The organism is Rhodoluna sp. (assembly GCF_024639375.1).
Taxonomy (GTDB): domain Bacteria; phylum Actinomycetota; class Actinomycetes; order Actinomycetales; family Microbacteriaceae; genus Rhodoluna.
The window spans coordinates 1-41,404 of record NZ_JAHEIM010000014.1; the positions used below are offsets into that span (position 1 = coordinate 1).

The following is a 41,404-nucleotide window of genomic DNA, read 5'->3' on the forward strand; positions in this document are numbered from 1 at the left end:
AGCCAAAAGACCAGTTCGACTTCTTCCCACTAACCATCGACGTTGAAGAGCGCATGTATGCGGCAGGCCGCATCCCAGGCAGCTTCTTCCGTCGTGAAGGTCGCCCATCAACCGAGGCAATTCTTGCTTGTCGTTTGATCGACCGCCCATTGCGCCCGTCATTCGTTGATGGTCTTCGCAACGAAATTCAGGTTGTAGTTACCGTTTGGGCAATTGAGCCTGACGAAATGTATGACGTAGTTGCAATTAACGCAGCTTCAATGTCAACCCAGCTTGCAGGCTTGCCATTCTCTGGCCCAATCGGTGGTGTGCGTGTTGCACTTATCGACGGTCAGTGGGTTGGTTTCCCTAAGCACTCACAGCTAGAGCGCGCAGTGTTCAACATGGTTGTTGCTGGTCGCGTAATCGTTGAGAACGGCGTCGAAGACGTTGCCATCATGATGGTTGAAGCAGAAGCTTCAGAAAACTCAATGGACCTAATCGCAGCTGGTGCCAAGGCTCCATCTGAAGAAGTTGTTTCAGAAGGTCTTGAGGCTGCAAAGCCGTTCATCAAGGCATTGGTTAAGGCTCAGGCCGACCTTGCTGCAGTTGCTGCAAAGCCAACTGCTGACTACCCAACCTTCTTGCCTTACACCGATGAAGTTTTCGCTGCAGTTGAATCAGCTGCTGGTGCAGAACTTGCCAAGGTTTACCAGATTGCCGACAAGGTCGCTCGCCAGGATGCTGACGACGCACTCAAGGCAACTACCAAAGAGAAGATGGAAGCAACGCTTTCAGAAGAGCAGATGGCTCAGTTCTCAGCTGCTTATAAGTCAGTGACTAAGAAAATCATGCGTACCCGCGTTCTTAAAGAAGGCATCCGCATTGATGGTCGCGGTCTTCGCGACATTCGCACACTTGATGCAGAGGTTGCAGTTATTCCTCGCGTTCACGGTTCAGCAATCTTCCAGCGCGGTGAGACTCAGATCTTGGGTATCACCACCTTGAACATGTTGAAGATGGAACAGCAGATTGACTCACTGAGCCCAGTGACTTCAAAGCGCTACATGCACAACTACAACTTCCCGCCTTACTCAACTGGTGAAGTTGGTCGCGTTGGCACTCCAAAGCGTCGCGAAATTGGTCACGGTGCTCTTGCAGAGCGTGCGTTGGTTCCAGTTCTTCCAAAGCGTGAAGACTTCCCATACGCAATTCGTCAGGTATCTGAGGCTCTTGGTTCAAACGGTTCAACCTCAATGGGTTCTGTTTGTGCTTCGACTCTTGCATTGCTAAACGCTGGTGTGCCACTGCGCGCACCGGTTGCCGGCATCGCGATGGGACTAATCTCAGATACCGTTGATGGCAAGATTCAGTACGCAGCAATCACCGACATCTTGGGTGCAGAAGACGCACTTGGCGATATGGACTTCAAGGTTGCCGGTACTCGCGACTTCATCACTGCGATTCAGCTAGACACCAAGCTTGACGGTATTCCTGCATCAGTTCTTGCTGGCGCACTTACCCAGGCTAAGGAAGCACGTCTAACCATTCTTGACGTGATGGCTCAGTCAATCTCAGAGCCAGATGAAATGGCTCCGACTGCGCCACGCGTTATCGCTGTGAAGATTCCAGTTGACAAGATCGGTGAGGTGATTGGCCCTAAGGGCAAGATGATCAACCAGATTCAAGAAGAGACTGGCGCTGACATTTCGATTGAAGACGATGGCACCGTTTACATTGGTGCAACCGATGGCCCTTCAGCTGAGGCTGCAAAGGCTGCGGTTAACGCAATTGCCAACCCACACGTTCCTGAAATTGGCGAGCGTTTCTTGGGCACAGTTGTGAAGCTAGCCACCTTTGGTGCGTTTGTTTCGCTAACCCCTGGCAAAGACGGTCTGCTTCACATCTCTGAGCTAAAGAAGATGGCTGGCAAGCGCGTTGAAAACGTTGAAGACGTTCTTGAGGTTGGCCAGCGTCTTCAGGTTGAAATCACCAAGATTGACGACCGAGGCAAGCTTTCACTTGCACCGGTTGTTGAAGGTGAAGAGGGCGCAGTCTCTGACAACTCAGACGAAGATTAATGTCAGAAATTCTGTTTCCACTCGACCAGAGTGACCTGTCGTTCACTGCTTCGGGAGGTAGTTCGGTTCGCCGAACTATCCTTCCGAGCGGTGTTCGCGTTTTAACCGAGCACATGCCGGGCGCGCAAAGCGTTTCAATTTCGTTCTCGGTTGCAGTTGGTTCGCGCGATGAAACCAACGGCCACTTTGGCTCAACCCACTTTCTTGAGCACCTGCTGTTCAAGGGCACCAAAACTCGCAGCGCACTAGACATCGCAGTTGCGTTTGACTCGGTTGGTGGCTCATCTAACGCCTCAACCGGCAAAGAGCACACCAGCTATTACGCACGCGTTCAAGACAAGTCCTTGCCGCTTGCTGTTGATGTAATCGGTGACATGCTCACCTCGTCACTCATTGACGCAAAAGAATTTGAAAACGAGCGCACCGTAATTCTTGAAGAACTCGCCATGAATGACGATGACCCTCAGGATGTTGCGCACGAAGCGTTTGCTCAGGCAGTGCTAGGCGATCACCCGTTGGGTCGACCAATTGGCGGCACCAACGAAACCATCAGCGCTGTCACTCGTGATGCCGTTTGGGAGCACTACCAAAATAACTACCGCCCACAGGATTTGGTGATCGTTGCAGCCGGTGGAGTTGAGCACAACCAACTAATTTCCTTGGTTGAAAAGGCTCTGTTAAAAGCCGGTTGGAATCTTGACGCAACCGCCATGCCGGTAGAGCGTCGCATTTTGCAGCAGGCTGCAATCAGTCGCGGCAGCGCACTAAATGTAATTCACCGTCCAATTCAGCAAGCCAACGTTTTGGTTGGCATGCAGGGTTTGGTTGCCGATGATGAACGTCGTTATGTAATGGGCATTCTCAACACCGTTCTAGGTGGCGGAATGAGCTCGCGAATGTTTCAAGAAATTCGTGAAAAGCGCGGACTCGCTTACTCGGTTTACTCTTTCAACCAGGGTTATTCAGATGGTGCTTACTTTGGTCTGTATGCAGGTTGCTCACCGGCAAAGACTAAAGAAGTCACACGTTTGATGATTGAAGAGCTACAGAAGATTGCCAATGATGGCATTCGCGAAGACGAATTAGTTTTGGCTAAGGGCAACATCTCGGGCAGCTTGGCGTTGAAGTACGAGAGCACAATGGCTCGCATGAACCGCCTAATTAGTGCTGAAATTGTCAACGGCGAATTCTTTGACCTCGATGAGTCGCTAATGCACATCGACCGCGTTTCTTTGGATGACATTCAGAAGCTGGCTGCGGATATTGCCGGTCGCGAGCGTTCGATTGTTGCCGTCGGTGACGTCACCGAAGCAGTTTTCGAAGACTTTCTCTAAGATTTCAACATGACCATCAAAGTAGCCGTAGTCGGCGCCACCGGAAGAATGGGCAAGTTAGCGCTTGACCTAATCGATGCTTCGCAGCACACCACCCTGCACGCCGCGCTTGATTCAAAGAGTGAGCTATCGCAGGTTTTGGGCGCCGACGTGGTTTTTGATGTCACCAAGTTTGAAGTTAGCCAACGCGTGGTTGAGTTTGCGATCGAAAACGACTTGCGCATTGTGGTTGGCACCAGCGGATGGTCGGCGCAACAACTTGATGCGCTAAAGCCAAAGCTAGATGCGCATCCAAAGGCTGCCGTAGTAGTTATTCCAAACTTTTCTATCGGTTCCATGTTGGCCAGTTCTTTTGCAGCACAGGCAGCGAAATTCTTCGACTCAATCGAAATCGTTGAAGCACACCATGCCGGCAAAATCGATTCACCTTCAGGCACTGCAGTGCGCACCGCCGAGATGATTGCCGCAGCTCGCGAAGGCTTGACGCAGCCAATCATCCCGGGTGTTGGGCAAGAAGCTCGTGGCCAGGTTGTGGCTGGCGTGCCAGTGCACAGTCTTCGTTTGTCAGGTGTCTCAGCAAAGCAAGACATTTACTTTGGTGGCAACAGTGAAGTGCTCACTGTGAGTCATTCGGTGGATTCAATCAATGCTTATACGCACGGCATCATGCTCACCTTGCGCGTTGCCGCAGAAAGCACCGGCTTGCTGGTGGGTCTTCAGTCGGTAGTCGACGCTTCGGTCACCAAGGCTTAAATGACACCAGCAAAAATCGGCGCCATCGTGATGTCGGCGCTTTTGATCATGTATGTTGCTTTACTCGGCAACACCGCAATTATTTTGCTCACCGATGATGCACCAGTTGCAAAAGCCATGGGTGCACTGCTTACCGCGTTTCCGGTTTTGGCGGCTTGGCTCATCTTTGCCGAGTTGCGATTCGGTTTGCAGTTAGAAAAATTGCAGCGACGCGTTGAGGCAGAAAACGCATGGCCACATTTTGATTTTGAATTGCGTCCGAGTGGTCGCCCGGTGCGAGCTTCGGCAGACGCAGTGTTTGCTCAATATAGCCAGATCGCTGAGAGCCAACCCGATGATTGGCATAACTGGTTCAACCTCGGATTGGCCTATGACGCCTGTGGTGATCGTCGCCGTGCTCGTGCAGCCATGAGAAAAGCAATCGCGCTAGCTTCGAAAAACTAGCGCGACAGCAAAAACAAAAGGGCTTACTTGCGAATGATTCCAATTCGCTGGAAGCCTAGGTACATCTGGCATCCCAAGCAGAAATTAAACGCGGCGTTCAAGAATGCTGCGATGAAGGCGGCAGCGGCGGCGATTGTCACTGCAAATGGCACAGCAAAGATCGCCAGCACCAGACCCACAGTCACAACAAAGAGACCAACTGCCTGAGCAAACTGTGGTGGGCGAGGGTCTTCGAGCTCTTTCGGTGCTGCCAAACGCGGGCGCACAAACTTCTTAAAGATCAAACCGTATGGGTGCTTTGAGTTTCCAAAGATGGCACCAATCGCAAACAGCAACCAGATGGCAACAAATAATCCGGTGGCAGCCGAAAGGGTAGCGGCATCAAGCGCCAAGAAAATTGTGATTAGCAACAGGGTCGAGGTGATCACAGCGCCGAAGCGCGGGCCACGAGGGTCAATCTGAGCAGGGGTTTTGGTTGCGGTTGTCATTAGATAGAGAAACTTCCTAGTTCGTCGGCAATGGTTTGAGGGCGGGCAACGCCACCAATTCTTGAAGTCACGCGACCGCGCTTATCAAGAACCAAGGTGGTTGGGGTTTGCATGATGTGAAACTTTTTGGCTAGCTCCATGCGGTGTGTGATGTCTACCTCAATGTGCAGCACATCCGGGGTGGTTTGCTCAAGCTCGTGAAATAGTCGAGCGGTTTGGCGACATTGGCTGCAGATCTCGGTTGAGAACTGTAAGAAAGTCACCTTGCTGCCGAATGAGGTCACCGGCTGGCCATCTTTGGTGGCGCCAATTTCGGCCAGGTCAATCACTTCGCCTGAGCTCACCAATTTGGCCCGACCGGTGCGAGCGCGCCAGATTAGACCCGCGGCGGTTGCTAGGGCAATCACACCGAAAATCAGGGCTAGGCGCAGTTCAAGAGACATGACAAATAGGTTAACTCCCGCGAACCGCGCAGGCATCCGCATTTCCAAGTGTTACATGCCCAGCCGACTAGGCTGTAGGGGTGTCAGACATCATTTTTCGCAGCGACGTTACCGTCGAACTAGTTCGTTCAAGCGCTTCAGACTCAGACGTTCTGTTTGCCGCCCGTGTTTCAACTCAGGGTGAGCAAACCCTTGAGGCAGCAGCGGCTCACGTTGACGCGTCAGAAGATGAAAAGAAGTCAAAGGGTCTAATCAACTACTTGATGCGCGACCGTCACGGTTCTCCGTTTGAGCACAACTCAATGACTTTCTATGTTCAGGCGCCCATTTTCGTTTTCCGCGAGTTCATGCGTCACCGCATTGCCAGCTACAACGAAGAATCAGGTCGCTACAAGCAACTTGACCCGGTTTTCTATGTTCCTGGTTCAGACCGCAACCTAATTCAGGTTGGCAAGGCTGGTCACTACGAATTTTTGCCTGGCACTGCCGAGCAGACTGCTTTGGTTGAGCAAGAGACTCGCACCACTTCGCAGCAAGCCTATGAGTCATACCAGCGCATGCTTGAGGCCGGCGTTGCTCGTGAAGTTGCCCGCATTGTGTTGCCTCTAAATATCTACTCGAGCATGTATGTCACCATGAACTCTCGCGCTCTTATGAATTTCTTGAGCCTGCGCACCAAGCGCGAAGGCACTCACTTCCCGTCATTCCCTCAGCGCGAAATTGAAATGTGCGCCGAGAAGATGGAAGAGTTCTGGGCTGAACTTATGCCTTATACCTATGATGCATTCAACCAGAACGGCCGAGTTGCCCCATAAGGCAACCCACTAGTCTTAATCCCATGTCTAAGAACCTATTTGGCCAAGTACTCGTTGCCCTTGTAACCCCAATGACCGCCGACGGCGAAGTCGATTGGGCTGCAACCGAGAAGCACATCGACTACGTCATTTCAAATGGCGCAGATGGCGTTGTGGTTACTGGCACAACAGGCGAGACCAGCACCCTTACCGACGCTGAGAAAATCAAATTGGTTGAAGTGGGCAAGTCAGTTTCTGGCGGCCGCGCCAAAATCATCACCGGTGGTGGCTCAAACGAAACCGCTCACGCTATGCAGCTTTACAAGGCTTCTGAAAAAGCAGGTGCCGACGGCGTAATGATCGTCACCCCTTATTACAACAAGCCAACTCAGGCTGGTGTGCTAACCCACTTCCGCATGATCGCCGACGCAACCGACTTGCCAGTGATTCTTTATGACATCCCAGGCCGTGCCGGCATCGCAATTGCACACGACACCTTTGTTCGCGCGGCTAAGCACCCGAACATCCTGGCGGTTAAAGATGCCAAGGGTGATTTGGCTCAGGCTTCTCGAATCATGAACGAAACCGGATTGCTCTATTTCTCTGGCGACGACTCAAACGTTCTGCCGCACCTATCAATTGGTGCAACCGGTTTGATTGGCGTGACTGCAAACGTTGCACCTGCCGCCTACCGCGCAATGGTTGATGCAACCAACCGCAATGACTTTCACGAGGCACTTCGCGTTCACAACTCACTCGAAGCTTTGCAGCGTGCACTAATGACCATCGTTCCAGGCACCGTAGCAAGCAAGTATGTGCTGCATGCATTAGGACTAATCTCCAGCCCTCGCGTTCGCCTTCCATTGGTTGGCCCAGAAGACGCAGAAGCTGCCCGCATTGAGCAAGGAATCGACGCCGTTGGCGACATTGTTGGCTTGAGCTTTGAGAACTTCCGCCCAGACCGAAACGCAGCCGCCGGTGGCGCACTGCCAAAGGTGGCTGGCACTACTCGCTAGGAGAACCGTATGGTTCAAACGCTTCCACAACCGGCACTACTTCGCGCCGGAGTTCTAAGAATTATTCCGCTTGGTGGCATTGGCGAAATCGGTCGAAACATGACCGTGTTTGAAATCGACAAGAAAATTTTGATTGTCGACTGTGGCGTGCTGTTTCCTGAAGAACACCAGCCGGGTGTCGACGTCATTCTTCCTGACTTCGGATACCTGCGTGATCGACTAGACGACATCATCGGCATCGTGCTTACCCACGGTCACGAAGACCACATCGGCGGCGTGCCTTATTTGCTGCGCATGAAGAATGACATTCCTTTGATTGGTTCTGCGTTAACCCTCGCGTTTGTTGAAGCCAAGCTCAAAGAGCACCGCATCACTCCGTTCAGCATGGTGGTTGCCGAAGGCCGCAAAGAAAAACTTGCTGGTTTCAATCTTGAATTCATCGCAGTAAACCACTCGATTCCAGATGCTCTTGCGGTTGTTATTCGAACCACTGCTGGCACCGTGTTGCACACCGGTGACTTCAAAATGGACCAACTGCCTTTGGATGGTCGCCTAACCGACCTTCGCGCGTTTGCTCGCGTTGGCGAAGAGGGCCTTGACCTTTTCATGAGCGACTCAACCAACGCCGACGTGCCTGGTTTCACTCCGCTTGAAAAAGACATCGGCCCAGTAATCGAAAACGTAATCTCGCGTTCGAAGCGCAAAGTGGTGGTCGCGTCGTTCTCTAGCCACGTGCACCGCGTTCAGCAGGTGGTTGACGCAGCAGTTGCAAACGATCGCAAGGTTGCCTTGGTTGGTCGCTCAATGGTGCGCAACATGGAGATCGCCAGCGAGATGGGTTACCTAAAAGCAACCCCGGATATGTTCGTTGACCTCAAGCAGGCCGCTAACATGCCTGAAGACAAAGTGGTTTACATGTCTACCGGTTCACAGGGTGAGCCAATGGCTGTCCTTGCCCGCATGGCAAATCTTGAACACGACATCGAAATTGGCGACGGCGACACTGTCATCTTGGCCAGCTCACTTATCCCGGGTAATGAAAACGCGGTTTATCGAGTGATTGACGGTCTTACCAAGCTTGGTGCCAACGTGGTTCACAAGGGCAACGCCAAGGTGCACGTTTCGGGCCACGCAGCTGCCGGTGAATTGCTCTACTGCTACAACATCTTGAAGCCAAAGAACGTGATGCCGGTGCACGGTGAATACCGTCACCTAATTGCCAACGGAAAGCTTGCTGAACAAACCGGAGTGCCGCACGAACGCGTTTTGATTACCGAAGACGGTTGGGTCGTTGACCTTGAAAACGGCATCGCCGAAGTTGTTGGCGCGGTTGAATGTGGCTTGCTTTATGTCGATGGCAAAACCGTAGGCAAAATTACTGAGGATGACCTGAAGGATCGCCGCGTATTGGCATCCGAGGGGTTTATTTCGATTTTCTGCGTGGTCGACGAAAACGGCAGGGTAGTGGTTGGGCCAGAAATTCGTGCCCGAGCTTTTGCCGAAGAGGATCACGTGTTTGACGATGTGAAGCCTCAGATTGAACGCGCCTTGGCCCAAGCCGTGAGCGAAGGTGTCAAAGACACCTACGGGCTGCAGCAGGTTATTCGTCGCACTATTGGAACCTGGGTAAACCGAGCTCACCGCCGCCGCCCGATGATCATTCCGGTGGTTATTCGCGAGCACTAGCTCGGCCGAGCCTAACCAGTTCTGGCTTAGGTGGCTGTTAGTTTTGTCGCATGGCTGCGCGCAAACCAACCTCTCGCAAGCCCGCGCCGCGGGCTACAAGTTCGCGCCCTTCTGCAAAAAAGCCTTCAGCACCTCGCGCACGCGCAAACACGGCCAAGGCACCGGCTGCCAAAAATAATGTTTTCGGCTCTTTGCTCGTTGCCATCTACATGGCTTTCGCGCACATTGTTGGCGCTGGCGCTCGTGCCCTAAGCCCAGAAAAGATGAGCCCAGAAGATCGTCGCGATGGACTGCCGTTCTTTATCTTCTTGCTCTCCATCTCCGGTGCAATCGTCAACTGGTTCTTCTTCAAAAACCCGATGGCTCAAACTTTCAATCAGTGGACGTTTGGCTTGCTTTTCGGCTTGGTTTCATACGCGTTGCCAGTGGTGATGTTGATTTTTGCCATCTACCTAATGCGTCACCCGTCAACCATTCGCGACAACGGCCGAATTGGCATCGGGCTTTTTCTCTTCATCATTTCAATCAGTGGATTTTTCCAGGCCCTAAGCCCAACGCCGCAGCCTGAACCGGCGAGCGATGCAGCCGGGCTTTACAAGGCCGGCGGCTTGTTCGGCTGGTTGATCTCAGTTGCTTTCTTGAAGACCATCACCGTTTGGGGAACCATCCCGGTGCTAGTGCTTTTTGCTATCGGTTCGCTGCTGATTATGACCAAGACTGCACCAACTCGCATTGGTGAACGCCTTCGCGATCTTTCGCTCTACCTGTTTGGCGAAGCTGCAGAGCGCAAGGCTGCCGAAGAAGCCGAAGCTGAAGACGACGAAATTCTCGATGCTTTTGACGGAACCAAGGTGCCATGGTGGCGTCGCGGTAAGGCCAGCGATGAGCAGGCCTTCGACAGCGCAATCGTTGAGGGCAATTCTTTGTTTGAAGCCGATGGCGATGACTTGGATGTTTTGTTCAACGATCCAATTCCAACCGAGGTGCCTTCGGTTGATTCAATGGACAAGACTCAACCAATTCAGATTCCGGCAGCTGCACCAACCGCAGCACCGGCTGCGGCCAGCGCGCCAGTTATCCCGGCGGCACCAAAGGCCCAGCGCCCTTACCTAATGCCACCGCTGGCAATCTTGGCCCCTGGCACAACGCCAAAGGCAAAGTCTGCAGCTAACGATCAAATCGTTGCCGCCATCACCAGTGTGTTCAAAGAGTTTGGTGTTGAAGCGGCCGTGGTTGGTTTCTCTCGTGGCCCAACGGTCACCCGCTACGAGGTTGAACTTGCACCGGGTGTAAAGGTTGAGGCCGTCACCCGTTTGGCAAGCAACATTTCATACGCGGTGGCCAGCAATGAAGTACGCATCCTTGCACCGATTCCAGGCAAGTCGCTTATCGGTATTGAAATTCCAAACACCGACCGCGAAATTGTTTCGCTTGGTGATGTGCTTCGCTCAGAGGTTGCAGCCAAGAGTCTGCACCCACTAACCATCGGCATCGGCAAAGACGTTGAGGGTGGCTTCGTAATCGCCAACCTTGCGAAGATGCCGCACCTTTTGGTTGCCGGTGCAACCGGTGCCGGTAAGTCGAGTTTCGTCAACTCGATGATCACCTCAATTTTGATGCGCGCCAAGCCTGCCGAAGTTCGCATGGTTTTGATTGACCCAAAGCGCGTGGAGCTTGCCGCGTACCAAGGCGTTCCACACTTGATCACTCCGATTATTACCAATGCTAAAAAAGCTGCCGAGGCATTGCAGTGGGTAGTAAAAGAAATGGACATGCGTTACGACGACTTGGCCAGCTTTGGTTTCAAGCACATCGATGATTTCAACCGCGCAGTTGTTGCCGGTGAAGTAAAAGTTCCTGAGGGCTCACAGCGCAAGTTGCAGCCTTACCCATACTTGCTGGTTGTTGTTGACGAGCTTGCCGACCTAATGATTGTTGCGCCTCGCGACGTTGAAGATTCAATCGTGCGCATCACTCAGTTGGCGCGTGCCTCGGGTATTCACCTGGTGCTTGCTACTCAGCGCCCATCCGTAGATGTTGTCACCGGTTTGATCAAAGCCAACGTGCCTAGTCGCCTAGCCTTCTCGGTTACCTCGGTCACCGACTCGCGTGTGATCTTGGATCAGCCGGGTGCCGAAAAACTTATTGGTCAGGGTGACGCGCTGTTTTCACCGATGGGCACCAACAAGCCAATGCGTGTGCAGGGTGCCTGGTTGGCCGAAAGTGAATTGCACAAGATTGTTGATCACGTGAAGGCTCAGATGGAGCCGGACTATCGTTCGGATGTTGACGAACCGGTTGCTAAAAAGAACATGGTTGATGCCGACATCGGTGATGACCTAGATGTGCTTTTGCAAGCCGCCGAACTAATCATCAGTTCACAGTTTGGTTCCACTTCGATGTTGCAGCGCAAGTTGCGTGTTGGTTTCGCCAAGGCTGGTCGCTTGATGGACTTGCTTGAGTCTCGCGAAATTGTTGGCCCCAGTGAAGGTTCAAAAGCCCGCGATGTTTTGGTGAAGCCCGAAGACCTGCCGGTAATTTTGGCGCAGTTGCGCGGCGAGCCGGGTTCTCAGGCTTCGGCTCCGGTGCAGCAGGCCGCGGCAGTTATCGATGCCGGCCACGAAGCAACCAGCAATCTTGCCGCCGGTGACTTTGAGGATTTCATTCCGCGCGAAAACGTTGACCGCTCAGTCATCAGCGGTGGCAACGGTTTCGGTGACGACGAAGATGGCGACGAAGACGCCTGGAAACTGACCGGTCGCCAGTAATGACTAACTCACAAACCAACAGCCCTTGGAACTTGCCAAACGCAATTACCACCGCACGAATTTTGCTGGTTCCTTATTTCATCTGGTTGCTATTCCAGCCGGTGGGTGAATTTCAAATCACGCGTTGGATCGCAACCGCGGTTTTTGTTTTGGGAATTTCAACTGACAGCCTCGATGGTGCAATTGCTCGTCGTCGCGGGCTCATCACAAACCTTGGCAAAATCCTTGACCCAATTGCAGACAAAGCTTTGATTGGTGGCGCACTGGTTGCGCTTTCGGTTTTGAACGAAGTGCCTTGGTGGGCGACTGCCGCCATCCTGGTTCGCGAACTCGGCATCACCGCCTATCGCTTCGCTGTAATTCGCAAACGTGTAGTTGCAGCATCTGGCGGCGGCAAACTAAAGACCATTCTGCAGAGCATCACGGTTGGTGCGCTCATGTCGCCGTTCGATTCACTCTTGCCAGCTTGGTATGGCTACATCGAAGCAACTCTCTTGGTGCTCACCGTTGCGCTCACTTTGTATACCGGTTTGCAATACCTAGTCGCAGCTTCAAAAGCGAAAGATTAAAACTATGGATGCCGCCGGCCTAATTGCCTCACTGCAAAAAGCGGGTCTCAAATTGGCAATTGCCGAATCGCTCACCGGTGGATTGCTTTCATCTGCTTTCGTATCTGTGCCGGGTGCTTCAAATGTTTTGCTCGGCACAATCGTTGCCTATCAAACCTCGCTGAAGCATGAGCTGCTCGGCGTAGCCTCGGGGCTGCTAGAAAACCAAGGAGCCGTCGACCCTGAGGTTGCGGCCCAAATGGCCGGGGGAGTTCGCGCCAAACTGGCTAGCAAAACCGGCACCGACGAATCTGCGGTAATTGGCGTGGCAACCACCGGCGTGGCTGGTCCCGATGCTCAGGATGGCATTGCGGTTGGAACCGTTTATATCGCGATTTCAGGCCCTAAGGTGGGCGAGGTGGTTTATGCCCATCAGTTTGAAGGCAGTCGCGACGAGATCAGAATTGCCACGGTAAATGCAGCAATTAGTCATCTTGTGGAAGCATATTGCGATTGAAACTGTTCACCTTACTTGCAGGTAACTGTCAGTCAGATTGGTTATGCTAACTGCAACTAAAGGCAATCGAAGGGGGCCCAAATGCTAGTTCGTCAAGAACTCGGCGACGTGCTTCGTGACTTCCGTCAGCAAAAGCGCCGCACCCTGCGTCAGGTTGCCAGCCGTGCCAGCGTTGCTCTTGGCTACCTAAGCGAAGTAGAACGTGGCCAAAAAGAAGCATCTTCAGAGATTCTGGCCTCAGTGGCAGAGGCTTTGGATGTTCCGGTTTCGGTGATCATGCGCGAAGTAGCAGATCGCCTAGAGCTTTCTGAGGCTGCCCAAATTCCAGACACAATTCCTGCCGATTTCGAGGCCCAGTTCGGCCAGCCGACATCCCCAGCAATTATTGGTTTTCAGCCTGCGCAGTCACTAACCACAACCCGCTAAAGTCGGGCTGTGCGCCTTAGTCAATTCACCCAACTCATGCACGATGAGTTCACGCCCGAATATGCCCAGGTCATCACTCGCGATCTGGTGTTGGGCGAGCTAGGCGACCGCACGGCCGAGCGGGCACTGGCCGATGGCGAAGATCCCAAGGATATTTGGTTGGCAATTTGCCACGCCGAGGGAGTGCCCAAAGAGCGCAGGAATGGCAAGCGGGCGCCAAAGAAGCAAAGAGCAGACTGAACAAACCAACGAACACTCGACACGCCGATAGATATTTCTATCGAAATTTTGTTCGAACGGTGTTAGGTTATTGGCAACAGGTAGTTGAGGCAGTTATCAACAACTTGTGTGACCGGGGGTCCAACGTGGACAGCCTCGAATATGGTCAGCAATAACTAGAGATTCAGAAAGCAGAGGAACAAATGCCATCTCCGTCAGAACGCGAAAAAGCACTAGACACCGCATTGGCTCAGATTGATCGTCAATTTGGCAAGGGCTCAGTTATGCGCCTTGGTTCAGATGAGCGCGCACCAGTTGAAGTAATCCAAACCGGTTCAATTGCTCTGGATGTAGCTCTAGGTATTGGCGGCCTGCCTAAGGGCCGCATCATCGAGGTTTACGGTCCTGAATCTTCAGGTAAGACCACAGTTGCTCTTCACGCTATTGCTAATGCTCAGCGCAATGGCGGCATCGCAGCGTTTATCGATGCCGAGCACGCGCTTGACCCTGAATATGCAAAAGCCTTGGGCGTAGACACCGACGCACTTTTGGTTAGCCAACCAGACACCGGTGAACAGGCACTAGAAATCGCAGACATGCTGATTCGCTCTGGCTCAATCGACATCATCGTTATCGACTCGGTTGCGGCACTTGTGCCGCGTGCCGAAATCGAAGGTGAAATGGGTGACTCGCACGTTGGTCTGCAGGCTCGTTTGATGTCGCAGGCGCTTCGCAAGCTAACCGGTGCGCTTAACAACACCGGCACCACAATGATCTTCATCAACCAGCTTCGCGAAAAGATTGGTGTGTTCTTTGGTAGCCCAGAGACCACAGCCGGCGGTAAGGCACTTAAGTTCTACGCGTCAGTTCGTCTAGACATCCGCCGCATCGAAACTTTGAAAGATGGCACCGAGGCTGTGGGTAACCGCACCCGCGTGAAGGTTGTCAAAAACAAGATGGCAGCGCCATTCAAGCAAGCTGAATTCGACATCATCTACGGTGTTGGCATCTCACGCGAGGGCAGCTTGATTGACTTTGGCGTCGAGCACGAAATCGTCAAGAAGTCTGGAGCTTGGTACACCTACGAAGGCGAACAGCTTGGCCAGGGCAAAGAGAACTCTCGCAATTTCTTGATTGCCAACCCAGCAATCGCCGACGAAATCGAAAAGAAGATCAAGACCAAGCTAGGCATCGGTGTTCCACGTGCCGTGGCAGATCTTCCTGCCGACGAAGCTGAAGTTGAAGCGCCGGTAGCCGCCAAGGCAACGGCTGCCGAGAAGGCTGCACCTGCAAAGGCCGCTAACGCCTAATGAGCGATTCAGAGAAGCTGGCGCAGCGAGCCCGAAATGTCTTGCTGCACCAGCTTTCTCGTTCGGCAAAGTCATCGGCGCAATTGCGCACAATCCTTGAAAAGCGAGAAATACCGGCCGAGATCGCCGAAGAGGCAATCGAACGCTTCACCGAAGTTGGCCTCATTGACGATCAAGCATTCGCCGAAATGCTGGTTTCGAGTCGCCGAAACATCAAAGGGTTGTCAAAATCTGCCATCAAGCGTGAACTCAACGAAAAAGGTGTGGCTCAGGGTTTCGTGGAGCAGGCGCTATCGGCAATCACTGCTGAAGACGAGCTGAATGCGGCCCAGCAGCTGGCAGTCAAGCGCTATCGCCAAATGCTTAATCTCACCAAAGAGGTGCGTGAACGTCGCCTAGCGGGCTACCTGCAGCGCAAGGGCTATTCATCAGGCGTGGTATTTCCGGCTATTCGCTTTGCCGAGGTTCAAATCTCGCAAGAGCAATAGCAACTCCCAAAGGTAAAATGGTCTTCTTATGACCAACACCCAAACCATGCCGCGCAGCTATGAGGTTCGCACCTACGGCTGTGCCATGAACGTTCACGATTCAGAGCGTCTGACTGGTTTGCTCGAAGGTGCCGGTTATGTGGCTGGCGAAGCTGGCAACTCAGATGTGGTGGTTTTCAACACCTGTGCAGTTCGTGAGAACGCCGACAACAAGCTCTACGGTAACTTGGGCATGCTGGGCGAAAAGAAGCGAGAAAACCCAGACCTTCAGATTGCTGTTGGTGGTTGCCTGGCGCAAAAAGACCGCGACCTCATCATCAAGAAGGCACCTTGGGTTGACGTAGTTTTTGGCACTCACAACATTGGGTCCTTGCCAGCGCTACTAGAGCGTGCCCGCCACAACAACGAGGCTCAAATTGAAATTCTTGAAGCGCTAGAAACTTTCCCAAGCGACTTGCCAACCAAGCGTGACTCCACTTATGCGGGCTTGGTTTCAATTTCGGTTGGCTGCAACAACACTTGCACCTTTTGCATCGTTCCAAGCCTGCGTGGCAAAGAGCGCGATCGTCGCCCAGGTGAAATTCTTGCTGAGATTCAGGCTTTGGTTGCCGATGGCGTAGTTGAGATCACATTGATCGGTCAAAACGTAAACACCTACGGTGTTGAATTCGGCGACAAAGGCGCATTCGCAAAATTGCTACGAGCCTGTGGCGAAATTGAGGGCCTTGAGCGAGTGCGTTTCACCAGCCCGCACCCTGCCGCCTTCACCGATGACGTGATTCACGCCATGGCAGAAACGCACAACGTGATGCCTTTGCTGCACATGCCGCTGCAGTCAGGTAGTGATCGAATTCTCAAGGCGATGAAGCGCAGCTACCGCAGTGAAAAGTTCTTGGGCATTCTTGATCGCGCCCGCAAGGCAATCCCGGGTCTGGCAATCAGCACCGACATCATCGTTGGATTCCCAGGCGAAACAGAGGAGGATTTTCAAGACACCTTGCGCGTGATGAGTGAGGGTGAATTTTCAGTTGCCTACACATACCAATACTCGATTCGCCCTGGCACTCCGGCTGCCGAATATGCAGATCAGATTCCCAAAGAGATTGTTCAAGATCGCTACGAGCGCCTCATGGTGCTGGCCAACGAAATTGCCTGGCAGCAAAATAAAAAACAGATCGGCAGCATTGTTGAAGTTCTGGTTGCCAATGAGGGTCGCAAAGATGGCGCAACCAACCGCATGAGTGGCCGCACCCGTGACAATCGCCTTGCTCACTTTGAGATTCCGGCTGGCGAACCCGCGCCTCGACCAGGTGACCTTGTGAATGTTTTGGTAACCGATGCGGCGCCGTATCACTTGCTTGCCGACGACACCAGCGCCTACTCAATGCGACGCACTCGTGCGGGTGATGCTTGGGATGCTGCCGATGCTGCAAGCTGTGCAGTGCCAACTACTGACGGGCCCAAAGGGGCAGTCTCGCTCGGCCTACCTACACTGCGAACCAAATCTGCTAACTGATGACCAAACTGATTGCAGTGGTCGGTCCAACCGGTGCCGGCAAATCAGACCTTGGTCTCGACATTGCCAACCAGATAATCAGCGCCGGTGGCAAAGCTGAAATTCTAAACAGCGACTCCATGCAGTTTTATCGCGGCATGAATATCGGCACGGCTAAATTGCCTCTTGCCGAGCGCCGTGGCATTGAACACCATCTGCTCGACTGGCTCGAAATTACTGACGAATCAACTGCCGCCGAATACCAGCAAGTTGCCCGACCAAAAATCGAAGAGTTGCAGGCAAAGGGAGTGACCCCAATTTTGGTTGGTGGTTCGATGCTTTATGTTGCAGCCGTGCTAAACCTTTTTGAATTTCCAGAGCGCGATGCGGATTTGCGCCAGGAGCTAGAAACTCAACTTGAAGAACTTGGTCCGCACGAGATGCACCGCAAACTAAAAGAATTAGACCCAATCGCTGCTAGCAGAATCATTCCTGAGAACGGCCGGCGCACAGTGCGAGCAATCGAAATCATTACCCTCACGGGTGAACCTTTCGCTGCCGCATTGCCAGAAGTGCCTGAAGACTGGCAGCCGGTTTTTGAAATTGGGATCAACGGGCCGCGTGAAGATTTGGTGGCACGTCTCGAACAGCGTGTGCACAAAATGTGGCGACAGGGTTTGCTCGACGAAGTGCGCGAACTTGAGCCGCTTGGTATCCGAAGCGGCAAGACATCGAGCCGGGCAATTGGTTACGCTCAGGCGCTTGCGCAACTCGATGGTGAAATTACCCAGGATGAAGCAATCGCCGATACCGTGCGACTAACCCAGAAGTACGCTCGTCGCCAAATGTCTTGGTTTCGCCGCGATCAACGAATCAGTTGGCTTGATTATCAAGACCCAAAGCACAAGCAAAAGGCGTCAACGCTGGTTGCAAACTGGCTTGGCATTTAGGCTTTGGTTATGACCAACTTGATCTCATTCACAAAGGGCCACGGAACCGGAAACGATTTCGTGTTGATTCTTGACCCAAAGGGTGAGATTGCGCTGACCACCGAGCAGATTGCCAAAATCTGTGATCGTCACTTTGGAATTGGTGCTGACGGTTTCATCCGAGTGATCAAGTCAGAAAATCACGTTGACGGGCAGCGCATTTTGGCCGAAGAGCCATCCGCAGTTTGGTTCATGGATTATTACAACGCCGATGGCACCACCGCAGAAATGTGTGGCAATGGAACTCGAGTTTTTGCTCGTTATCTAACTGAGCGAGGGCTTGTTGAGCTTGCCGATGGCGAAACGCTTTCGATTGGCACCCGCGCTGGGGTCAAAGACCTGCAGCGCAATATGTCTGGTTTTGCCGTCGACATCGGTCGCTGGAAGCTAGACGGTGGCGAGGTCTTAATTCACAGCGATGGCTTGGATGTGGCGCGGCCGGGAGTTGGCATCAACGTTGGCAACCCACACTTTGTAGTTGCTTTGGCTTCGTCAAAAGAATTAGCTGGGCTAGAACTTTATGAGGCGCCAGGCATTGAACCGCATCCAGAAAACGGAGCAAACGTTGAGTTTGTTGTTCCGGCAGAGCCAATGGTTAAAGACGGTGTGGGCTATTTCAATATGCGCGTTTATGAACGCGGTGTTGGCGAGACACTTTCTTGTGGCACTGGCATTTGCGCCGCAGCGCTGGCTACTCGCCACTGGGCGGGTGCTGGTGCTCCAAACATTTGGCAAGTTCGAGTGCCGGGTGGAGTGCTGGGCGTTCGCATGTTTGCAACCGAAGACGGCGAACACGTTGGTCTTAGTGGCCCAGCCGAATTGGTTTACGACGGTCAAATTGATTTGGCTAATTTGAAGTCGGTTGTTCGCTAACTATTTTTGTTTCGAACGCGAAGCACTCGAAATTGCTTTGCTGTGTCAACGCGAATAGTTGAAAACTCGGTCGGCAATTCAGCTTCTAGCCAACGGTGCAACGAATCGGCACCGAGGTTCTTTTGAACCACTAAGTATGCGTCTGCACTCACGCGCAAACGCGGCAACCAGGTGAGCAAGATTTCGTGCAGCACATCCTTGCCAACTCGAATCGGTGGGTTTGACCAAATGCCGGTGAATTCAATGTCTTCAGGAACTTCATCTGGTTTGCAGGTTTTCACATTTTTCAAACCAAGTCGAGCGGCATTAGCTGCAGTGAGTTCAAGTGAACGTTCATTAACATCAATCGCCCAAACTGTTGCTTTTGGGCTATGAGCCGCGAGTGAAAGTGCAATCGGACCCCAGCCACATCCGATGTCAAGAATATTGCCACTTGGTGGCGCTTCTTCGAGATGCGCCAATAGAACTTGGGTGCCCATGTCGATGTGATCAGGGCTAAAGATTCCCCCAGCAGTGGTTACAAGAACCTGCTGCCCATTAATCTCAACGGAGATTTCTTTGGCTTTGAATTCTGTGCCGGGAGTTTCGGAAAAGTAGTGTTCCGCAGGCATAGCGCCACCTTATTACAGATAAGCAAACTAGTGTTACTTGAATGAGCGACCGCCAATTCGATGAGGATGAGGCGCCGACCTATGAGCACGGAAGCTCGCGTGGCGACGAGGTAATCAACCGTATTTTGCGTCGCGGTGCGGCGGCCATTGGCTCTGATGACACCCACGGTCATTCATCATCCGACGGCGACCAATTTGACCTTGAAGATCGTTCGGCTCTTCGACGTGTAGCCGGCTTATCAACCGAACTTCAAGACATCACCGATGTTGAATATCGCCAGTTGCGCCTCGAGAAAGTGATTCTCATCGGTCTCTGGGGCGAGAACACTTTGCTCGATGCCGAGAACTCACTTCGTGAACTTGCAGCCCTGGCCGAAACCGCGGGCGCCACCGTGCTCGACGGCTTGTTGCAGCGCCGTGCGCATCCAGACCCGGCCACGTATCTTGGCAAAGGTAAAGCTGAAGAGCTCAAGACCATGGTTGCTGCCTACGGAGCCGACACCGTGATCGCCGACACCGAGTTGGCCCCGAGCCAACGCCGTGCCCTCGAAGATGTGGTCAACGCCAAAGTGATTGACCGTACCGCAGTGATTCTTGACATTTTCGCGCAGCACGCCAAGAGCCGTGAGGGTAAAGCTCAGGTCGAACTGGCTCAGCTCGAATATCTTTTGCCTCGTCTGCGAGGTTGGGGTGAATCAATGTCACGTCAGGCCGGTGGTCAGGCCGCCGGTGGTGTGGGTATGGGTTCACGCGGCCCTGGTGAAACCAAGATTGAACTCGACCGTCGTCGCATCAACACCCGCATGGCAAAGTTGCGCAAGCAAATCGTCGCCATGAAACCTGCACGCGAAACCAAGCGTGCCAACCGCAAGCGCAACGCGGTGCCAGCAGTTGCAATCGCTGGCTACACCAACGCCGGCAAGTCTTCGCTTCTCAATAAAATGACCCAGGCCGGTGTGCTGGTTCAGAACGCGCTGTTCGCAACCCTTGACCCAACTGTTCGCAAGGCAAAAACTCCGGATGGTCGCGACTACACGCTTGCCGACACCGTGGGTTTCGTGCGTAATCTTCCGCACCAACTTGTTGAGGCCTTTAGATCAACGCTGGAAGAAATTGCCGACAGCGATTTGATTGTTCACGTGGTCGATGCGTCACACCCAGATCCATCTGGGCAAATTGCCACCGTGCGTAATGTAATCGGAGAAGTTGGCGCCAGAGACATTCCTGAATTGATCGTGTTCAACAAAATTGATCTGGCTGATGACACGCATCGAATGGCGTTGCGAGGAATGGAACCAAACTCGATTGCCGTCTCGGCTCGCACCGGCGAAGGCATGGATGAACTCATGCAAACCATCGCCCGGATGTTACCTGAGCCAAACGTGGAGATTGCGGTGCTGATTCCCTATAACAGGGGAGACCTGGTTAGTCGTTTGCACTTGAACAGCAGAATCATGGTTTTGGATTACCGCGACAACGGCACATTCGTGCGCGCAATGGTGAAACCAGAACTAGCAGCTGAACTCGCTGCCTTTCGCGTAGTTATTTAAACAGACCTAAGCACTGCAACAACCTTGCCCAAGATCACAGCGTGATCACCCGGGATAGGTGCAAATGCAGAGTTGCGTGGCAACAACCAGGTGTGACCGTCTTGTTGCTTGAAGGTCTTAACCGTGGCTTCGTCTTCTAGCAGTGCAGCAACGATGTCACCGTTTTCGGCGGTTTGTTGCTGACGAACCACGACCCAGTCACCATCGCAAATAGCGGCATCAATCATTGACTCGCCAACAACCTTGAGCAAGAACAAATCTCCCTTGCCAACCAATTGGCGTGGCAGTGGAAAAATCTCCTCAACGTTTTGTTCGGCGGTAATTGGGCCACCGGCTGCAATGCGACCAATCATCGGCACCATTGCTGCGTCGCCAATCGGGGTTGGGTTATCCGAGGCCTCGCCTCCGGTCGCTTCCCATCCGGGGAGTTCAATCAAAACGTCGATGGTGCGTGGGCGCTGCGGGTCGCGGCTAATGTAGCCGGCAAGTTCAAGTTGGTTTAGCTGGTGGCTAACGCTGGCGGTAGACGAGAGACCCACCTCTTCGCCAATCTCACGCATGCTGGGCACATAACCGCGGTCTGCTTTTGAGCGCTGGATGGCCTGCAAGATGCGTTCTTGCATTGGGCTCAAGCTGCTGGCACGACGGGTTTGACGTTTGGCATCTAGTTCAGGCAGGTCACTCATGGCTGGCCCTTTCGATAAATGTCGGTGCCCCTCGATTGACTAGAGCAACTATCGAAACTGTATTCGCCCAAAAGGCAGAAATCAAACACATTTTCGAAAAAGTCGCAAAAAATCATTGCAAAATGTCCGAGTTTGTTTGTATTGTTGTTTTTAGGCAAACAAGTGTTCGAAACAAAAAGTCGAAAAGGAGCCAGAAATGTCAGCACAGGTAGTTCTAAGCAAGTCAGGTCGCAGCTTTGTTCGCAACGCCGTAATCGCGGCGGTTGCCACTGCAAGCGTGCTGGGTTTCGTCAACGGTTTTGGCGCCACGGCTTTTGGTGCCAACTCGGCAGCCGCAAACTCAGAAGCCAGCCAAGTGAGCTTTCAGTACATCACCGTTCAATCTGGGCAGAGCCTTTGGTCACTGGCTGCAAAACACGCAAATGGTGCTGACCCTCGCGACTGGATCGCGCAGGTTGTTAGTCTGAACGCTCTCACCTCAGCAGAAGTTCAGCCCGGCCAGCGCATCGCACTGCCACAGTAATGTTCTGCTTTGCGCAAGCGCGACAGCAGTAATATTTCTGCTTTGCGCAAGCGCGACAGCAGTGAAATCACTTGTTTTCCCAACCCGTGCCACGGTTGGGAGGGTTCGTTTGTCCCCATACAACCGAATCACCCCCTTCAGCAGGCCTCGCTTGCTGAAGGGGTAACCTTTATCCGTGGCTAATCTCGAAGATCTTCCCCTGCGCAATGACCTAAAAGGTCGCAAACCCTATGGCGCCCCGCAACTGCATGTTCCGGTAGCACTGAACGTCAACGAGAACACCCACCGCATTCCAGAAGACGTTGCGGTAGACATCATTGCCCGCCTGGCCAAGGCCGTGTTGGACATCAACCGCTACCCAGACCGAGAATTCATTGAACTTCGTGAAGCTTTGGCAAAATACTTGGATGCCGATCTAACTGCAGACAACATTTGGGCAGCCAACGGTTCAAACGAGGTGCTTCAGCACATCTTTCAGGCCTTCGGTGGCCCGGGTCGCAAAGCTCTTGGCTTTGGCCCTACCTATTCGATGTACGCCTTGATTGCTCAAGGAATGGCCACCGACTATGTCGATGTGGCTCGCCTTGACCGCTATGAACTCACCCCAGAGCGCATTCGCGTGGCGATTCTCGAGCAAAAGCCAAACATTGTCTTGCTTTGCTCACCAAACAACCCAACCGGAACCCCGCTGAGCCTCAGCTGCATTGAGGCTGCCTATGAGGCGGTATCCGAGGTCACGGGGGGAATCGTTGTGGTTGACGAGGCCTATGCCGAGTTTGCTGGCGACACCGAAATTTCGGCAATTTCACTTTTGCCAGGTCGCGAGCGACTGCTGATTAGTCGAACCATGAGTAAAGCGTTTGCTTTCGCCGGAGCCCGAGTTGGCTACCTAGCTGCCGACCCAGCAGCAATCGATGCCCTCAGGCTCGTGCGCTTGCCATATCACTTGAGTGCCTTCACTCAGGCCGCCGCACTTGGCGCACTTGCGCACTCGGCAACTATGTTGGCCACCGTCGATGACATCCGTTATCAGCGCGACCGCATTGTGGTTGGTCTCAAGGAACTCGGCCTAGACCCCTTCCGATCTGATTCCAACTTCGTATTGTTTGGTGGATTGCAGGATCCAGATGCGGTTTGGCAGGCGCTACTTGATAAGGGCGTATTGGTTCGCAACGTGGGCATCCCGGGAACACTTCGTGTGAGCGCCGGCACCGAAGCCGAGACCACTGCGTTCTTGCAAGCACTGCGCGAAGTCTTAGCCAACTAGCCGTTCGGTAAGATTGGCTAATCACAAGTCGCTTTTGCGAAAGGTAATCTCATGAGCCGTTCTGCTTCGTTGCAGCGCCGCACTTCAGAGTCATCAATCGAGTTGTCAGTCAACCTCGATGGCTCTGGTCGCGCCGACATTTCTACTTCGGTGCCATTTTTCGATCACCTGCTAAATGCATTCGCAAAGCACTCACTAATCGACCTTGGCGTTCGCGCTACCGGTGACACCCACATCGATGTGCACCACACCGTTGAAGACACCGCAATTGTTTTGGGCCAGGCAATCAAGCAAGCCCTTGGCGACAAAGCCGGCATTGGTCGCTACGGCGATGCAACAGTTCCTTTGGATGACGCTTTGGCGCGCGCAGTGGTTGATGTTTCTGGTCGCCCATACTTGGTGCACACCGGAGAACCCGCTGGTTTTGAATTTCACCTAATCGGTGGTCACTTCACTGGCTCAATGGTGCGTCACGTTTTTGAGGCCATCGCACTGAACGCTGGAATTACCGTGCACGTCACCGTGCTCGACGGTCGCGACCCACACCACATTGCCGAAGCTGAATTCAAAGCTTTCGCTCGTGCGTTCCGCAAAGCAGTTGAAAAAGATTCTCGCGTGGAGGGCATTCCTTCAACCAAGGGCGCTTTGTGATTTCACCGCGCGTAGTCGTTTTGGATTACGGCAGTGGCAATGTGCACTCGGTGGCGCAAGCTCTTGAAGTAGCTGGCGCAAATGTTGAACTAACTGCTAGCCGCGACGCAGTGCTTGCTGCCGATGGTTTAGTTGTGCCTGGCGTTGGTGCGTTCACTGCAGTTATGCAACAGTTGAATGCAGTTAAAGGCGGAGACCTAATCGATCAACGATTAATTGCTTCAAAACCGGTGCTCGGAATTTGCGTTGGTTTGCAAGTGCTTTTTGAACACGGCGTTGAGCACGGCATTAATACTGAAGGTCTTGGTCAGTGGCGTGGCATAGTTGAAAAACTTGACTCACCGATTTTGCCTCACATTGGTTGGAACACAGTTGAGCCACCTGCCGATTCAAAACTTTTTGAGTCAATTGCCGAGGAGCGTTTTTATTTTGTGCACTCATACGCGGTGCAGAACTGGCAATACGACGGGCTTGGTCCGATTCCGTCGCCTAAACCAACCTGGGCAGAGTATGGTGCTCGGTTTGTTGCTGCGGTTGAACACGGGCCACTTTCTGCAACACAATTTCACCCAGAAAAATCAGGTCAGGCTGGCATTAAATTGCTGAGCAACTGGCTAAACACTTTTTAGAAACAGAAAGAAATCACATGGCTAACTATCTTGAACTTTTGCCTGCCGTCGACGTTGCCGATGGCAAAGCAGTGCGCCTAACCCAAGGCGAAGCAGGCTCAGAAACTGACTACGGCAGCCCACTCGAAGCGGCACAAACCTGGATCAACGCTGGCGCCGAATGGATTCACCTAGTTGACCTAGACGCGGCGTTTGGTCGCGGCGATAACCGCGCGATTATCCGCGAGGTAGTCGATGCATCTTCGTCGGTGAAGATCGAACTTTCTGGTGGCATTCGTGACGACGCATCGCTAGAGGCGGCGCTTGAAGCTGGCGCAACTCGCGTGAACCTTGGCACCGCTGCTCTTGAAAACCCAGAGTGGACCGAGCGAGTGATTGCAAAGTTCGGCGACGCAATCGCAGTTGGTCTCGATGTGCGTGGCACCACGTTGGCAGCCCGCGGATGGACTCGCGAAGGTGGCGATCTTTGGGAAGTGCTTGCGCGTCTTGAAGCTGCCGGCTGCGCGCGTTATGTGGTTACCGATGTGACCAAAGACGGAACTCTGAAGGGCCCGAACATCGAACTTTTGCGCGAGGTAATGCAGCGCACTTCAAAACCAGTCGTCGCATCTGGCGGTATTAGCTCGCTGCAAGACATCACTGACTTGCGCGCACTTGTGAGTGAAGGCCTTGAAGGTGCAATTTTGGGCAAGTCGCTTTATGCCGGCAAGTTCACTTTGCAAGAAGCATTGGCAATCGCAAGCGCCTAAACATGCACAGTCACGACAACGAGCACATCAATAAAGATCGGTTCGCCGATTCTGCCGGTGTGCCTTGGGCGGGACGTTCTTTCAGCGGGAACCCATTTTCTAATGATGACGGTTCAGCGCGACCAGAACTCATTAAAGCGATCGAAGAATTTCACAACACCGGAAACGCTTCGCAGGTTTTTGTTGAGTTTGCAAAATCTCGTTTGTTAATTCCATTGCTTGCCAGCCTGGGAGAGTCGGGCGAAGGCGCACACGGCCAGACCGTAGATAAAAGCGCTGACCTATCAATCGTCACGGTCGAGACTCCGGATGGCCAAACCGGCCTGCCAGTTTTCAGCAGCGTGGAGACCATGAAGCGTTGGAACCCTATCGCAAGACCCGTGCCAAGCGATGCGATTCGTCTAGCTCTTGCTGCAGCAAGTGAAGGAAATACCCGAATCGTTTTAGATCCGGGTTCGCCAACCGAATTTGCATTTCGGAGAAACGCAATAGCCGCGATGGCACAACAAAAAGATTGGGTGCCACCGCAGTTCGATGAGCGAGTAATTGCTGCCATCGACGAGGGGGTTTCGGTTAGCGAACCTATCGAAGGCATAGAAGTTGGCAGCGCCGACCCACATTCACGCTTGGCCGGTGCTGAAGTGAAAATTGAACTTCAAGTTAAACGCGGTCTGGCCAAAGATGAACTTGAACAGGTTCTGCACCGAATTACATCTAATTGGGCTGCCAGTGAGGTCATAGCGTCGTCGATTGATTCGATGACCCTTGTGGTCAAACCAGTTAATTAACCGGGCCGGTGAACTTTTCGCCTGGTCCGGCGCCCGGCGCATCCTTGATGGCCGATGCTTCTCTAAAAGCCAATTGCAAAGAACGCAGGCCATCGCGAAGCGGGCGGGCGTGGTGGTCGCCTAGGTCGGCTGCCGAAGCGGTGATCAAACCAGCCAGCGCAGTAATCAATTTGCGCGCCTCATCAAGGTCACCCTTTGCGCCATCTTCGCCAAGCCCGCACTGCACAGCAGCCGCACTCATCAGGTGAACTGCGGTTGTGGTGATGACTTCAACGGCCGGTACCTCGGCGATGTCTCGAACCTGATCGGCAACGTCTTTGAATTCAGCCAAGGGGCTTCTCCTTTTGTGTTCTTTCTGTTAGGCTAACCCATGGCTCCGAGGTTCGTCCTCGGTCAGAAGTGGATTCATTTCCCACCCGCGACTACCGATTCTGTGTTTTCCAAAACGCAAAGGTGGCCGGGTAAAGCTTTGAAACTTACGTTTCTGCACGCATCTAGGCTCCCGCCTGTGCCGTGGCCACTTATGTCACGTCAAGAGGAGTAACAGATCAGCGATCCCCGTATCAATGAGCGCATCCGCGTGCCAGAGGTTCGCCTCGTGGGCGCACAAGGTGAGCAAATTGGCGTTGTAAAAATTGAAGATGCCCTTCGCATGGCGCAAGAGCAAGACCTAGACCTAGTCGAGGTTGCCCCAACTTCAAAGCCACCGGTTGCAAAGCTGATGGACTTCGGCAAATTCAAATATGAAGCTGCCCAAAAAGTTCGTGAAGCTCGCAAAAACCAGGTCAACACCATTCTTAAGACCGTTCGTTTCGGCCTAAAGATTGATGACCATGACTATGGCACAAAGCGCGGTCAGATCACTAAATTCCTCAAAGCCGGCGACAAGGTCAAGGTGATCGTGGTTTTCCGCGGTCGCGAGCAGTCCCGCCCAGAAATGGGCATCAAGATGCTTCAGAAGCTTGCCGAAGAAGTAGCTGAGTTGGGTGCCGTTGAATCGAGTCCTTCGATTGATGGCCGCAACATGGTTATGGTGATTGGCCCGCTAAAGAACAAGGCTGACGCTAAGGCAGAAGCCAAAAAAGCGGCTGACAAGGCAGCGAAAGCTGCAACCAGCCCAGCCCAGCCAAACGAGCCGGCAGCACCAGCTGCCGAGTAACAACAGGAGATAGCAATGCCAAAGCAGAAGACCCACTCGGGCGCCAAGAAGCGTTTCCGCTTTACCGGTAGTGGCAAGATCATGAAACAGCAGATCAACATGCGCCACAACCAGGAGCACATGTCAAACCGCCGCAAGCGCCGTTTGAACGTTGACCAGGTCGTCTCACCAGCCGACTTCAAGACCCTCAAGAAACTTCTCGGAAAGTAATCCCGACCCCACAAATTCTGAAGGTGCCAAGGGGCATCACTCAGTAGAACTTAGGAGCAACAAATGGCAAGAGTAAAAAACGCAGTTAACGGTGCCAAGAAGCGCCGCACCGCGCTCGAGCGCGCCAAGGGTTACCGCGGTCAGCGTTCACGTCTTTACCGCATGGCAAAGCAGCAGATGCTGCACTCGTTGGTTTACGCATACAACGACCGCCGTGCACGCAAGGGTGACTTCCGTCGCCTATGGATCCAGCGCATCAACGCTGCTGCTCGCTCAAACGGCATGACTTACAACCGCTTCATCCAAGGTCTAGGCCTTGCTGGCATTGAGGTTGACCGTCGCATTTTGGCTGACCTAGCAGTGAACGACGCTAAGACTTTCGCAACCTTGGTAGCTTCTGCAAAGGCAGCTTTGCCAGCAGACACCTCGGCTCCAAAGGTTAAGTAGTCACAGTGCTAATCGATCCCAAGGCCAATAAGGTTCGCGGGGTTGCCAAGCTCACAAAGAAAGACGCCCGGTCATCGACCGGGCTCTTTCTGCTTGAGGGGCCCCAAGGTCTAAAAGAGGCCCTCGAGCGCCCAAAACTTATCGTTGAGTTGTTTGCAACCGAAGACGCTGTTGACCGTTATGCCGAGTTATTCGATCGCGCCGAGTCGGCTCGAATTGAAGTTCAGCTGGTTACCGAGCCGGTGCTCAAGGCTCTGAGCGACACCACCACACCGCAGGGTGTGGTTGCCGTTTGTGAACAACTTGATGTCACTCTTCAAGATGTCATCGATGCCAAGCCGCAGTTGGTTGCGTTGCTTGCCAACATTCGTGACCCTGGCAATGCCGGCACAGTGCTTCGCGCTGCCGATGCGGCTGGCGCTGATGCCGTAATTTTCAGCCAAAACAGTGTGGATGCCTACAATCCGAAGGTTGTTAGATCAACCACCGGCAGCCTGTTTCACTTGCCATTTGTTCTCGATGCACCAATCGCCGAGACTATCCAAGCCCTAAAAGCCGCCGGCATGCAGGTTTTTGCGGCAAACGGGGGAGGTCAGGCCATTCCAGATCTTCCTAAAGACACCCTGGCAAAGCCCACCGTATGGGTGTTTGGCAATGAAGCTTGGGGTTTCGAGCCCGAGACACTCGAGTTGGTAGACCAAGAGGTTGCCGTGCCAATTTATGGCGCTGCCGAATCGCTCAACCTGGCCACCGCGGCCAGCATCTGCCTCTACGCCTCGGCCTTCGCCCAAAATAACGGGCGCTAGCCAGCCAATCGGTAGACTGAGAGCCTATGTCTGCCGAAAATCCAATCACTCAGGCTGCCGTTGATGAGGCCGTCCAACAAGCACTTTCAGCTATTGCTGAAGCTGCAGACTTGGCTGCCCTAAAAGCATCGCGTGGCACCACCGTTGGCGAGCAATCCGCAATTGCTGCCCTAAATGCGCTGGTTAAGAACCTGCCAAACGAGTTCAAGGCACCATCCGGGGCAATGATTGGCAAGGCACGTGGCCAGCTAAATGCCGCGTTCGCCGAGCGCGAGGCAGCGCTTTTCGAAGCCGAAGAGCATGCCAAACTTGCCGCCGAAGCCGTGGATGTCACTGCCGCCGGCCAGCCGACCCGAATTGGCGCTCGTCACCCATTGAGCCTTTTGCAAGACCAAATTGCCGACATCTTTATTGGCATGGGCTGGGAAATTGCCGAAGGCCCTGAGGTTGAGAGCGAATGGTTCAACTTCGACGCCTTGAATTTTGATGAAGATCACCCAGCGCGCGCAATGCAAGACACCTTCTTTGTAGAGCCAGTTGAGTCGCACCTGGTGCTGCGCACTCACACTTCGCCGGTTCAGGTTCGTTCGCTTCTTGAGCGTGAACTTCCGGTTTATGTCCTTTGCCCGGGTCGCGTGTTCCGCACTGACGAACTCGATGCAACTCACACCCCGGTCTTCCACCAGGTTGAAGGCCTTGCGGTCGACAAGGGTTTGACCATGGCCGACCTTCGTGGCACGCTCGAGCACTTTGCTCGCATCATGTTTGGCCCAGATGCGCAGATTCGTTTGCGCCCATCATTCTTTCCCTTCACCGAGCCTTCTGCCGAGCTAGACGTTTGGCACCCGGGTGCCAAGGGCGGCGCTCGTTGGGTTGAGTGGGGCGGTTGCGGCATGGTAAACCCAAACGTGCTTCGTGCTGCCGGCATCGATCCAGAGGTTTACACCGGTTTTGCATTCGGCATGGGCATCGAGCGCACTTTGATGTTCCGCAACGATGTGCGTGACATGCACGACATGGTTGAATCCGACGTTCGTTTCAGTGAGCAGTTTGGAGTCACCCTCTAATGCGCGTTCCATTGTCTTGGTTGGCCGAATACGTCGACCTTCCTGCTGGTGCAACACCAGACACCGTGATGGCCGAACTCGTCAAGATTGGTCTTGAAGAAGAAGGCTCACACGCCTTCGACGTCACCGGCCCAATTGTGGTTGGTGAAGTTCTTGAGTTCGTCGAAGAACCACAATCGAATGGCAAAACAATTCGTTGGTGTCAGGTGCGCGTTGCACCTGAAGGTCACAAAGCTGCGGATGGCGGCGCCGATGTGCGCGGCATCGTTTGTGGCGCGAGCAACTTTGGAGTTGGCGACAAAGTGGTTGCTTGTTTGCCGGGTTCAGTGCTGCCAGGTGGTTTTGAAATCTCACCTCGCGAAACCTACGGCCACATCAGCGACGGCATGATGGCATCCGCACGTGAACTCACTTTGAGCGACGATCATGCTGGAATCATTCGCTTGAGCGAAATGGGGCTCGACCCTAAGGTTGGCACCGACGCTAAAGAAATTTTGCACCTTGATGAAACTGCCGCCGAAGTTAACGTCACTCCAGATCGCGGTTACTGTTTTTCTATTCGTGGCATCGCGCGTGAATATGCGCACGCAACCGGCACCGCATTCCGTGATCCAAAGAGCAACGCGTTCATCGAAGGAGGCAGCGGTTACGAAGTAACCATCGACGACGTTGCGCCAATTCGCGAGCGCAATGCAGTTGATCGTTTTGTTGTTCGCGTGGTCAAGGGCATCGATGCCACGCGTCCGACTCCGGCCTGGATGGTTGCCCGCCTAAAGATGGCGGGCATGCGTTCGATTTCACTTGTGGTTGACATCACAAACTACACAATGCTTGAGCTCGGTCAGCCGATTCACGCCTATGACTTCGACAAGGTTCGGGGCAATCTGATTGTTCGTCGTGCCAAAGCTGGCGAAACTCTAAAGACTTTGGATTGTCAGACTCGCAAGTTGCACATTGAAGATTTGGTGATTGCCGATAAGAGCGGCGCTATTGGTCTTGCCGGTGTTATGGGCGGCGAATCAACTGAGGTTAGTTCGGCAACAACAAACATTTTGATTGAGTCTGCTGTGTTCGATCCAATTTCAGTTGCACGCACAGCACGTCGCCACAAGCTGCCATCCGAGGCATCAAAGCGTTATGAGCGCGGGGTAGACCCACGCATGGCCGACAACGCAGCAGCACGTGTCGTGCAGTTGCTTGAGGTTCACGCGCATGGCGCAGCCGACGGTCTCGGTGCCGACATCAAGTTGGCCGCAGAGCCAAAACCAGTTTGGTTGCCGCAGAACTTTGCCACCGAACTAGTTGGTGTTGAATACACGGCCGAAGAAATCAAGGAAGTGCTCACCGAAATCGGCTGTGTAGTTGCAACTGTCTCAGATGGCTACGAAGTTAATCCGCCAACCTGGCGACCTGACTTGCAGCACAAAACAGATCTAGTTGAAGAAATCGCTCGCATCACCGGATACGACCGAATTCCTACTCGCTTGCCGATTGCACCTCCGGGGCGCGGGCTAACCGCAACGCAAAAACAGCGTCGCGCAATTGTGAATGCACTTGCCGGTTCTGGCCACGTTGAAGTTTTGACCTATCCGTTTGTTTCTACCGAGCAAAACAAAATGTTTGCCGCAGACGCAAAGCAGGTTGCCCTCAAGTTGGCAAACGCACTGCAAGAAGACGCCAACGAAATGCGTGTTTCACTTTTGCCAGGTTTGATTGATGCCGCTCGTCGCAACTTCTCACGCGGCCTAACCGATCTTGCAATCTTCGAAGAGGGTTCGGTGTTCTTGCCAGCCAAGGCGATTGGTGCAAATGCGTCGCTACCGGCTGGCAACGCCCGCCCAACAGCAGCTCAGCTAGAAGCTTTGGTGCAAACCATTCCTTCGCAGCCGCATCGAGTTGCTGGAATCTTCACCGGCAATCGTGTGCCGCAGCAGGTTGGTATTGCAGCAGTTGAATCAAGTTTTGAAGATGCCATTCACGCGGCTCGCATTGCGGCCAAGTCGATCGGTGTAAACCTTGAGGTCCGTCAGGCGACTCCGGTTAATTTCCACCCTGGTCGAAGTGCCGAGTTGTTCGTGACTCACGGAAAAGAAGAATTTGTAATCGGTGTTGCCGGTGAACTTGATCCGAAGCTTGCAATCGAAAACAATTTGCCACGACGCGTTGCAGCTTTTGAAATCAACCTTGATGTGCTTTACGAAGTTGCGCCAAAGGTGATTCAGGCTGCTCACATTGGTTCGATGCCGGCTGCTACTCAGGATTTGTCACTCGAAGTCGACCTTGCGGTTCCAGCGGCACAGGTGCTTGCAACCATTCAAGAGGGTGCCGGCGAATTGCTAGAACACATCGTGTTGGTTGATGACTACCGTGGCCCCAACATGCCGGGTGGCAAAAAGTCGCTCACCTTTGCGCTGCGATTCCGCGCCGAAGACCGCACGCTTACTCAGGTTGAGGCTTCAGAGTCTCGCGACGAGGCAGTAACTTTGGCACACGAGCGATTTGGTGCAACGCTCCGGGCATAACCCAACCGTTCACCAATCAAGACAGGATCAAGATGGCATTCTCAGTTGCTATTGCCGGCGCTAGCGGCAATGTGGGCGGAGAACTGTTGCGCCTGATTGCTGAACACCCGCAGCTCGAATTGAAAACCGTCACCGCAAGCAGCATGGTGGGGCAGAAGGTTTCGTCGCTGCATCCGCAGGTCGCAAAATATGCCGACGTGGTCTTCACCGAAAACAACGCCGAAAACCTAGCCGGCCACGACATTGTTTTCTTGGCGCTGCCGCACTCTAAATCGGCAGAGGTTGCGCAGTGGTTGGCTGCGGATACTCTCGTGCTCGACTGTGGTGCTGATTTTCGGCTTGAGAGCGAAGCCGATTGGCAAAAGTTTTATGGTGGCGATCATGCCGGCACCTGGACCTACGGAATGCCAGAGCTGCTAATTGGCGGCGACAAAAAACAACGCGAACTTCTTAGGGGCACCAAGCGAATCGCAGTGCCTGGTTGCAATGTGACTGCAATTACTTTGGGTCTTGCGCCTGCACTTCAAGCCGGGCTGGTTGAAACCACTGACATCGTTAGTGTTCTCACCGTTGGCACTTCTGGTGCTGGTCGCGGTGCCACCGAAAAACTATTTGAAGTTGAACCAACCGGTTCGGCAAACGCTTATCAAGTTGGTGGCATTCACCGTCACACACCTGAGATTGAGCAAAATCTTTCCAAGTCAGCTGGTGCACAAGTGCAGGTTTCGTTCACTCCGGTTTTGGCTTCAATTGAGCGTGGAATTTTGGCTGTGAACACCGCAGTGCTCAAGCCTGGTGTTGACATTGCACAAGTAGCAAAGGCCTACAAGGCTGCCTACGGCAACGAACAATTCATCAATGTTTATCCAGCCGGCGAATTTCCGAGCACTGCCGACACCATCGGTGCAAATAATGCACTAATTGGTTTGGCCGTTGATGAGCACGCGAACCGTTTGGTTTCGGTTTGCGCAATCGACAACTTGGTCAAAGGCACCGGCGGTGCTGCGATCCAGTCAATGAATATTGCACTCGGATTACCTGAGCAAACCGGCCTCGAATCAATCTCACTTTCAAAGAATGGCTCAAGCTAATGACAGTAACTGTTGCAAAAGGTTTTGTTGCCGGGGCAGTGCATGCGGGCCTAAAGAAATCAGGCAACCTCGATTTGGCTCTGGTGGTCAATCAGGGTCCGCTAAATGCAGCTGCCGTTGTCTTCACAACCAACCGCTGCCAGGCCAACCCAATCATCTGGTCAAAGGAAGTAATCAAAGATGGCCAGGTGTCTGCAATCATTTTGAACTCAGGTGGCGCTAACTGCTACACCGGTGCGCAAGGTTTTCAAACCACCCACGCAACTGCCGAGAAAGTCGCCGAGCTGCTTGATGTTTCTGCAGGCGATGTTTTGGTTTGTTCAACCGGCCTCATCGGAGATCAACTCGATCGTGAAAAACTTCTTGCCGGCACCGCTGCTGCTGCTGCAGCACTGGGCAGCAATGGCGCAATTGCTGCAGAGGCAATCATGACCACCGACTCAAAACCTAAGACTGCTCAGTTCACTCACCCCGATGGTTGGTCAATCGGCGGCATGGCAAAGGGTGCGGGAATGTTGGCGCCGGGTCTGGCAACCATGCTGGTGGTAATCACTACCGACGCAGTCATCGACAGCAAGTCACTTGATGTTGCGCTTCGTGCATCAACCCGTGTCACCTTCGATCGACTTGACTCAGATGGCTGCATGTCAACCAACGACCAAGTCACCGTCATGGCTTCAGGTGCAAGCAACGAAACCCCAACTCAGGATGACTTCACTGCTGCGCTCACCGAAATTTGTTTGTCACTTGCAACTCAGCTTCAGAAAGATGCCGAGGGTTCGTCGCACGACATCACCATCACGGTTAGTGGCGCAGCATCCGAAGAAGACGCCGAAGAAGTTGGCCGTTCTGTTGCTCGCAACAATTTGTTCAAAGCAGCTATCTATGGCAACGACCCAAACTGGGGTCGCATATTGGCTGCGGTTGGCGTGACCAAAGCTGCGTTTGATCCATACGACATCGACGTCGCAATCAACGGAGTTAGTGTTTCGCGCAAGGGCCAGCCAGACCAACCGCGCGATCTAGTTGATCTCACTCCGCGTGCAGTGGCAATTTCTATCAACCTAAATGCCGGCAACCACAGTGCCGCCATTTACACCAACGACCTAACTCACGAATACGTCACCGAGAACAGCGAATACTCAAGCTAATGATTCCTGCAGAAGAACGAGACCAAGCGTTAGCCGCCATCAAGGCTGGCACGCTCATAGAGTCATTGCCGTGGCTAAAGCAGTTTCACGGCAAAGTTGTGGTGGTTAAATTTGGCGGAAATGCAATGGTCGACGAGGCACTGCAAAAAGCTTTTGCCGAAGACATGGCATATCTGCGTTGGGTTGGCATCAAACCTGTAGTTGTGCACGGCGGCGGTCCGCAAATTTCCGCAAGGCTTGCCGAGCTAGGCATTGAAAGCGAATTCCGCGGTGGTTTTAGAGTGACCACAGACGAAACCATCACGGTGGTTCGTGATGTGTTGCGCAATCAAATTTCAGCAAAGCTTGCCGAGCTAATCAACGAGGCTGGCGCCGAGACGGCAATCATGTCGGGTGAAGATTCGAACCTTTTCCGCGCAGATAAAACCACGCTTGACTCCGATGAAGGTCCAGTCGACATCGGCCTGGTTGGCGAAGTCACCACCGTGAATCCGCGAATCGTTTTCGAAGCTCTCGAGGCTGGTCGCATTCCAGTGGTTTCCACAGTGGCACCAAGTGCAAATGGTGAATTGCTAAATGTAAACGCCGACCTTGCCGCAGCTTCACTTGCTATCGCACTCGGTGCAGAAAAACTTATGGTGCTTACCGATGTACCTGGTCTCTACAGTGACTGGCCAAATAAAGACTCGATGGTTTCTGAAATCACGGCTGCTGAACTTGAAGAACTGCTGCCGTCACTTGAATCTGGAATGATTCCGAAGATGCAGGCCTGCCTAAGCGCTGTAAAGGGAGGCATTCCTCGTGCTCACGTTATCGATGGCCGCACACCGCACAGCATCCTGCTCGAAATTTTCACCGTTGCCGGCTTTGGCACACTGGTTCTTCCATAACAGAGAGACGCATAAAAATGGTTCGCCACTTTTTGAAAGATGATGACATCACTCCGGTCGAGCAGGCTGAGATTCTTCGTCGTGCATTGCAGCTCAAGCAAGCTCCATATTCAGTTCGCCCGTTCGAGGGGCCAAAGACTGTTGCGCTCATCTTCGACAAAACCTCAACTCGCACCCGCGTTTCTTTTGCCGTGGGCGTTAGTGACCTCGGGGGAGCACCTCTAATCATCGACAGCCAGTCGAGCCAGATGGGTGCAAAGGAATCGATCGCAGACACAGCTCGCGTGCTTGGTCGTCAGGTGGCACAGATTGTCTGGCGCACCTACGCTCAAACCGGCCTCGAAGAGATGGCCAATTACGCCGGTGTGCCAGTCATAAACTCCCTGAGTGACAGCTACCACCCGTGCCAAATTCTTGCTGACCTGCTTACCGTGCAAGAGCACAAGGGCCAGCTCGCTGGATTGAAGTTGGCCTATGTTGGCGACGCAAGCAACAACATGGCCAACAGCTACCTAATTGGTGGCGCAACCGCTGGTATGCACGTGGCGGTGGCTGGCCCGGCTGGCTACTTGCCAGACCCAGGCATTGTCACTCGCGCCGAACTGATTGCGGCAAAAACCGGCGGCTCAATCGAAATTCACGGCGAACCTCATGCAGCAATTCAAAACGCCGATGTAGTCGTCACCGACACTTGGGTGTCAATGGGTCAGGAATCCGATAAAGAACAGCGTCTTCGCGATTTTGCCGGCTACACCATCGATTCAGCTCTGATGGCGCAGGCCAAACCAGACGCAATTTTCATGCACTGCTTGCCGGCATACCGCGGATACGAGGTTTCGGCCGAAGTTCTAGATGGCCCGCAGTCAGTAATTTGGGACGAAGCCGAGAACCGACTTCACGCACAGAAGGCTCTGATGGCCTGGTTAGCAGAGCAGGCCTAAGCAGCACCAGCTTCACCGGTCCGGCCGCAATCCGCTTGTCGAACTAAGATTGAACACATCCCAGCGCTGATTTCTTCAGCATTTATTTAAGGAGCATCATGGCGGAACGCGTAGTCCTCGCTTATTCCGGCGGCCTAGACACCTCGGTGGGCATTGGCTGGCTAAAGGACGCAACTGGCAAAGAGGTTGTCGCAATGGCAATCGACGTTGGCCAGGGCGGCGAAGACATGAACGACATCCGTCAGCGTGCACTCGATTGTGGCGCCGTTGAGTCAGTTGTTATTGACGCTAAGGATGAGTTCGCCAATGACTACCTAATGCCTGCGCTCAAGGCCAACGCTCTGTACCAGAAGCGCTACCCACTAGTGTCTGCACTTTCACGTCCGTTGATTGCAAAGCACCTAGCACTCACCGCACAGCAGCTTGGCGCTAACAGCGTTGCTCACGGTTGCACCGGTAAGGGCAACGACCAGGTTCGTTTCGAAGCTTCGGTTGCAGCAATCGATCCATCACTTACTTCTATCGCTCCAATTCGTGACCTTGCACTTACTCGTGACAAGGCAATCGAATATGCGGCGAAGCACAACCTGCCAATCGCGCAGTCAAAGAAGAGCCCTTACTCAGTTGACCAGAACGTATGGGGTCGCGCGGTTGAAACCGGTTTCCTAGAGGACCCTTGGAACGCACCGATTGAAGACCTCTACACCTACACCCAAGACCCAAACGTCTTCCGTGAAGCAGACGAAGTAGTCATCAAGTTTGAACAAGGTGTTCCGGTTGCAATCGATGGTGTTGCTTACACGCCAATTCAAATCGTCGAGAAGATGAACCAGCTTGCCGGTGCTCACGGTGTTGGTCGCATTGACATTGTTGAAGACCGTTTGGTTGGCATCAAGAGCCGCGAGATTTACGAAGCACCTGCCGGCATCGCGCTAATCAATGCACACGAAGATCTAGAGAACCTAACTCTTGAGCGCGAGGTTAATCGCTTCAAGAAGGGCATCGAAGACAAGTGGGCAACTTTGGTTTACGAAGGACTTTGGTTCTCAGATCTAAAGCGCTCGCTTGATGTGTTCATCGATCACACCCAGCAATACGTCACCGGTGAAGTTCGTTTGAAGTTGCAGGGTGGCCGCGCGGTTCCAACTGGTCGTCGCTCACCTGAGTCACTTTACGATTTCGATCTTGCAACTTACGACACTGGCGACACCTTCGACCAGTCATTGGCCAAGGGCTTCATTGAACTTTGGGCATTGCCAAGCAAGATCTCTGCCAAGCGCAACCTGAAGCACTAATGACTAGCCAGGGTTCAGGTTCAAACGCACTTTGGGGCAGCCGCTTTGAAGGCGGCCCGTCGGATGCGCTCGTTGCGCTTAGCCGCTCGGTGCACTTTGACTGGCGCCTGGCTAACTACGACATCGCAGGTACACGCGCGCACATCAAGTCATTGCTTTCTGCCGGTTACCTAACCACAGCAGAACACGAAAAACTTGATCGCAGTTTGGTTGAACTTCAAGACCGTGTGAACCAAGGCAGCTTTGTTGCAAAGCAATCTGACGAAGATGTTCACTCGGCGCTTGAGCGAGGCTTGATTGAAATTGCAGGCGCCGAACTAGGCGGCAAGGTTCGTGCTGGTCGCAGCCGCAACGATCAAATTGCAACTCTCATTCGCAGCTACCTGCGCGATCAGGCAAACGTAATTGCAACATTGGTGACTGACCTGGTTGAGGTTTTGGTTTCTCGTGCAGAGGAGCACCTTGGTGTTGCAATGCCGGGTCGCACCCACTTTCAGCACGCACAGCCAGTGCAACTTTCACATCACCTGCTGGCACACGCGTGGCCTCTGGTGCGTGACCTTGAGCGTTTGCAAGATTGGTTGAAGCGCGCAAACTTGTCGCCCTACGGCGCTGGTGCGCTCGCTGGCAACACATTGGGTCTCGACCCAAACATCGTTGCGCGTGAACTTGGTTTTGTTGCACCAACTCAAAACTCAATCGACGCAACTGCAAGCCGCGATGTTGTCGCAGAGTTTTCATTCATCGCTGCACTAATCGGAATTAACCTTTCGCGCTTCGCAGAAGAGATCATCATCTGGGCCAGTGCCGAGTTTGACTACATCAAACTTCACGATGCTTACTCAACCGGTTCGTCGATCATGCCGCAAAAAAAGAATCCTGACATTGCAGAACTTGCGCGCGGCAAGGCTGGTCGTCTCATTGGTGACCTCACCGGTTTGCTTGCAACACTCAAAGGTTTGCCGCTGGCTTACAACCGTGACTTGCAAGAAGATAAAGAACCGGTCTTCGACGCCGTTGACACACTCACAGTTTTGCTTCCGGCATTCACCGGCATGGTTGCAACGCTCGAGTTCAACCGCAATCGACTTGAGCTACTTGCTCCGGCAGGTTTCTCGCTTGCCACGGATGTCGCCGAGTGGTTGGTGAAGCAGCGTGTTCCATTCCGCGACGCACACGAAATCACCGGCAAGTTGGTTTCTTACTGCGAGCAGCACAATCTTGAATTGCATGAAGTTCCAGACGCAGAGATGGCAGCGATTTCAACTCACCTAACTCCAGAGGTTCGTGACGTTCTAACTGTTGGTGGTTCAATCAAGGCTCGTGCCGGTGCCGGTGGCACAGCGTTGCCTCGAGTGCTCGACCAAATTGCTGCACTTCGCAAAATTGCACCGAAACGCGAGGCTTAATTTTGGCAACACCACAGGCGTTAGCATCCCAACACAATGACTCAACCTTCAGCGACATTCTCGAAGAGTTGCAGTGGCGTGGTTTGGTTGCACTTTCAACCGATGCCGATGAACTTCGCAAGGCCCTAACCAGCGGCAGCATCACTTACTACTGCGGCTTTGATCCAACCGCAGCCAGCTTGCACCTGGGCAACCTGGTGCAGCTGCTCACCATGCGTCGTTTGCAACTTGCCGGCCACAAGCCATTAGCGCTTATCGGCGGATCAACTGGGTTGGTTGGCGATCCACGCCCAACTGCTGAGCGCACGCTAAACACCAAAGAGACAGTTGCCGAGTGGGTTGAAAAACTTGGCGGCCAAGCCTCTCGCTTTCTTTCATTCGAGGGCCCAAACGCGGCTCGCCTGGTCAACAACCTTGACTGGACTGCTCCGCTATCGGCCATCGACTTCTTGCGTGAAATCGGCAAGCACTTCCGTGTGGGCAAGATGCTCAGCAAAGATGCCGTTTCGGCACGCCTCAACTCTGAGCACGGCATCAGCTACACCGAGTTCAGTTACCAAATCCTTCAGGGTCTAGATTTCCTAGAGCTTTTCCGTCAGTACGACTGCGTGCTGCAGACCGGTGGTTCCGATCAGTGGGGCAACCTAACTTCTGGAACCGACCTGATTCACAAGGTTGAGGGCAAGAGTGCCCACATTTTGGCCACCCCGCTAATCACCAACAGCGATGGCAAAAAGTTCGGAAAATCAGAGGGCAACGCGGTTTGGCTCGACGCCGACCTAACTTCGCCTTATGCCTTCTATCAGTTCTGGCTAAATGTCGAAGACGCCGATGTGGTCGATCGCCTCAAGGTATTTACCTTCCTTAGCCGTACCGAAATCGAAGATTTGGCCAAGCAGACTAACGACGCACCGCACCTGCGTGCCGCTCAAAAGCGCTTAGCGCTAGAGGTCACCACTCTCGTTCACTCGGCTCAGGCAGCTCAGGGCGCAATCGATGCCTCAGCCGCACTATTCGGCCAGGGTGATCTAGAGGCCCTAGACCCACAAACTCTGCAGGCAGCGCTTAGCGAATTGCCTAATACCAACGCCGTCAAGGGCACCGCAATCACTCAGCTTTTGGTTGATACCGGCCTGGTTGCCAGCATTTCTGCTGGTCGTCGCGCCATAGCCGAAGGTGGCGTGTACCTAAATAACGCAAAAATCGAAGATGAAGCAGCCACTTTGGATGCGTTGCTCCATGGCAAATTCGCTGTGTTGCGCCGCGGCAAGAAGACCTTGGCCGGCATTTTCACTGCCTAATCCGGGGGATTCAAGCGCCGAAAGGGCTCTACGCCCAACTTTTAGAAGTCAACCGTCTCTAAATGAACGGTCACTTTCGACCCCGCGGATAGCGCTTCTGCCTTACGAACAGCGGCTTTTACCGGCAAAATGTAGGCTCCAACACTGCTATCGGGGAATATAGAGGTGCGCCAGCTGGTCTTACCAATGGTCACATCAACCCGAACAGAACCGAATCCACGGCGCAGGGGAGCAGTAATTTCCTTAATTTCATCGGAATCCTGCTGATTTAATTTCAAAAAATGCCATGCGGATTCCGATTTCCACAGATAAATCAGGCTTTCAAACTCATAAATCATGTGCCAATTGTGTCCGGATTATGGCTAAAAAGCGGTCTTTTGCCCCTAAAACAGGCCAAAAATGAACTTTTTTGAAGAAATATCGAAAAAAACCCCAGGTGGATTTGACATGAACGTTACTTGAACGTAATGTTTTACCTGTTGCCCATAGCTTGGAAAAATCCGATGAGATTACCGGCTCAAGTGCAACCAATCAAAGAAATTAGGCAAAGCCTCTTGTAGGCCTTTGTTTTCGTCTCTAAGATTGTTCCTCCCACCAAAAAAGTTGTTGGCGTGTCAGGTTTGACAAGTCGCAAAAAGGTGGTAGGTTAGTGAAGTTGCTCTGTAGACGATCGAAAGAAAATCCGCAGAAGCATCCGATCCTTGAGAACTCAACAGCGTGCACAATGTCGATACCAAGAACCTCTTGGTTAGCTGGTTTACCAGCTGATGAAGAGAATTATTTGGATTAGACAGATTGTCAGACAATCTGATTTAGTCAGATCAAACTAATGCCCCCATTTTCCGGGGGTTTTGTAAAACTTGGAGTCAAGCTTGCTTGGTTCCTAAATTACTTTTACGGAGAGTTTGATCCTGGCTCAGGACGAACGCTGGCGGCGTGCTTAACACATGCAAGTCGAACGATGAAGCTGGAGCTTGCTCCGGTGGATTAGTGGCGAACGGGTGAGTAAC

43 protein-coding genes and 1 rRNA gene are annotated in these 41,404 nt (G+C 53.2%); 38 read left to right on the forward strand and 6 right to left on the reverse strand.

Annotated features, from left to right (window positions below; translation table 11 throughout):
- The 4 genes from Q0L28_RS05815 to Q0L28_RS05830 all read left to right on the forward strand — a co-directional run.
- Nucleotides 1-2,060, forward strand: a 2,060-nt coding sequence (locus tag Q0L28_RS05815) for a polyribonucleotide nucleotidyltransferase (RefSeq protein ID WP_296632860.1), incomplete at its 5' end; no start/stop codon positions are given.
- Nucleotides 2,060-3,394 carry a pitrilysin family protein gene (locus Q0L28_RS05820; protein WP_296632862.1) on the forward strand — a complete coding sequence of 445 codons (1,335 nt, stop codon included), beginning with the start codon at nt 2,060-2,062 and terminating at the stop codon, nt 3,392-3,394. The genes Q0L28_RS05815 and Q0L28_RS05820, both read left to right, overlap by 1 nt.
- Nucleotides 3,395-3,403: 9 nt before the next feature.
- Nucleotides 3,404-4,147 carry a 4-hydroxy-tetrahydrodipicolinate reductase gene (gene dapB / locus Q0L28_RS05825; protein ID WP_296632864.1) on the forward strand — a complete coding sequence of 248 codons (744 nt, stop codon included), beginning with the start codon at nt 3,404-3,406 and terminating at the stop codon, nt 4,145-4,147.
- On the forward strand, nt 4,148-4,591 hold the full coding sequence (locus tag Q0L28_RS05830; RefSeq protein WP_296632866.1) for a hypothetical protein: 444 nt from the start codon (nt 4,148-4,150) through the stop codon (nt 4,589-4,591).
- Between the two features lie 23 nt (nt 4,592-4,614).
- On the opposite strand, the gene Q0L28_RS05835 is transcribed toward Q0L28_RS05830, so the two are convergent.
- Complete coding sequence (locus tag Q0L28_RS05835) at nt 4,615-5,079, reverse strand: DUF4395 domain-containing protein (RefSeq protein WP_296632868.1); 465 nt, start codon at nt 5,077-5,079, stop codon at nt 4,615-4,617.
- Nucleotides 5,079-5,522, reverse strand: coding sequence for a thioredoxin family protein (locus Q0L28_RS05840; RefSeq protein ID WP_296632871.1), 444 nt, complete (start codon nt 5,520-5,522; stop codon nt 5,079-5,081). Before Q0L28_RS05840 ends, Q0L28_RS05835 begins: the two co-directional genes overlap by 1 nt.
- An 80-nt stretch (nt 5,523-5,602) precedes the next feature.
- Here Q0L28_RS05840 and thyX point away from each other — a divergent pair, with 80 nt between their 5' ends.
- The 13 genes from thyX (at nt 5,603) to dapF (ending at nt 18,651) form a co-directional block, all read left to right on the forward strand.
- Nucleotides 5,603-6,337 carry an FAD-dependent thymidylate synthase gene (gene thyX / locus Q0L28_RS05845; RefSeq protein ID WP_296632872.1) on the forward strand — a complete coding sequence of 245 codons (735 nt, stop codon included), beginning with the start codon at nt 5,603-5,605 and terminating at the stop codon, nt 6,335-6,337.
- Nucleotides 6,338-6,360: 23 nt separating this feature from the next.
- Nucleotides 6,361-7,332, forward strand: coding sequence for a 4-hydroxy-tetrahydrodipicolinate synthase (gene dapA / locus Q0L28_RS05850; RefSeq protein ID WP_296632874.1), 972 nt, complete (start codon nt 6,361-6,363; stop codon nt 7,330-7,332).
- A 9-nt stretch (nt 7,333-7,341) separates the two neighbouring features.
- Nucleotides 7,342-9,018 (forward strand): ribonuclease J, encoded by a 1,677-nt coding sequence (locus tag Q0L28_RS05855; RefSeq protein ID WP_296632877.1) that lies wholly within the window; start codon nt 7,342-7,344, stop codon nt 9,016-9,018.
- A gap of 50 nt (nt 9,019-9,068) precedes the next feature.
- Nucleotides 9,069-11,786 (forward strand): DNA translocase FtsK, encoded by a 2,718-nt coding sequence (locus Q0L28_RS05860; RefSeq protein ID WP_296632878.1) that lies wholly within the window; start codon nt 9,069-9,071, stop codon nt 11,784-11,786.
- Nucleotides 11,786-12,355 carry a CDP-diacylglycerol--glycerol-3-phosphate 3-phosphatidyltransferase gene (gene pgsA / locus Q0L28_RS05865; RefSeq protein ID WP_296632881.1) on the forward strand — a complete coding sequence of 190 codons (570 nt, stop codon included), beginning with the start codon at nt 11,786-11,788 and terminating at the stop codon, nt 12,353-12,355. Before Q0L28_RS05860 ends, pgsA begins: the two co-directional genes overlap by 1 nt.
- 4 nt (nt 12,356-12,359) lie before the next feature.
- The gene (locus Q0L28_RS05870) at nt 12,360-12,851 is read left to right on the forward strand and encodes a CinA family protein (protein ID WP_296632883.1); all 492 of its coding nucleotides are present in this window, start codon (nt 12,360-12,362) and stop codon (nt 12,849-12,851) included.
- An 81-nt stretch (nt 12,852-12,932) separates the two neighbouring features.
- Nucleotides 12,933-13,277, forward strand: coding sequence for a helix-turn-helix transcriptional regulator (locus Q0L28_RS05875; protein ID WP_296632886.1), 345 nt, complete (start codon nt 12,933-12,935; stop codon nt 13,275-13,277).
- A gap of 9 nt (nt 13,278-13,286) precedes the next feature.
- Nucleotides 13,287-13,517: a DUF3046 domain-containing protein gene (locus tag Q0L28_RS05880; protein ID WP_296632888.1), complete on the forward strand. Its 231-nt coding sequence runs from the start codon at nt 13,287-13,289 to the stop codon at nt 13,515-13,517.
- 182 nt (nt 13,518-13,699) lie between these two features.
- Nucleotides 13,700-14,806 (forward strand): recombinase RecA, encoded by a 1,107-nt coding sequence (recA, locus tag Q0L28_RS05885; protein WP_296632890.1) that lies wholly within the window; start codon nt 13,700-13,702, stop codon nt 14,804-14,806.
- Nucleotides 14,806-15,294, forward strand: coding sequence for a regulatory protein RecX (locus Q0L28_RS05890; protein WP_296632892.1), 489 nt, complete (start codon nt 14,806-14,808; stop codon nt 15,292-15,294). Before recA ends, Q0L28_RS05890 begins: the two co-directional genes overlap by 1 nt.
- 28 nt (nt 15,295-15,322) lie before the next feature.
- Nucleotides 15,323-16,810 carry a tRNA (N6-isopentenyl adenosine(37)-C2)-methylthiotransferase MiaB gene (gene miaB / locus Q0L28_RS05895; protein ID WP_296632895.1) on the forward strand — a complete coding sequence of 496 codons (1,488 nt, stop codon included), beginning with the start codon at nt 15,323-15,325 and terminating at the stop codon, nt 16,808-16,810.
- On the forward strand, nt 16,810-17,739 hold the full coding sequence (miaA, locus tag Q0L28_RS05900; RefSeq protein ID WP_296632898.1) for a tRNA (adenosine(37)-N6)-dimethylallyltransferase MiaA: 930 nt from the start codon (nt 16,810-16,812) through the stop codon (nt 17,737-17,739). Before miaB ends, miaA begins: the two co-directional genes overlap by 1 nt.
- 9 nt (nt 17,740-17,748) lie before the next feature.
- A complete protein-coding gene (dapF, locus tag Q0L28_RS05905; RefSeq protein WP_296632900.1) occupies nt 17,749-18,651 on the forward strand; it encodes a diaminopimelate epimerase in 903 nt (300 codons plus the stop codon).
- Here dapF and Q0L28_RS05910 read toward each other — a convergent pair.
- On the reverse strand, nt 18,648-19,262 hold the full coding sequence (locus Q0L28_RS05910; RefSeq protein WP_296632902.1) for a methyltransferase: 615 nt from the start codon (nt 19,260-19,262) through the stop codon (nt 18,648-18,650). The two genes, dapF and Q0L28_RS05910, sit on opposite strands and share 4 nt — an antisense overlap.
- A gap of 41 nt (nt 19,263-19,303) precedes the next feature.
- Between Q0L28_RS05910 and hflX the strand changes: the two genes are divergently transcribed.
- Nucleotides 19,304-20,812, forward strand: coding sequence for a GTPase HflX (hflX, locus tag Q0L28_RS05915; RefSeq protein ID WP_296632904.1), 1,509 nt, complete (start codon nt 19,304-19,306; stop codon nt 20,810-20,812).
- Here hflX and lexA read toward each other — a convergent pair.
- The gene (gene lexA, locus Q0L28_RS05920; RefSeq protein ID WP_296632908.1) at nt 20,809-21,498 is read right to left on the reverse strand and encodes a transcriptional repressor LexA; all 690 of its coding nucleotides are present in this window, start codon (nt 21,496-21,498) and stop codon (nt 20,809-20,811) included. The genes hflX and lexA overlap by 4 nt on opposite strands.
- 196 nt (nt 21,499-21,694) lie before the next feature.
- Between lexA and Q0L28_RS05925 the strand changes: the two genes are divergently transcribed.
- From Q0L28_RS05925 to Q0L28_RS05950, 6 genes are all read left to right on the forward strand, one after another.
- Nucleotides 21,695-22,021, forward strand: a complete 327-nt coding sequence (locus Q0L28_RS05925; protein WP_296632910.1) for a LysM peptidoglycan-binding domain-containing protein — start codon at nt 21,695-21,697, stop codon at nt 22,019-22,021.
- 175 nt (nt 22,022-22,196) lie between these two features.
- Nucleotides 22,197-23,288 (forward strand): histidinol-phosphate transaminase, encoded by a 1,092-nt coding sequence (locus Q0L28_RS05930; protein ID WP_296632912.1) that lies wholly within the window; start codon nt 22,197-22,199, stop codon nt 23,286-23,288.
- Nucleotides 23,289-23,339: 51 nt separating this feature from the next.
- On the forward strand, nt 23,340-23,939 hold the full coding sequence (hisB, locus tag Q0L28_RS05935) for an imidazoleglycerol-phosphate dehydratase HisB (RefSeq protein WP_296632915.1): 600 nt from the start codon (nt 23,340-23,342) through the stop codon (nt 23,937-23,939).
- Nucleotides 23,939-24,568, forward strand: a complete 630-nt coding sequence (hisH, locus tag Q0L28_RS05940) for an imidazole glycerol phosphate synthase subunit HisH (protein ID WP_296632960.1) — start codon at nt 23,939-23,941, stop codon at nt 24,566-24,568. Before hisB ends, hisH begins: the two co-directional genes overlap by 1 nt.
- 17 nt (nt 24,569-24,585) lie before the next feature.
- The gene (gene priA, locus Q0L28_RS05945; protein WP_296632916.1) at nt 24,586-25,317 is read left to right on the forward strand and encodes a bifunctional 1-(5-phosphoribosyl)-5-((5-phosphoribosylamino)methylideneamino)imidazole-4-carboxamide isomerase/phosphoribosylanthranilate isomerase PriA; all 732 of its coding nucleotides are present in this window, start codon (nt 24,586-24,588) and stop codon (nt 25,315-25,317) included.
- Between the two features lie 2 nt (nt 25,318-25,319).
- The gene (locus Q0L28_RS05950) at nt 25,320-26,105 is read left to right on the forward strand and encodes an SseB family protein (protein ID WP_296632919.1); all 786 of its coding nucleotides are present in this window, start codon (nt 25,320-25,322) and stop codon (nt 26,103-26,105) included.
- Here Q0L28_RS05950 and Q0L28_RS05955 read toward each other — a convergent pair.
- Nucleotides 26,098-26,436, reverse strand: coding sequence for a DUF1844 domain-containing protein (locus tag Q0L28_RS05955; protein ID WP_296632921.1), 339 nt, complete (start codon nt 26,434-26,436; stop codon nt 26,098-26,100). The genes Q0L28_RS05950 and Q0L28_RS05955 overlap by 8 nt on opposite strands.
- A gap of 231 nt (nt 26,437-26,667) precedes the next feature.
- Between Q0L28_RS05955 and infC the strand changes: the two genes are divergently transcribed.
- The 13 genes from infC to tyrS all read left to right on the forward strand — a co-directional run bounded on the left by infC (nt 26,668) and on the right by tyrS (nt 40,394).
- Complete coding sequence (gene infC, locus Q0L28_RS05960; protein ID WP_366843589.1) at nt 26,668-27,264, forward strand: translation initiation factor IF-3; 597 nt, start codon at nt 26,668-26,670, stop codon at nt 27,262-27,264.
- Nucleotides 27,265-27,279: 15 nt separating this feature from the next.
- Nucleotides 27,280-27,474 (forward strand): 50S ribosomal protein L35, encoded by a 195-nt coding sequence (gene rpmI, locus Q0L28_RS05965; protein WP_296632925.1) that lies wholly within the window; start codon nt 27,280-27,282, stop codon nt 27,472-27,474.
- Between the two features lie 63 nt (nt 27,475-27,537).
- Complete coding sequence (gene rplT / locus Q0L28_RS05970) at nt 27,538-27,921, forward strand: 50S ribosomal protein L20 (RefSeq protein WP_296632928.1); 384 nt, start codon at nt 27,538-27,540, stop codon at nt 27,919-27,921.
- A 5-nt stretch (nt 27,922-27,926) separates the two neighbouring features.
- Nucleotides 27,927-28,727, forward strand: a complete 801-nt coding sequence (locus Q0L28_RS05975) for an RNA methyltransferase (RefSeq protein WP_296632931.1) — start codon at nt 27,927-27,929, stop codon at nt 28,725-28,727.
- A 26-nt stretch (nt 28,728-28,753) separates the two neighbouring features.
- A complete protein-coding gene (gene pheS, locus Q0L28_RS05980) occupies nt 28,754-29,794 on the forward strand; it encodes a phenylalanine--tRNA ligase subunit alpha (RefSeq protein ID WP_296632934.1) in 1,041 nt (346 codons plus the stop codon).
- Nucleotides 29,794-32,316, forward strand: a complete 2,523-nt coding sequence (gene pheT, locus Q0L28_RS05985; RefSeq protein ID WP_296632937.1) for a phenylalanine--tRNA ligase subunit beta — start codon at nt 29,794-29,796, stop codon at nt 32,314-32,316. Before pheS ends, pheT begins: the two co-directional genes overlap by 1 nt.
- Nucleotides 32,317-32,348: 32 nt before the next feature.
- Nucleotides 32,349-33,407, forward strand: coding sequence for an N-acetyl-gamma-glutamyl-phosphate reductase (gene argC / locus Q0L28_RS05990; protein WP_296632939.1), 1,059 nt, complete (start codon nt 32,349-32,351; stop codon nt 33,405-33,407).
- Nucleotides 33,407-34,558 (forward strand): bifunctional glutamate N-acetyltransferase/amino-acid acetyltransferase ArgJ, encoded by a 1,152-nt coding sequence (argJ, locus tag Q0L28_RS05995; RefSeq protein ID WP_296632942.1) that lies wholly within the window; start codon nt 33,407-33,409, stop codon nt 34,556-34,558. Before argC ends, argJ begins: the two co-directional genes overlap by 1 nt.
- Nucleotides 34,558-35,448 carry an acetylglutamate kinase gene (gene argB / locus Q0L28_RS06000; RefSeq protein WP_296632944.1) on the forward strand — a complete coding sequence of 297 codons (891 nt, stop codon included), beginning with the start codon at nt 34,558-34,560 and terminating at the stop codon, nt 35,446-35,448. The genes argJ and argB overlap by 1 nt, the downstream gene beginning before the upstream one ends.
- Before the next feature lie 17 nt (nt 35,449-35,465).
- The gene (gene argF, locus Q0L28_RS06005) at nt 35,466-36,389 is read left to right on the forward strand and encodes an ornithine carbamoyltransferase (RefSeq protein WP_296632947.1); all 924 of its coding nucleotides are present in this window, start codon (nt 35,466-35,468) and stop codon (nt 36,387-36,389) included.
- 98 nt (nt 36,390-36,487) lie between these two features.
- A complete protein-coding gene (locus tag Q0L28_RS06010; RefSeq protein ID WP_296632950.1) occupies nt 36,488-37,684 on the forward strand; it encodes an argininosuccinate synthase in 1,197 nt (398 codons plus the stop codon).
- On the forward strand, nt 37,684-39,093 hold the full coding sequence (argH, locus tag Q0L28_RS06015; RefSeq protein WP_296632953.1) for an argininosuccinate lyase: 1,410 nt from the start codon (nt 37,684-37,686) through the stop codon (nt 39,091-39,093). Before Q0L28_RS06010 ends, argH begins: the two co-directional genes overlap by 1 nt.
- Before the next feature lie 2 nt (nt 39,094-39,095).
- Nucleotides 39,096-40,394 carry a tyrosine--tRNA ligase gene (tyrS, locus tag Q0L28_RS06020; protein ID WP_296632956.1) on the forward strand — a complete coding sequence of 433 codons (1,299 nt, stop codon included), beginning with the start codon at nt 39,096-39,098 and terminating at the stop codon, nt 40,392-40,394.
- Nucleotides 40,395-40,435: 41 nt separating this feature from the next.
- On the opposite strand, the gene Q0L28_RS06025 is transcribed toward tyrS, so the two are convergent.
- The gene (locus tag Q0L28_RS06025; protein ID WP_296632959.1) at nt 40,436-40,732 is read right to left on the reverse strand and encodes a DUF1905 domain-containing protein; all 297 of its coding nucleotides are present in this window, start codon (nt 40,730-40,732) and stop codon (nt 40,436-40,438) included.
- 555 nt (nt 40,733-41,287) lie between these two features.
- On the opposite strand from Q0L28_RS06025, the gene Q0L28_RS06030 reads away from it, so the two are divergent.
- Nucleotides 41,288-41,404 (forward strand): 16S ribosomal RNA (locus Q0L28_RS06030); the annotation flags it as partial.

Excerpts from the sequence above, each read along its gene's own strand:
- Q0L28_RS05820 (WP_296632862.1), top strand. The coding sequence starts at position 2,060 with ATGTCAGAAATTCTGTTTCCACTCGACCAGAGTGACCTGTCGTTCACT.
- dapB (WP_296632864.1), top strand. The coding sequence starts at position 3,404 with ATGACCATCAAAGTAGCCGTAGTCGGCGCCACCGGAAGAATGGGCAAG.
- Q0L28_RS05830 (WP_296632866.1), top strand. The coding sequence starts at position 4,148 with ATGACACCAGCAAAAATCGGCGCCATCGTGATGTCGGCGCTTTTGATC.
- Q0L28_RS05835 (WP_296632868.1), bottom strand. The coding sequence starts at position 5,079 with ATGACAACCGCAACCAAAACCCCTGCTCAGATTGACCCTCGTGGCCCG.
- Q0L28_RS05840 (WP_296632871.1), bottom strand. The coding sequence starts at position 5,522 with ATGTCTCTTGAACTGCGCCTAGCCCTGATTTTCGGTGTGATTGCCCTA.
- dapA (WP_296632874.1), top strand. The coding sequence starts at position 6,361 with ATGTCTAAGAACCTATTTGGCCAAGTACTCGTTGCCCTTGTAACCCCA.
- Q0L28_RS05855 (WP_296632877.1), top strand. The coding sequence starts at position 7,342 with ATGGTTCAAACGCTTCCACAACCGGCACTACTTCGCGCCGGAGTTCTA.
- Q0L28_RS05860 (WP_296632878.1), top strand. The coding sequence starts at position 9,069 with ATGGCTGCGCGCAAACCAACCTCTCGCAAGCCCGCGCCGCGGGCTACA.
- pgsA (WP_296632881.1), top strand. The coding sequence starts at position 11,786 with ATGACTAACTCACAAACCAACAGCCCTTGGAACTTGCCAAACGCAATT.
- Q0L28_RS05870 (WP_296632883.1), top strand. The coding sequence starts at position 12,360 with ATGGATGCCGCCGGCCTAATTGCCTCACTGCAAAAAGCGGGTCTCAAA.
- Q0L28_RS05875 (WP_296632886.1), top strand. The coding sequence starts at position 12,933 with ATGCTAGTTCGTCAAGAACTCGGCGACGTGCTTCGTGACTTCCGTCAG.
- recA (WP_296632890.1), top strand. The coding sequence starts at position 13,700 with ATGCCATCTCCGTCAGAACGCGAAAAAGCACTAGACACCGCATTGGCT.
- Q0L28_RS05890 (WP_296632892.1), top strand. The coding sequence starts at position 14,806 with ATGAGCGATTCAGAGAAGCTGGCGCAGCGAGCCCGAAATGTCTTGCTG.
- miaB (WP_296632895.1), top strand. The coding sequence starts at position 15,323 with ATGACCAACACCCAAACCATGCCGCGCAGCTATGAGGTTCGCACCTAC.
- miaA (WP_296632898.1), top strand. The coding sequence starts at position 16,810 with ATGACCAAACTGATTGCAGTGGTCGGTCCAACCGGTGCCGGCAAATCA.
- dapF (WP_296632900.1), top strand. The coding sequence starts at position 17,749 with ATGACCAACTTGATCTCATTCACAAAGGGCCACGGAACCGGAAACGAT.
- Q0L28_RS05910 (WP_296632902.1), bottom strand. The coding sequence starts at position 19,262 with ATGCCTGCGGAACACTACTTTTCCGAAACTCCCGGCACAGAATTCAAA.
- hflX (WP_296632904.1), top strand. The coding sequence starts at position 19,304 with ATGAGCGACCGCCAATTCGATGAGGATGAGGCGCCGACCTATGAGCAC.
- lexA (WP_296632908.1), bottom strand. The coding sequence starts at position 21,498 with ATGAGTGACCTGCCTGAACTAGATGCCAAACGTCAAACCCGTCGTGCC.
- Q0L28_RS05925 (WP_296632910.1), top strand. The coding sequence starts at position 21,695 with ATGTCAGCACAGGTAGTTCTAAGCAAGTCAGGTCGCAGCTTTGTTCGC.
- hisB (WP_296632915.1), top strand. The coding sequence starts at position 23,340 with ATGAGCCGTTCTGCTTCGTTGCAGCGCCGCACTTCAGAGTCATCAATC.
- priA (WP_296632916.1), top strand. The coding sequence starts at position 24,586 with ATGGCTAACTATCTTGAACTTTTGCCTGCCGTCGACGTTGCCGATGGC.
- Q0L28_RS05950 (WP_296632919.1), top strand. The coding sequence starts at position 25,320 with ATGCACAGTCACGACAACGAGCACATCAATAAAGATCGGTTCGCCGAT.
- rpmI (WP_296632925.1), top strand. The coding sequence starts at position 27,280 with ATGCCAAAGCAGAAGACCCACTCGGGCGCCAAGAAGCGTTTCCGCTTT.
- rplT (WP_296632928.1), top strand. The coding sequence starts at position 27,538 with ATGGCAAGAGTAAAAAACGCAGTTAACGGTGCCAAGAAGCGCCGCACC.
- pheS (WP_296632934.1), top strand. The coding sequence starts at position 28,754 with ATGTCTGCCGAAAATCCAATCACTCAGGCTGCCGTTGATGAGGCCGTC.
- pheT (WP_296632937.1), top strand. The coding sequence starts at position 29,794 with ATGCGCGTTCCATTGTCTTGGTTGGCCGAATACGTCGACCTTCCTGCT.
- argC (WP_296632939.1), top strand. The coding sequence starts at position 32,349 with ATGGCATTCTCAGTTGCTATTGCCGGCGCTAGCGGCAATGTGGGCGGA.
- argJ (WP_296632942.1), top strand. The coding sequence starts at position 33,407 with ATGACAGTAACTGTTGCAAAAGGTTTTGTTGCCGGGGCAGTGCATGCG.
- argB (WP_296632944.1), top strand. The coding sequence starts at position 34,558 with ATGATTCCTGCAGAAGAACGAGACCAAGCGTTAGCCGCCATCAAGGCT.
- argF (WP_296632947.1), top strand. The coding sequence starts at position 35,466 with ATGGTTCGCCACTTTTTGAAAGATGATGACATCACTCCGGTCGAGCAG.
- Q0L28_RS06010 (WP_296632950.1), top strand. The coding sequence starts at position 36,488 with ATGGCGGAACGCGTAGTCCTCGCTTATTCCGGCGGCCTAGACACCTCG.
- argH (WP_296632953.1), top strand. The coding sequence starts at position 37,684 with ATGACTAGCCAGGGTTCAGGTTCAAACGCACTTTGGGGCAGCCGCTTT.
- Q0L28_RS06025 (WP_296632959.1), bottom strand. The coding sequence starts at position 40,732 with ATGATTTATGAGTTTGAAAGCCTGATTTATCTGTGGAAATCGGAATCC.